58 protein-coding genes and 1 rRNA gene (1 of these 59 only partly in view) are annotated in these 54,981 nt (G+C 71.6%); 34 read left to right on the top strand and 25 right to left on the bottom strand.

The window, feature by feature from the left end:
* The 3 genes from ABVB68_RS00295 to ABVB68_RS00285 form a co-directional block, all read right to left on the bottom strand.
* Positions 1-285, bottom strand: partial view of a winged helix-turn-helix domain-containing protein gene (locus ABVB68_RS00295; RefSeq protein ID WP_353598752.1) — the 5' end (the start) only. Its footprint begins 630 nt before the window's first position; only the first 285 of its 915 coding nucleotides appear in the window; its start codon is at positions 283-285; its stop codon lies beyond the left edge, outside the window.
* A gap of 324 nt (positions 286-609) precedes the next feature.
* Positions 610-1,857: a GNAT family N-acetyltransferase gene (locus tag ABVB68_RS00290; RefSeq protein ID WP_353598750.1), complete on the bottom strand. Its 1,248-nt coding sequence runs from the start codon at positions 1,855-1,857 to the stop codon at positions 610-612.
* Positions 1,858-2,202: 345 nt separating this feature from the next.
* Complete coding sequence (locus ABVB68_RS00285) at positions 2,203-2,805, bottom strand: RsiG family protein (protein ID WP_353598749.1); 603 nt, start codon at positions 2,803-2,805, stop codon at positions 2,203-2,205.
* 159 nt (positions 2,806-2,964) lie between these two features.
* Here ABVB68_RS00285 and dtd point away from each other — a divergent pair, with 159 nt between their 5' ends.
* Positions 2,965-3,390, top strand: a complete 426-nt coding sequence (gene dtd, locus ABVB68_RS00280; RefSeq protein WP_353598748.1) for a D-aminoacyl-tRNA deacylase — start codon at positions 2,965-2,967, stop codon at positions 3,388-3,390.
* Between the two features lie 171 nt (positions 3,391-3,561).
* Here the strand turns inward: dtd and ygfZ are convergent, their stop codons facing one another.
* The 3 genes from ygfZ to ABVB68_RS00265 all read right to left on the bottom strand — a co-directional run bounded on the left by ygfZ (position 3,562) and on the right by ABVB68_RS00265 (position 5,629).
* On the bottom strand, positions 3,562-4,527 hold the full coding sequence (gene ygfZ / locus ABVB68_RS00275; RefSeq protein ID WP_353598747.1) for a CAF17-like 4Fe-4S cluster assembly/insertion protein YgfZ: 966 nt from the start codon (positions 4,525-4,527) through the stop codon (positions 3,562-3,564).
* A 9-nt stretch (positions 4,528-4,536) separates the two neighbouring features.
* Positions 4,537-4,974, bottom strand: coding sequence for a Fur family transcriptional regulator (locus ABVB68_RS00270; protein WP_353598746.1), 438 nt, complete (start codon positions 4,972-4,974; stop codon positions 4,537-4,539).
* A gap of 79 nt (positions 4,975-5,053) precedes the next feature.
* On the bottom strand, positions 5,054-5,629 hold the full coding sequence (locus ABVB68_RS00265) for a heme-binding beta-barrel domain-containing protein (protein ID WP_353598745.1): 576 nt from the start codon (positions 5,627-5,629) through the stop codon (positions 5,054-5,056).
* 431 nt (positions 5,630-6,060) lie between these two features.
* Between ABVB68_RS00265 and ABVB68_RS00260 the strand changes: the two genes are divergently transcribed.
* Positions 6,061-6,423, top strand: coding sequence for a DsrE family protein (locus tag ABVB68_RS00260; protein WP_353598744.1), 363 nt, complete (start codon positions 6,061-6,063; stop codon positions 6,421-6,423).
* A gap of 456 nt (positions 6,424-6,879) precedes the next feature.
* On the opposite strand, the gene ABVB68_RS00255 is transcribed toward ABVB68_RS00260, so the two are convergent.
* Positions 6,880-7,143, bottom strand: a complete 264-nt coding sequence (locus tag ABVB68_RS00255) for a DUF3099 domain-containing protein (protein ID WP_353598743.1) — start codon at positions 7,141-7,143, stop codon at positions 6,880-6,882.
* Positions 7,144-7,275: 132 nt separating this feature from the next.
* Here ABVB68_RS00255 and ABVB68_RS00250 point away from each other — a divergent pair, with 132 nt between their 5' ends.
* The 4 genes from ABVB68_RS00250 to ABVB68_RS00235 all read left to right on the top strand — a co-directional run bounded on the left by ABVB68_RS00250 (position 7,276) and on the right by ABVB68_RS00235 (position 9,609).
* The gene (locus ABVB68_RS00250; protein WP_353598742.1) at positions 7,276-8,022 is read left to right on the top strand and encodes an LmeA family phospholipid-binding protein; all 747 of its coding nucleotides are present in this window, start codon (positions 7,276-7,278) and stop codon (positions 8,020-8,022) included.
* 198 nt (positions 8,023-8,220) lie between these two features.
* Entirely contained in the window at positions 8,221-8,301 is an 81-nt protein-coding gene (locus tag ABVB68_RS00245) for an Ms5788A family Cys-rich leader peptide (protein ID WP_350751515.1), read from the top strand.
* A gap of 128 nt (positions 8,302-8,429) precedes the next feature.
* The gene (locus ABVB68_RS00240; RefSeq protein ID WP_353598741.1) at positions 8,430-9,275 is read left to right on the top strand and encodes a sulfurtransferase; all 846 of its coding nucleotides are present in this window, start codon (positions 8,430-8,432) and stop codon (positions 9,273-9,275) included.
* A 46-nt stretch (positions 9,276-9,321) separates the two neighbouring features.
* The gene (locus ABVB68_RS00235; RefSeq protein WP_073887848.1) at positions 9,322-9,609 is read left to right on the top strand and encodes a DUF1416 domain-containing protein; all 288 of its coding nucleotides are present in this window, start codon (positions 9,322-9,324) and stop codon (positions 9,607-9,609) included.
* Between the two features lie 231 nt (positions 9,610-9,840).
* On the opposite strand, the gene ABVB68_RS00230 is transcribed toward ABVB68_RS00235, so the two are convergent.
* Positions 9,841-10,137 (bottom strand): hypothetical protein, encoded by a 297-nt coding sequence (locus tag ABVB68_RS00230; RefSeq protein ID WP_353598740.1) that lies wholly within the window; start codon positions 10,135-10,137, stop codon positions 9,841-9,843.
* On the bottom strand, positions 10,134-10,301 hold the full coding sequence (locus tag ABVB68_RS00225) for a hypothetical protein (RefSeq protein ID WP_353598739.1): 168 nt from the start codon (positions 10,299-10,301) through the stop codon (positions 10,134-10,136). The genes ABVB68_RS00230 and ABVB68_RS00225 overlap by 4 nt, the downstream gene beginning before the upstream one ends.
* Before the next feature lie 163 nt (positions 10,302-10,464).
* Between ABVB68_RS00225 and ABVB68_RS00220 the strand changes: the two genes are divergently transcribed.
* Positions 10,465-11,307 carry a helix-turn-helix domain-containing protein gene (locus ABVB68_RS00220; RefSeq protein ID WP_353598738.1) on the top strand — a complete coding sequence of 281 codons (843 nt, stop codon included), beginning with the start codon at positions 10,465-10,467 and terminating at the stop codon, positions 11,305-11,307.
* The gene (locus tag ABVB68_RS00215; RefSeq protein WP_353598737.1) at positions 11,289-11,576 is read left to right on the top strand and encodes a DUF397 domain-containing protein; all 288 of its coding nucleotides are present in this window, start codon (positions 11,289-11,291) and stop codon (positions 11,574-11,576) included. The genes ABVB68_RS00220 and ABVB68_RS00215 overlap by 19 nt, the downstream gene beginning before the upstream one ends.
* A gap of 144 nt (positions 11,577-11,720) precedes the next feature.
* On the opposite strand, the gene ABVB68_RS00210 is transcribed toward ABVB68_RS00215, so the two are convergent.
* Genes ABVB68_RS00210 through ABVB68_RS00200 form a run of 3 tightly spaced genes read right to left on the bottom strand, consistent with a single transcriptional unit; the run spans position 11,721 to position 14,237 of the window.
* Complete coding sequence (locus ABVB68_RS00210; protein WP_353598736.1) at positions 11,721-13,070, bottom strand: hypothetical protein; 1,350 nt, start codon at positions 13,068-13,070, stop codon at positions 11,721-11,723.
* Positions 13,071-13,074: 4 nt separating this feature from the next.
* On the bottom strand, positions 13,075-13,329 hold the full coding sequence (locus ABVB68_RS00205; RefSeq protein WP_353598735.1) for a MoaD/ThiS family protein: 255 nt from the start codon (positions 13,327-13,329) through the stop codon (positions 13,075-13,077).
* A 56-nt stretch (positions 13,330-13,385) separates the two neighbouring features.
* Positions 13,386-14,237, bottom strand: coding sequence for an alpha/beta hydrolase (locus tag ABVB68_RS00200; protein WP_353598734.1), 852 nt, complete (start codon positions 14,235-14,237; stop codon positions 13,386-13,388).
* 180 nt (positions 14,238-14,417) lie between these two features.
* Between ABVB68_RS00200 and ABVB68_RS00195 the strand changes: the two genes are divergently transcribed.
* The 6 genes from ABVB68_RS00195 to ABVB68_RS00170 all read left to right on the top strand — a co-directional run bounded on the left by ABVB68_RS00195 (position 14,418) and on the right by ABVB68_RS00170 (position 20,335).
* Positions 14,418-15,197, top strand: coding sequence for a winged helix-turn-helix transcriptional regulator (locus tag ABVB68_RS00195; RefSeq protein ID WP_353598733.1), 780 nt, complete (start codon positions 14,418-14,420; stop codon positions 15,195-15,197).
* 106 nt (positions 15,198-15,303) lie between these two features.
* On the top strand, positions 15,304-16,329 hold the full coding sequence (locus ABVB68_RS00190; RefSeq protein ID WP_353598732.1) for a LacI family DNA-binding transcriptional regulator: 1,026 nt from the start codon (positions 15,304-15,306) through the stop codon (positions 16,327-16,329).
* A 296-nt stretch (positions 16,330-16,625) separates the two neighbouring features.
* Positions 16,626-17,723 carry a S1C family serine protease gene (locus ABVB68_RS00185; protein WP_353598731.1) on the top strand — a complete coding sequence of 366 codons (1,098 nt, stop codon included), beginning with the start codon at positions 16,626-16,628 and terminating at the stop codon, positions 17,721-17,723.
* A gap of 71 nt (positions 17,724-17,794) precedes the next feature.
* Positions 17,795-18,031 (top strand): hypothetical protein, encoded by a 237-nt coding sequence (locus ABVB68_RS00180; protein ID WP_353598730.1) that lies wholly within the window; start codon positions 17,795-17,797, stop codon positions 18,029-18,031.
* 91 nt (positions 18,032-18,122) lie between these two features.
* Entirely contained in the window at positions 18,123-18,857 is a 735-nt protein-coding gene (locus tag ABVB68_RS00175; protein ID WP_353598729.1) for a response regulator transcription factor, read from the top strand.
* The gene (locus ABVB68_RS00170) at positions 18,854-20,335 is read left to right on the top strand and encodes a sensor histidine kinase (protein ID WP_353598728.1); all 1,482 of its coding nucleotides are present in this window, start codon (positions 18,854-18,856) and stop codon (positions 20,333-20,335) included. The genes ABVB68_RS00175 and ABVB68_RS00170 overlap by 4 nt, the downstream gene beginning before the upstream one ends.
* 105 nt (positions 20,336-20,440) lie before the next feature.
* Here the strand turns inward: ABVB68_RS00170 and ABVB68_RS00165 are convergent, their stop codons facing one another.
* Complete coding sequence (locus ABVB68_RS00165; RefSeq protein WP_353598727.1) at positions 20,441-22,240, bottom strand: bifunctional metallophosphatase/5'-nucleotidase; 1,800 nt, start codon at positions 22,238-22,240, stop codon at positions 20,441-20,443.
* Between the two features lie 168 nt (positions 22,241-22,408).
* Here ABVB68_RS00165 and mshD point away from each other — a divergent pair, with 168 nt between their 5' ends.
* From mshD to ABVB68_RS00125, 8 genes are all read left to right on the top strand, one after another.
* Positions 22,409-23,335, top strand: coding sequence for a mycothiol synthase (gene mshD / locus ABVB68_RS00160; protein WP_353598726.1), 927 nt, complete (start codon positions 22,409-22,411; stop codon positions 23,333-23,335).
* A 101-nt stretch (positions 23,336-23,436) separates the two neighbouring features.
* On the top strand, positions 23,437-23,880 hold the full coding sequence (locus ABVB68_RS00155) for a GntR family transcriptional regulator (RefSeq protein WP_353598725.1): 444 nt from the start codon (positions 23,437-23,439) through the stop codon (positions 23,878-23,880).
* Positions 23,877-24,773: an ABC transporter ATP-binding protein gene (locus tag ABVB68_RS00150; protein ID WP_353598724.1), complete on the top strand. Its 897-nt coding sequence runs from the start codon at positions 23,877-23,879 to the stop codon at positions 24,771-24,773. Before ABVB68_RS00155 ends, ABVB68_RS00150 begins: the two co-directional genes overlap by 4 nt.
* The gene (locus ABVB68_RS00145; protein ID WP_353598723.1) at positions 24,770-25,810 is read left to right on the top strand and encodes an ABC-2 membrane transporter-related protein; all 1,041 of its coding nucleotides are present in this window, start codon (positions 24,770-24,772) and stop codon (positions 25,808-25,810) included. The genes ABVB68_RS00150 and ABVB68_RS00145 overlap by 4 nt, the downstream gene beginning before the upstream one ends.
* Complete coding sequence (locus ABVB68_RS00140; RefSeq protein WP_353598722.1) at positions 25,807-26,559, top strand: ABC-2 membrane transporter-related protein; 753 nt, start codon at positions 25,807-25,809, stop codon at positions 26,557-26,559. Before ABVB68_RS00145 ends, ABVB68_RS00140 begins: the two co-directional genes overlap by 4 nt.
* A 478-nt stretch (positions 26,560-27,037) precedes the next feature.
* Positions 27,038-29,392 carry an RNA degradosome polyphosphate kinase gene (locus ABVB68_RS00135; protein WP_353598721.1) on the top strand — a complete coding sequence of 785 codons (2,355 nt, stop codon included), beginning with the start codon at positions 27,038-27,040 and terminating at the stop codon, positions 29,390-29,392.
* Positions 29,373-30,539, top strand: coding sequence for a CHAD domain-containing protein (locus tag ABVB68_RS00130; RefSeq protein WP_353598720.1), 1,167 nt, complete (start codon positions 29,373-29,375; stop codon positions 30,537-30,539). Before ABVB68_RS00135 ends, ABVB68_RS00130 begins: the two co-directional genes overlap by 20 nt.
* A 44-nt stretch (positions 30,540-30,583) precedes the next feature.
* A complete protein-coding gene (locus tag ABVB68_RS00125) occupies positions 30,584-31,006 on the top strand; it encodes an NUDIX hydrolase (protein ID WP_353598719.1) in 423 nt (140 codons plus the stop codon).
* 6 nt (positions 31,007-31,012) lie between these two features.
* On the opposite strand, the gene ABVB68_RS00120 is transcribed toward ABVB68_RS00125, so the two are convergent.
* Positions 31,013-31,195 (bottom strand): hypothetical protein, encoded by a 183-nt coding sequence (locus ABVB68_RS00120; protein WP_353598718.1) that lies wholly within the window; start codon positions 31,193-31,195, stop codon positions 31,013-31,015.
* 161 nt (positions 31,196-31,356) lie between these two features.
* Between ABVB68_RS00120 and ABVB68_RS00115 the strand changes: the two genes are divergently transcribed.
* Entirely contained in the window at positions 31,357-32,211 is an 855-nt protein-coding gene (locus tag ABVB68_RS00115) for an SCO4651 family lipoprotein (RefSeq protein ID WP_353598717.1), read from the top strand.
* Between the two features lie 100 nt (positions 32,212-32,311).
* Positions 32,312-32,479 carry a hypothetical protein gene (locus ABVB68_RS00110; RefSeq protein WP_353599155.1) on the top strand — a complete coding sequence of 56 codons (168 nt, stop codon included), beginning with the start codon at positions 32,312-32,314 and terminating at the stop codon, positions 32,477-32,479.
* 114 nt (positions 32,480-32,593) lie between these two features.
* On the opposite strand, the gene ABVB68_RS00105 is transcribed toward ABVB68_RS00110, so the two are convergent.
* Entirely contained in the window at positions 32,594-32,899 is a 306-nt protein-coding gene (locus ABVB68_RS00105; RefSeq protein ID WP_353598716.1) for a metal-sensitive transcriptional regulator, read from the bottom strand.
* Between the two features lie 207 nt (positions 32,900-33,106).
* On the opposite strand from ABVB68_RS00105, the gene ABVB68_RS00100 reads away from it, so the two are divergent.
* Positions 33,107-33,727: a DUF47 domain-containing protein gene (locus ABVB68_RS00100; protein ID WP_353598715.1), complete on the top strand. Its 621-nt coding sequence runs from the start codon at positions 33,107-33,109 to the stop codon at positions 33,725-33,727.
* A 7-nt stretch (positions 33,728-33,734) separates the two neighbouring features.
* On the top strand, positions 33,735-34,733 hold the full coding sequence (locus tag ABVB68_RS00095; RefSeq protein ID WP_353598714.1) for an inorganic phosphate transporter: 999 nt from the start codon (positions 33,735-33,737) through the stop codon (positions 34,731-34,733).
* A gap of 328 nt (positions 34,734-35,061) precedes the next feature.
* Here ABVB68_RS00095 and pstB read toward each other — a convergent pair whose 3' ends face one another.
* The 4 genes from pstB to pstS form a co-directional block, all read right to left on the bottom strand.
* On the bottom strand, positions 35,062-35,838 hold the full coding sequence (gene pstB, locus ABVB68_RS00090) for a phosphate ABC transporter ATP-binding protein PstB (RefSeq protein ID WP_353598713.1): 777 nt from the start codon (positions 35,836-35,838) through the stop codon (positions 35,062-35,064).
* Between the two features lie 52 nt (positions 35,839-35,890).
* On the bottom strand, positions 35,891-36,952 hold the full coding sequence (gene pstA / locus ABVB68_RS00085) for a phosphate ABC transporter permease PstA (protein WP_353598712.1): 1,062 nt from the start codon (positions 36,950-36,952) through the stop codon (positions 35,891-35,893).
* Positions 36,949-37,941: a phosphate ABC transporter permease subunit PstC gene (gene pstC, locus ABVB68_RS00080; RefSeq protein ID WP_353598711.1), complete on the bottom strand. Its 993-nt coding sequence runs from the start codon at positions 37,939-37,941 to the stop codon at positions 36,949-36,951. Before pstC ends, pstA begins: the two co-directional genes overlap by 4 nt.
* A gap of 113 nt (positions 37,942-38,054) precedes the next feature.
* Positions 38,055-39,188, bottom strand: a complete 1,134-nt coding sequence (pstS, locus tag ABVB68_RS00075) for a phosphate ABC transporter substrate-binding protein PstS (RefSeq protein WP_353598710.1) — start codon at positions 39,186-39,188, stop codon at positions 38,055-38,057.
* Positions 39,189-39,508: 320 nt separating this feature from the next.
* On the opposite strand from pstS, the gene ABVB68_RS00070 reads away from it, so the two are divergent.
* Positions 39,509-41,071 carry an FAD-binding oxidoreductase gene (locus ABVB68_RS00070; protein ID WP_353598709.1) on the top strand — a complete coding sequence of 521 codons (1,563 nt, stop codon included), beginning with the start codon at positions 39,509-39,511 and terminating at the stop codon, positions 41,069-41,071.
* A 6-nt stretch (positions 41,072-41,077) separates the two neighbouring features.
* On the opposite strand, the gene ABVB68_RS00065 is transcribed toward ABVB68_RS00070, so the two are convergent.
* The 4 genes from ABVB68_RS00065 to ABVB68_RS00050 all read right to left on the bottom strand — a co-directional run bounded on the left by ABVB68_RS00065 (position 41,078) and on the right by ABVB68_RS00050 (position 45,399).
* Complete coding sequence (locus ABVB68_RS00065) at positions 41,078-41,782, bottom strand: phosphatase PAP2 family protein (RefSeq protein WP_353598708.1); 705 nt, start codon at positions 41,780-41,782, stop codon at positions 41,078-41,080.
* A 226-nt stretch (positions 41,783-42,008) separates the two neighbouring features.
* Positions 42,009-43,010: a C40 family peptidase gene (locus ABVB68_RS00060; RefSeq protein ID WP_353598707.1), complete on the bottom strand. Its 1,002-nt coding sequence runs from the start codon at positions 43,008-43,010 to the stop codon at positions 42,009-42,011.
* A 91-nt stretch (positions 43,011-43,101) separates the two neighbouring features.
* Positions 43,102-43,887, bottom strand: coding sequence for a trypsin-like serine peptidase (locus ABVB68_RS00055; RefSeq protein ID WP_353598706.1), 786 nt, complete (start codon positions 43,885-43,887; stop codon positions 43,102-43,104).
* 513 nt (positions 43,888-44,400) lie between these two features.
* A complete protein-coding gene (locus ABVB68_RS00050) occupies positions 44,401-45,399 on the bottom strand; it encodes an oxidoreductase (RefSeq protein ID WP_353598705.1) in 999 nt (332 codons plus the stop codon).
* Positions 45,400-45,489: 90 nt separating this feature from the next.
* On the opposite strand from ABVB68_RS00050, the gene ABVB68_RS00045 reads away from it, so the two are divergent.
* The 7 genes from ABVB68_RS00045 (at position 45,490) to ABVB68_RS00015 (ending at position 53,708) form a co-directional block, all read left to right on the top strand.
* The gene (locus ABVB68_RS00045; RefSeq protein ID WP_353598704.1) at positions 45,490-46,095 is read left to right on the top strand and encodes a TetR/AcrR family transcriptional regulator; all 606 of its coding nucleotides are present in this window, start codon (positions 45,490-45,492) and stop codon (positions 46,093-46,095) included.
* Between the two features lie 333 nt (positions 46,096-46,428).
* Positions 46,429-46,737, top strand: a complete 309-nt coding sequence (locus ABVB68_RS00040) for a DUF8827 family protein (RefSeq protein WP_014673544.1) — start codon at positions 46,429-46,431, stop codon at positions 46,735-46,737.
* A 149-nt stretch (positions 46,738-46,886) separates the two neighbouring features.
* Positions 46,887-47,717 carry a DUF8175 domain-containg protein gene (locus ABVB68_RS00035; protein ID WP_353598703.1) on the top strand — a complete coding sequence of 277 codons (831 nt, stop codon included), beginning with the start codon at positions 46,887-46,889 and terminating at the stop codon, positions 47,715-47,717.
* Positions 47,707-49,050 (top strand): hypothetical protein, encoded by a 1,344-nt coding sequence (locus ABVB68_RS00030; protein WP_353598702.1) that lies wholly within the window; start codon positions 47,707-47,709, stop codon positions 49,048-49,050. The genes ABVB68_RS00035 and ABVB68_RS00030 overlap by 11 nt, the downstream gene beginning before the upstream one ends.
* Positions 49,047-50,603, top strand: a complete 1,557-nt coding sequence (locus tag ABVB68_RS00025) for an SCO6880 family protein (RefSeq protein ID WP_353598701.1) — start codon at positions 49,047-49,049, stop codon at positions 50,601-50,603. Before ABVB68_RS00030 ends, ABVB68_RS00025 begins: the two co-directional genes overlap by 4 nt.
* A gap of 14 nt (positions 50,604-50,617) precedes the next feature.
* Positions 50,618-52,030 carry an ATP-binding protein gene (locus tag ABVB68_RS00020; protein ID WP_353598700.1) on the top strand — a complete coding sequence of 471 codons (1,413 nt, stop codon included), beginning with the start codon at positions 50,618-50,620 and terminating at the stop codon, positions 52,028-52,030.
* 109 nt (positions 52,031-52,139) lie between these two features.
* Positions 52,140-53,708, top strand: coding sequence for a type VI secretion protein (locus ABVB68_RS00015; protein ID WP_353599127.1), 1,569 nt, complete (start codon positions 52,140-52,142; stop codon positions 53,706-53,708).
* A gap of 211 nt (positions 53,709-53,919) precedes the next feature.
* On the opposite strand, the gene ABVB68_RS00010 is transcribed toward ABVB68_RS00015, so the two are convergent.
* Both ABVB68_RS00010 and rrf read right to left on the bottom strand, forming a co-directional pair.
* Positions 53,920-54,480 (bottom strand): GNAT family N-acetyltransferase, encoded by a 561-nt coding sequence (locus ABVB68_RS00010; RefSeq protein WP_353598699.1) that lies wholly within the window; start codon positions 54,478-54,480, stop codon positions 53,920-53,922.
* Between the two features lie 226 nt (positions 54,481-54,706).
* Positions 54,707-54,823, bottom strand: a 5S ribosomal RNA gene (gene rrf / locus ABVB68_RS00005).
* Positions 54,824-54,981: the final 158 nt, after the last annotated feature.

Below are 54,981 nucleotides of genomic sequence, written 5' to 3'. Positions count from 1 at the left end.
GGGACTCGCCTGCCCCGGAACCGCGGCCACGGTGGCCGGGCTGCCCTTGGAAACGCCGGTGAGCAGGTGCTCCGACTGAAGAATGCGCAAGGCCTGGCGGACGGCCCCGCGTTCGACTCCGAACTCGTCGGCCAGCCTGGCCTGGGTGGGCATGCGCTGGCCCGGCCGCAGCTCGCCGGACCTGATCCGGCTGCGCAGTTCGTCGGCGATCTCGCGGTGTGACCGGCGTGGCCGCTGTGACCTCGCCCGTCCACTGGCGGAGGCGTGCTCCGGGTCCACGGACAAACACTACAACTTCCCGCCATCTTCCGGCAGTTCACCGACAGCTGGCTATGAGACGGTTCCCAACGGAGATAAGTACAGTGAAGTTGGCTACCAACTCGTACAACCTGGTCAAGCCTTCCGATGGTTGGCCGACCGGGCTCCCTTCCGGAGGGGAGCCGGGAGCCCGGACAGGGGACGGCCACCGGAGCACACAGCCACAGCCCAGGACCGCACAGCCACAACTGAACAGCCGGCACAGCCACAACCGAACATCGGCAGCGCACAGCCACAACTGAACAGCTCGCTACGGATGAACAGTCAGCCCGTCACCGGCCGGAGGGAGCCTCAGAAGATGTCCGGGCACCACGGGCGCCCGGGCGAGCGGAACAGGGCGTCGGCCTTCCGGGCGGCGCCCTCTCGTTCTTCCTGGATCCGGCCGAGGGCGGCCAGCCGCAGCGCCGACTCGTCACCGAGCCACAGCCGGGCCAACTCGGCCGCCTCCAGGGTCAGATCGGCCCCCACCGTGCTCGTCGGCACGCAGGACGCCCCCTCGGGGGAGACCTCCAGCCGGAAACGCCCCCCGGCCGGCCCGGCGCCGTCAGCGCCGTCAGCGCCGTCGAGGATCTGGAGGACCAGCGCGCCCTCCACCTCGTACGTCCGCGCCTCAAGGGCCCGTACGACGTCCAGGATGCGCACCCACAGCCAGTCCGCGTGCTCGGTGACGCGGGCCGCGCGCGGGTTCGGCAGATGGAAGGGCAGCAGGTCGCCGGGGCCGCGCCAGCCGGTCTTGACCTTGGTGATCCAGTCGATCGAGCACAGGTACCGCCACAGGGCGCGGTCGGCCGCGGGGGTCGAGGCGATGAGCCAGTTCACCTCGGCGGTGTTCTGCGGCTGCTTGCCGTGCCAGCGGTCGTCGGACCGGTACGACACCAGGCCCTCGACCTCGCCGGAGGCCGAGCGGTAGGCGGCGTAGAACGGCTCGGTCCACTCGCCGAAGCGCACGGCCCCGGTGCTCGCCTCCCACCACAGGCCGTCCCGGCTGACCGCGCCCGGCTGAGCACGGCGGAACCGTTCGTACAGCTCGGGGCCCAGCTTGCGCACGTCCTCGCCGTCCACCAGGTCGATCCGGCCGCCGTCCGCGGGGCCGGACCAACGCGGGTCGAGGCCGGCCTGGGACACGTCGACGGTCCACTCGGTCGTCCAGGTCGCCGGCCCGAAGCCGTAGCGCCCGTAGATCGGGTACTCGGCGGCCACCAGGGTGGCCACGACGTCACCGCGTTCCCTCGCCGCGGCCAGGTCCTGGCGCATCATCCGGGTCAGCAGGCCCCGGCGGCGGTGCGTCGGGCTGACGGTGACGTTCGAGATCGCGTCCGCGGGCACCGGGGCACCGCCGACCGCGGTCAGTTCCTGGGCGAAGGAGCGGAAGGTGGCCACGCACCGGCCGCCGTCGTAGGCGCCCAGCCGGCGGCCCGGCAAGCGGCGCCGGACGTCCAGCTGCTCCGGCGCGAGGACCGGCGGCCGCAGGAACCCGGTGTTCAGGGCGCGCTGCCAGTCCTCGAAATCGGCATCCGTGACGGTTCGGACCTCAGTCATGGAGACACGGTAGGCGGACGGCCGCAACGTGTCGCCCGCATTTGTGACGCCCCCGCCGCCAGGGCACGCGGCACCCCGCCCGACGACCCACGACACCCCGCCTCGCCTGTCCCGGCACTCTCACCGGACCTGGTGCCGGCACGCACACCGTGCCCGCTTCCGGCACCCTCACCGTGCCTTCCCCGGCAGCCTCGCCGTGCCCGCCTCCGGCACCCTCACCGCACCTTCCCCGGCACCCTCACCGCGCCTTCCCCGGCACCCTCACCGTGCCCGCCTCCGGCACCCTCACCGCGCCTTCCCCGGCACCCTCACCGTGCCCGCTTCCGGCGTGCTCCGCCGGGCCGTTCAGATCAGCAGGTCGTCCACCTGGGCCTCGCCCACCCGGTACCGGCGGGCGATCTCCCCGCTGCAGTCGTCGGTCGTGTGCTGCAGCCGCTGGCGGCGCCGGGAGACCTCCTGCTCGTAGCGGACCAGCCGGCCCATGGCGGTGCTCAGTTCCAGGTCCGTCCTGGCCTGGAGATCGGACAGCTCGACCTCGGCGAGCATCTCGGCGGCCAGCTGCCGGTACTCCTCGTTGTGCGGGGTGCCGAGCGTGACGTGGCGGGCCGAGGAGCGGTGCCGGGCCGGACCGTCCTGGAGGATCTCCGGGAGCCGGTCGACCACGGAGCCGTCCGCGGGTGCCGGTACGGCCGCCCGGCCGCGCCGGGACAACTCCGCCCGCAGGATGTCGATCCGGCCCTGCAGCAGCCGCCGTACGTAGCTGAGGTCCGCCTCGTCACGCTGGGCGTCGCGGCGCAGGGTGCGCAGTTCGGGAAGGCTCAGCCGGGCCAGTTCGGGCTCGGGAGGCTCCACGGGAAGCGTCGGACCGGCCGGGCCGTCGCCGCGCTGCGCGGGCGGCCGACAGGTCCCGTGCGTCCCCGGCCGCCCGCTGGTACTGGGTGTGCTCATGTGGTGGTGACCGTCCCCTCGACCGGCGTGTGGAAGCATCGTGCCACCCCAACCGGCCGCTATGTGACCGAGTGCCCCCGAACGGCCCCAGATGGGCGGTAAGAGATCCATTTTGGACCCCGTGTGGCCGTGTGCGGGACACCGGGCATGATGGTCCGCATGCGTGCGGTGGTGCAGAGGGTGGACGGCGCGAGCGTCGTCGTGGACGGCGAGACGGTGGGCGCGATCGAGGGCGAGGGCCTGTGCGTCCTCGTCGGGGTGGCCCATGAGGACACCAAGGAGAAGGCGGCCCAACTGGCCCGCAAACTGTGGTCGGTCCGGATGCTGCAGGACGAGAAGTCGTGCAGCGACATCGACGCCCCGCTGCTCGTGATCAGCCAGTTCACGCTGTACGGCGACGCCCGCAAGGGCCGTCGGCCCACCTGGAACGCGGCGGCCCCGGGTGACGTGGCCGAGCCACTGGTGAACGAGGTGGTGGCCCAGCTCCGAAGCCTCGGCGCAACCGTGGCAACAGGCCGCTTCGGCGCCAAGATGCGGGTGTCCCTGACGAACGACGGCCCGTTCACGGTCCTACTGGAAATCTGAACGCCCCCAAGGGGCGCGGGGAACGGCGCGACCAGCCACCACAACGCCGCACCCGAAGAACTCCAGAACGCCCCGAAAGGGGCGCGGGGAACGGCGCGACCAGCCACAGCGCGCCCGCGGCCGGACGGGCGCCCCAGCCACCACGGCGCTGCGACGGCCGCCCCGCGGAGCCTACGGCTCGACCACGACCTCCTGCGCCGCAGCCGTCTCACCGGCCAGCAACCTCGCGTCGGCCGGCACGTTCCGCTTCACCAGCGCCAGCGCCACCGGCCCCAGTTCGTGGTGCCGCACGGACGTCGTGACGAAACCGATCTTGCGGCCGTCCGCGCCCTCGTCCGCCAGGCGGATGTCCGTACCCGGCACCGGCAGGTGGACATCGCTGCCGTCCAGGTGCAGGAAGACCAACCGGCGGGGCGGCTTGCCCAGGTTCTGGACGCGGGCGACCGTCTCCTGGCCGCGGTAGCAGCCCTTCTGCAGATGCACCGCCGTACCGATCCAGCCCAGCTCGTGCGGGATCGTACGGTGATCGGTCTCGAAGCCGAGCCGCGGGCGGTGCTGCTCGACACGCAGCGCCTCGTAGGCCAGCAGACCGGCGGCCGGCCCGTGCTGGGCCGCGAAGGTCTCCAGGTCGGCGCGCGGCAGGAAGAGGTCACGGCCGTACGCCGTCTCACGGACGACGACGCCCTCGGGCGCCGCGGTGATCGAGCCGGCCGGCAGGTGGACGACCGCGATGTCGGCGGTGCGGTCGGCGACCTCCACCCGGTAGAAGAACTTCATCGACTCCAGGTAGGCGATCAGCGCCTCCTGGGTGCCGGGCTCCACGTGCGCCCAGACCGTCGTCCCGTCGTCCACGAGGTACAGCGCGTGCTCGATGTGGCCGTGCGCGGAGAGGATCAGCGCCTCCGTCGCCTCGCCCACGGGCAGCTCGCTGACGTGCTGGGTGAGGAGCAGATGCAGCCAGCTCAGCCGGTCCGCGCCGCTGACGGCGATGACACCGCGGTGCGACAGGTCGACGAAACCGGCGCCGTCGGCCAGGGCGCGCTGCTCACGGAACAGGTCGCCGTAGTGGGCGGCGACGCCTTCGTCCACCCCTTCGGCGGAAACGGCGCCGGGCAGGGACAGCAGGGGGCTCTTCATATGGCAAGCCTACGACGTGGTAGTTGCACTCTTCAGGGAGCAGTCCCGGCACCGGCCGAAGATCGCGAAGTGCTTCATGTCGGTGTCGAACCCGAACTGCCGGCGCAGCTTGTCCGTGAACTCGGCCGCCACCTCGACATCCGCCTCGATCACGTTCTCGCAGTCGCGGCACACCAGGTGCAGATGGTGATGGCGGTCGGCGAGGTGGTAGGTCGGCGCACCGTGGCCGAGGTGGGCGTGGCTGACCAGGCCCAGCTCCTCCAGCAGCTCCAGTGTCCGGTAGACGGTGGAGATGTTGACCCCCGACGCCGTCCTCCTCACTTCCACGAGGATGTCGTCGGGGGTCGCGTGCTCAAGGGTGTCCACGGCTTCGAGGACAAGCTGCCGCTGCGGCGTCAGCCGATAGCCGCGCTGCCTGAGGTCGCTCTTCCAGTCGGTGCTCACCACACCCGAAAGTCTAGGGCCACCGGCCCGCAAGCCCCACGTGCGCGCCCGCCACCCGACCGGCCGGCCGACCGCGCGACGGCTACTTGAAGAAGGCGATGCCGTCGTCCGGCATGTCGTCCGGCAGGGCCTTCGCCCAGCGCTCGACGTCCTCCGGGGTGATGACCTTCTTCAGGTGGGCCGACATGTAGGGGCGCAGCTCGACCTCGGGGGTCTGCTTCTCGCCGACCCACATCAGGTCGCTCTTGACGTAGCCGTAGAGCCGCTTGCCGCCGGTGTACGGCTGCGAGGCGGACGTCCGCGCGACGGCGTCCGTGGCCAGGTCGATCTGCGGCTTCTTGTCGGCCATCTCGCCGTACCAGATCTCCACCGTGCCGTCGTCGCGGGTCATCGTGACCTCGACCTTGCGGTCGGCGTCGATCCGCCAGAAGCCGGACTCCGACTCCAGCGGACGGACCTTGTTGCCGTCCTGGTCCAGCACCCAGGTGTGCGAGTGGTACTCCAGGAAGTCCCGGCCGTCGTGCGTGAAGCTGACCTCCTGCCCGAAGTTGCACTTCTGCGAGCCGGGGAAGTCGTGCACGCCCGCGCCGGCCCAGTTGCCGAGCAGGAAGGCGAGCGGGACGAGGTCCTTGTGCAGGTCGGACGGGATCTCGATCATGGCGGAAGCTTTCCTAGGTCTGGATCAGCGCTGGCCCTGGTACAGCTTCTTCACGGTCAGACCGGCGAAGGCGAGGACGCCGACGCAGACCAGGACCAGCAGGGTTTCGAAGAAGGTCTCCACGGGTGCTCCTTGAGCGAAGGTCGGGGGGTCCCCCTGCTCGAAGGCCCGGGGGAATACGACAGAGCCGGGGCCCAGCTTACGCGGCCGGGACCCGGCGCTCTCGGCGAGGTGGGCGGTGGCGGGCCCGGTCGGGCAGCGGCTGTGCGGCACCACCGTCCGCCGGCACGGTTCCCTCGGGCGCCGCCCGTGCGGGACTGTGCGGCCACGGGGGTTGTGGCCGTACCTCCACGGTGCGGGTGCCGCGGATCCGCCGGGCCGGTGACGGCGGCGCGCCGGGGCTCCTCCCCGGGCCGCCTTACGATGCGGGCATGGCGAAGAAGCTCGTGATCAAGGTGACGGCGGGGGCCGACGCCCCCGAACGCTGCTCGCAGGCGTTCACGGTGGCGGCGGTGGCCGTGGCCAGCGGGGTCGACGTCTCGCTGTGGCTGACCGGGGAGTCGTCCTGGTTCGCACTGCCGGGGCGGGCCGCCGAGTTCGAACTGCCGCACGCGGCCCCGCTGCCCGACCTGCTCGACTCGATCCTGGCGGCCGGCCGCATCACGCTGTGCACGCAGTGCGCGGCCCGCCGGGAGATCACGGAGAAGGACGTCATCGAGGGCGTCCGGATCGCGGGCGCGCAGGTGTTCGTGCAGGAGGCGCTGGGGGACGAGACGCAGGCACTCGTCTACTGACGCCGCCTGACCGCCGCTCCCAGGCGCTCACCCACTCACGCCGGGCGGGTGACGCAGGCGCTCACCCACTCACGCCGGGCGGGTGACGCAGGCGCTCACCCACTCACGTCGGGTCGGTCGGCACTCGCCCACTGAGCCAGGCCGGTGACGCAGGCACCCGCCCACTGACGCCGGGCCGGTCGGCACTCGCCCACTGAGCCAGGCCCGGTGACGCAGGCACCCGCCCACTGACGCCGGGCCGGTCGGCACTCACCCACTCACGCCGGGCCGGTGACACAGGTACCCGCCCACTGAGCCAGGCCGGTGACGCGGGCCCTCACCCACCCACGCCAGGCCGGTGACGCAGGCACCCGCCCACCCACGCCGGGCCGGTGGCGCAGGCGTTCACCCACTGAGCCAGGCCGGTGACGGAAGCGCCGCTCCACCAGCTGCCGGCGGGTGGGCGCTTGCCGCCCGCTAGCGGGGAGGGCGCTTCTTGCCGTCCAGTTCGTCCCACCAGTCGTCGGACTGCGCGTCCCCGGACGGGTCGTCCCACCAGCGGTCGTCCGGGCCGCGCCGGTTGGCGATCATCGCGGCGACCGGCGGGATGACCATGGCGAAGACGCACATGCCGACGGCCGCCGGTACGGACCACAGGCGCACGACCCCCCACGCCAGGACGAAGAGGCCGATGCACGTCCCCATCATGGCGAAGTAGACGTGCCGCCTGCGCGCGTACATGACTCCAGGGTAGGACCGGCCGCGCCTGTCACAAGTGATCGACAATTTCCGCCCCGGACGGTTCGGCGGCGTTACCGTGAGGTAGCCGTACCCGATCCCAGCACGCCGCCACCGACCCGGGGAACAGACCACATGCGCGCTCTGCGAATACTTCTCATCCTCGTCGTGGTCCTGGGCGGCCTCTTCGTGATCGCGGACCGGGTCGCCGTGCACCTCGCCGAGGGCAAGGCCGCCGACAAGATCAAGTCGACGGAGGACCTGGCCGCCACCCCGGACGTGAACATCAAGGGCTTCCCGTTCCTCACCCAGGTCGCGGGCGGCTCGCTGGACGACGTCGAGGTCGGCATCAAGGACTACCGGGCCGCCACCGGCAAGCCCGGCCAGACCCTCCGCATCGACGACCTCCAGGCAGACATGAAGGGCGTCAAGTTCTCCGGCGACTACAGCTCCGCCACCGCGGCGACCGCCACCGGCACCGCGAGGATCGCCTACGACGAGCTGCTGAAGACCGCCAAGGCCGAGCCGACCGATGTGGGCTTCGGCGTCAAGGCGAAGGTCGTCGGCCTCTCCGACGGCGGCAACGGCAAGCTCAAGGTGGCGGTCAGGGTGACGGGCACGCTCGCGGGAGCCGTCCCCGTCGACCGGACGCTGTCCGTGCTCAGCTCGGTGACCGTCGAGAACAACCGGCTCCGGGTCCACGCCGACTCCCTGCCCGTGATCAGCGGTCTGGCGCTCGCCGAGAACCGCGTCCGCACGATCACCGACTTCCAGCAGGCCATCGACCAGCTGCCGGGCGGCATCAAGCTGGACAAGGTGCAGGCCGCGCCGGACGGCGTGAAGATCGAGGTGAAGGGTTCGGACGTCAAGCTGGTGGGGTAGGCAGTCTGCCGATGGACAGGAAATGTCCGACAGGCGAGACGGTGGCGCCAGCGTCCTGACCGCCGCACCCGCCACAAGCGCCCGGAGGCCGTGCGACGGCCGCCCGGGCGCTTCCCGTATCCCAGTATGCGGACGATCGCGTCTCGTCATGTGACACGGCGGTGACATGTCCGCCCGTACGTCCCTACGATCGACCGCATGAAGCGACAGGCGGACCTCACGAAGCGGCGGGCAGTGGACCTGTGCCGCGTTGCCGCCATGCTCTGTCGCCCTTTCTGAGCGAAAGTCCCTGACTTCCGCATCTCAGCCCCCGCCCTGCTGGAAGGGCTCCCCCGCGCCGCCCGTTCCCCTGAGCGCGCACCTCTCTACTCGCATGCCTGCCGCGACTGCCCCGGAGGAGAAAGAGAATGAGCCGCAGCGACGTCCTGGTCGACGCCGACTGGGTCCAGGACCACCTGGACGACCCGAACATCGCCATCGTCGAGGTGGACGAGGACACGTCCGCCTACGAGAAGAACCACATCAAGAACGCGATCCGCATCGACTGGACCAAGGATCTGCAGGACCCGGTCCGCCGTGACTTCATCGACCAGGAGGGCTTCGAGAAGCTCCTGTCGAAGAAGGGCATCGCCAACGACACCCTGGTGATCCTCTACGGCGGCAACAACAACTGGTTCGCGTCCTACGCCTACTGGTACTTCAAGCTGTACGGCCACGAGAACGTCAAGCTCCTGGACGGCGGCCGCAAGAAGTGGGAGCTGGACGCCCGCGAGCTGGTGGACGGCGGCGACGTGCCCGAGCGCGCCGCGACCGACTACAAGGCCAAGCCGCAGGACACCTCGATCCGCGCCTTCCGCGACGAGGTCGTCGCCGCGATCGGCGTCCAGAACCTGGTGGACGTCCGCTCGCCCGACGAGTTCTCCGGCAAGCTGCTGGCCCCGGCCCACCTGCCGCAGGAGCAGTCGCAGCGTCCGGGCCACGTGCCGTCCGCCCGGAACATCCCGTGGTCGAAGAACGCCAACGACGACGGCACGTTCAAGTCGGACGAGGAGCTGAAGGAGCTCTACACCGCGGAGAGCGTGGACCTCGACAAGGACACGATCGCCTACTGCCGCATCGGTGAGCGCTCGGCCCTGACCTGGTTCGTGCTGCACGAGCTGCTCGGCATCCAGAACGTCAAGAACTACGACGGCTCCTGGACCGAGTACGGCTCCCTGATCGGCGTGCCGATCGAGCTCGGCGCCAACAAGTAACCCGTCCCGACCGGCCTTCCGGTCCGACCCCTTACGGAGATTCAGCATGTGTGGAGCGAAGGCCGGCGGCCCGGACGCCTCGACGATCAAGCCCGGCGAGACCACGATCCAGGGTCAGGTGACGCGTGACGGCGAGCCGGTGACGGGTTACGTCCGTCTGCTGGACTCGACCGGTGAGTTCACCGCGGAGGTTCCCACCTCCGCCACGGGCCAGTTCCGCTTCTACGCGGCCGAGGGCACGTGGACCGTTCGCGCGCTGGTGCCCGGCGGCACGGCCGACCGTACGGTCGTGGCCCAGCACGGCGGTCTGGCCGAGGTCGCCATCGCGGTCTGAGGCGACTCGGTTCCATCGGAGGGCCGCATCCCCTGGGTTGGACGCCAGTGGGGGTGCGGCCCTTCTGCATGCCGCCGGGCGTGCGGCCGTTCGCCGTCCCGCCGGGGGTGCGGCCCTCCGGTGTCCGCAGCCCGCAGCCCGCAGCCCGCAGCCCGCAGCCCGCAGCCCGCCCACGGGATCCGTCGTGGCCGTCGCGCGGTTCCCCGCGCCCCACTGCCCCGTGAGGTTCGTTCAGCCGCGCACCCGGACCGCCGCGAGGAAGGTCGCCATGAGCAGCGCGGCGACACAGAGGGCGATGAGCACGCCGCTGACGGCCGCACCGTCGACCGCCCAGCGCCCGGAGCGACGCCGGACACGAGGAGCGGGGGCGGGGACAGGTGCGGGGAGGCCACGCCTGCCCGCGCCGCGCGCACCGGGATGGAACGGCGGTAACGCGTACGCCGGCCACGGCCCCGTCCTCTCTCCGGGCGCCGTCCGCCGCCTCTCCCGCCTGCACTCGTCGTACGGCAGTCCCTGAGAGCCCGTCATGCGCGGTGCTCCTTCCGCAGGTGCTGACGCAGCAGCACGTTCGCGTCCGTCTCGGCGCTGCGGTCGCACTCCGCCTGCGCGACCTCCCGCCGCTCCGCCAGCTCCGTGCAGGCGGCACAGCCGGGGACGGGGCACGGTGGCCGAGTGATGTCGTCCGGGGTCATCGTGGCCGGCTCCTTTCCTGAAAGCGCGTGCGCAGCGCGAACCTGGAGCTACGCTGCGTGATCGAGTGCTTCGAGCATGGCGCACGGAAAAGGCGTTTGGGCTGTTGAGAGGCCCAACTTCAACGCTGGGCCCGCCAAATTCAACAAATTCAACAGGAGCGCGATGCCACAACGGCTGGTGATCACGGGACGGAGCCAGGAGCCGAGGGAGCGGTTCACCGAGGAGTTACGGCGCCTGCGGAGCGAACGCGGCCTGAGCCTGCGCGACCTCGCCAAGGAGGTGGGCTGGGACTCGTCCCAGTTCAGCAAGATGGAGAGCGGCCGCACCCTGGGCGGCCCGGAGGTCGTACAGGCCTTGGACCAGCACTACGGAACCCCGGGCCTGCTGGTCACCCTGTGGGAACTGGCGGTGGCGGACCCGGCACAGTTCAAGGAGCAGTACCGGGGATATATGGAATTGGAGGCCGAGGCGATCAGCCTCTGGCACTACGCGGTGAGCGCGCCACCCGGCCTTCTCCAGACGGCGGGGTACGCCCGCGAGGCACTTGGCGTCGGCTGGATCAAGGGCCCCGAACTGGAACAACAGGTCGAGGCACGCCTGGGACGACGGCAATTGCTGTACGGGGACGATCCGCCGCCGTTCCGCGTCATCCTCTCCGAGGCGGTGCTGCGGACGGCGCTGCGCAACGCGAAGGCATGGCGGGAGCAGTTGGAGTACTTGGCAACGGCCGCCGAACGCCCGAACATCACCCTCCAGGTGCTGCCGTTCAGCGCTGGACCTCATGGCCTGATGAACACACCCGTGAAGTTTCTGCGGCTGATTGACGGCCGCACAGTCGCATACACGGAGAACGACCTACGCGGCGAACTGGTGGAGGAAAACGCTTCAGTTGAGCTGCTGCAGCGTGCGTACGATGCGATGCGCGACCTCGCGCTGTCCCCCGTCGAGTCGCGTCTGTTCATCCTGCGAATGTTGGAGGAAATGCCGTGCGAGCCATCGACCTGAACGGCGTGACCTGGCGCAAGAGCAGCTACAGCAACACGAGCGGCGGTGACTGCGTCGAAGTGTCCGACGACCTCCTCCGCACTGCCGACTGGCGCAAGAGCAGCTACAGCAATACGGACGGCGGTAACTGCCTCGAAGTCGCCGCCGGCATCCCCTCCGTCGTCCCCGTCCGCGACAGCAAGGCCCCCGCCCGCGGAGCGCTCCTCTTCGAGGCCGGCGCCTGGGCGGCGTTCGTGGAGGGGGTCAAGCAGGGGGCGCAGGTCGGCTGAGGGCCGTGCACCGTTTCCCGGGAGCCGGCCGGACACCCCGGATGGCGGCTCGCCCACGATCCGGCCGGACCCGGTGGCCCGGTGCCACCCCGTGCGGCGGCCCGCCCGTGCGTCACACGGGCGGGGGTCCTCCCGAGCCTGCCGCTAGCCCAGCGCGTGCCCCAGTACCCACACCACCGGGGCCGCCGCCGACAAGGGCAGTGCCACGCCCGCCGTGAAGTGGACGAAGCGGGAGGGGTAGTCGTAGCTCGCGACGCGGTGGCCGATCAGGGCGCAGACGGCTGCCCCGGCACCCAGGGCGGCGCCCTTCGTGCCGAAGCCGGTCATGCCGCCCACGGCGACACCCGCGCCCGCGGCGGCCAGCAGCGCGACCACCACCGAGGCCGGTGCCGGCAGCGGCAGCGCCCTCGCCAGGACGGCCACCGCCACCGCCGCCGCGCCCACCGAGACCGCGTGCGGGTCGGCGCCGAGGTAGCCGGTCGCGAGGATCGCCAGGGACGCGGAGACGACCGTCGCCATCAGGCCGTACATCCGCTCGTCCGGCGAGGCGTGCGACCGCAGCTGCAGGACGAGGGTGAGCAGGACCCAGACGCCGAGCGGACCGAGGATCGCCGCGGGGGCCTGCTCGCGGCCGGCGACCAGTACCGCCGCGTCGGCGGCCAGACCGCCCGCGAAGGCGAGCGCGATGCCCTGCCGGGCCGGCCACATGCCGTTCAGCCGGAACCAGCCCGCCGCCGTCACCGCCTGGAGCAGCACCAGCGGCACGACGAGGGCGTAGGAGCCGAGGGGGGCCGCGGCGGCCAGCAGCAGGCCCAGCAGCGCGGTGAGCGCCGCCGGCTGCATGCCGGGCTCTATGACCGGGGAGCGGCCCTCCAGGCGGGCCCGCTGGGCGTCGGTGATCCGGGCGTTCCCGGCGAGCGTCGCGGGACCGTAGGCCGGCCCGGACTCCGGCGCGGAGACGGACTCCGCAGCGGGGGCGGACGCCGGTGCGGTCGCTGCCGGGGCGGACTCCGCAGCTTGGGCGGCCGCCGCCGGTGCGGATTGCGGCTGCGGTGCGTACGTCTGCGCGAACCGGTCGGCCTGCTGGTGCTGCTCAGGCTGCTGGAATCCCTGGTACGGCTGCTGATACGGCTGCTGCTGGTGGGGCTGCTCGTACGGCTGCCGATGCTGCGGGTACGCCTGCCCCTCCGGCTGTCCGTACGCCTGCTGCCGATACGGCTGCGGGTAGGCCTGCTGCCCCTCCTGCTGCGGGTAGGCCTGCTGCGGCTCCTGCCCGGGCGGCGGGTAGGACGCCTCCGGCCCCCGTACCGGCGCGTGGGTCTGCGTCTCCCAGGTCTGCCCCTGCCACTGCTGGGTGAGCTGCGGGTCGTGGCCGGGCTGCCGGCCGTACTGCTCGTGACCGGGCCACGCCTGCTGGTGCTGCTGGTCCTGCCCCTGCTGCTGGTACGGGTCGTAGCCCTCGTAGGGGCCGCCCTGATACGGCTGGTCGCTCATCGCCTCACCCTCCTGCGAACGGCGGGAGCACCTCGACCGTGCCGCCGTCGGTCAGCCGTACGGTCTCATGCGCGCGGGTCCCGACGGGGTCGCCGTCCACGAGGAAGGAGCATCGCTGCAGCACACGTGTGAGTTCACCGGGGTGTGCCGCGCGCACGGCGGCCAGCGCCCCGGCGAGCGTGTCCGCGTCGTACGGCTCCTCGGCGACCCCGGCCGCGGCCTTGGCGGCGGCCCAGAAGCGCACCGTGACCTTGGGCATCTGATTCCTCAATCGGCGGCAAGAAAGGACAGGGACGAAAGACAGATGGTGTCAGGCTAGCCCGCCGCGGCCGCCGCCCAGTCCCCGATCCGGGCCAGCAGGGCGTCGTCCGCCGCGTTCTCGGCGTGGCCCATGCCCGGCTCCAGCCAGAGTTCGCCGTGGTCACCGGCGGCCTCGGCGAGCATGCGGGGATGATCGAGGGGGAAATAGCCGTCGCGGTCGCCGTGCACGATCAGCAGCGGGGTCGGCGCGATCCCGGGGACCGCCTCGGCCGGGGAGAGCGGGACCGGGTCCCACTCGCGGTGGTGGATGCGCGTGCGCAGGCCGTAGCGGCCCACCAGGCGGCCCGTGGGACGGGTGACCAGCCAGTGCAGGCGGCGCATGGGGGCGGTGCCCCGGTAGTACCAGCGGGCGGGCGCGCTGACGGAGACCACCGCGTCCACCGAGCCGGGTTCGAGGGCCGCGTGCCGCAGCACCACGGAGCCGCCCATCGAGAAACCGACGGTCACCACGCGCGCGTGCCCGAGGCCGCGGGCCCACTCCACGGCTGCGGCGAGGTCCAGCACCTCCTTGTCGCCGACGGTGGAGCGGCCGCCGGAGCGTCCGTGGCCGCGGAAGGAGAAGGTGACGACCGCGCCGTAAGCCCGCAGGACGCCCGCCACCCGTCGTACGTGCGGGCGGTCCACGTCCCCGGTGAAACCGGTGGCGACGACGAACACGAGGTCACGGCGGGCGGGCCGGGAGGTGTCCGGGAGCGGTTCGTCCGTCCCGGCGCCGGGAACGTATACGGAATCGATCGGAATTCCGTCCGCGGTGTACAGAAACGTCCGGACAGGGCCGCATCTCGTCGTCTCGGAATTCGGACGATCGGTGAAACGTACCCCGTGACCCGCCGGACGGTTGCTCATGTGGGCTATTCTGCTGGGCAGAGGACTCGGGCAGCGTAGCCCCCGGGTCCTTTTGTGCTTTCGGAAGCGTTGTATACGAAGCGGCGAACCCCAGGTGACCGCGGTGTACGGGGCCTTCGGGAACGCAGAGCAGTGCCGCACCGCACACGTCCTCGCAGGGACCGAGGAGGAACCAGACGTATGAGTTCTCTGCTGCTCCTGACCAACGCCCTCCAGCCGTCGACGGAGGTGCTCCCCGCCCTCGGCCTGCTCCTGCACAACGTGCGGGTCGCCCCCGCCGAGGGACCCGCCCTCGTCGACACCCCCGGCGCCGACGTCATCCTCGTCGACGGCCGCCGCGACCTGCCGCAGGTGCGCAGCCTGTGCCAGCTGCTGCGCTCCACCGGCCCCGGCTGCCCGCTCGTCCTCGTCGTCACCGAGGGCGGCCTCGCCGCCGTCACCGCCGACTGGGGCATCGACGACGTGCTCCTCGACACGGCCGGCCCCGCGGAGGTGGAGGCACGGCTGCGGCTCGCCATGGGCCGGCAGCAGATCGTCAACGACGACTCCCCCATGGAGATCCGCAACGGCGACCTCTCGGTGGACGAGGCGACCTACTCCGCCAAGCTCAAGGGGCGGGTCCTCGATCTCACCTTCAAGGAGTTCGAGCTGCTGAAATACCTCGCCCAGCATCCGGGACGGGTGTTCACCCGGGCCCAGCTCCTGCAGGAGGTGTGGGGGTACGACTACTTCGGCGGCACCCGCACGGTCGACGTGCACGTACGGCGGCTGCGCGCCAAGCTCGGCCCCGAGCACGAGTCCCTGATCGGCACCGTCCGGAACGTCGGTTATCGATTCGTTACGCCCGAGAAGGGCGAGCGCAAGTCCGACGAGACCAAGGCCAAGGCGGACCGGGCAAAGGCGGAGGAGACGGACGCCTCCGCCGTCCTCGGCGCCGCCGAACTCCGCGCGGACGCGTAGCCTCCCCCGGCCCGGCACGCAACGCCCCGGGCCGGGGCATCGCCCACGCGCATCCAAGCACTGATACGCCCTGCCCGGAGCGGGTCAATCCGCGTAGACTCCGCGCGTGGCCAAGGTGACTCGGGATGACGTGGCACGACTGGCGGGTACCTCCACCGCCGTCGTCAGCTATGTCATCAACAACGGACCCCGGCCGGTCGCCCCGGCAACGCGCGAGCGTGTGCTCGCCGCGATCAAGGAACTGGGGTACCGGCCCGACCGGGTCGCCCAGGCGATGGCGTCGCGGCGCACGGACCTGATAGGCCTGATCATCCCGGACGCCCGGCAGCCCTTCTTCGGCGAGATGGCGCACGCGGTCGAGCAGGCCGCGTCCGAGCGCGGAAAAATGGTCCTCGTCGGTAACACCGACTACATCGGCGAGCGCGAGGTCCACTATCTGCGTGCCTTCCTCGGCATGCGCGTCTCGGGCCTGATCCTGGTGTCCCACGCGCTGAACGACCTCGCCGCCGCCGAGATCGACGCCTGGGACGCCCGGGTGGTGCTGCTCCACGAGCGCCCGGAGGCCATCGACGACGTCGCCGTGGTGACGGACGACCTCGGCGGCGCCCAGCTTGCCGTACGCCACCTGCTGGAACACGGCTACGAGTACGTGGCCTGCATGGGCGGCACGGCCGACACACCGGCCGTCGGCGACCCGGTCTCCGACCACGTCGAGGGCTGGCGGCGGGCCATGGACGAGGCGGGCCTGTCCACCGAGGGCCGTCTGTTCGAGGCGCCGTACAACCGCTACGACGCCTACCGCGTGGCCCTGGACGTCCTGTCCGGCCCCAACCGGCCGCCGGCCGTCTTCTGCTCCACCGACGACCAGGCGATCGGCGTGCTCCGGGCGGCGCGCGAGCTGCGCATCGACGTGCCCGGGAAGCTGGCGGTGGCGGGCTTCGACGACATCAAGGAGGCCGCGCTCGCCGATCCGCCGCTGACCACGGTCGCCTCGGACCGCTCGGCCATGGCCCGGGCGGCGGTCGACCTCGTCCTGGACGACGGACTGCGGATCGCCGGATCCCGGCGCGAGCGGCTGAAGACGTTCCCGTCCCGGCTGGTGCTGCGCACGTCCTGCGGCTGCACGGGCTGACCCACCCGACCGGGGCCTTTCCGGGGCCGGGACCCGTGCACCGGGACCCGTGCACCGGGACCCGTGCGCCGGGCCTTTCCGCCGGGGCCCGCGCGCCCGGGCCTGCGCCTGAGAGCCTGGGCCGGAGGGTCTGCGCTTGAGGGCCTGCGCCTGAGGGCCTGCGCCTGAGGGTCTGCGCCTGAGGGCCTGCGCGTCCCGGTCTCGTGCCGGGGTCTTCATTTCGGGCAAATGAGGTTCTGCCGGGCTTCTCAGCGCGCACTCATCGAGCTCTCATCGTGGCGGGGGACTCTTCAGTCATGACCGAGAGCTTCCGCCACAGCGGCGAGTACGAGTACGGGACCCCGCAGGGTGCCGCCCACCCGGGCACGTACGGGCAGGAGAGCGGGCACGCCCCGCAGTACGGCCACCCCGCTCCCTCCGCCCCTTCGGCTCCCTCCGCTCCCGTGCACCCCGAGTGGCCGCCTCCGCCGGCCTACGAGCCCCTGGTGGCGGCCGCCCCGGCCGCCGGGCCGAGCAAGCGGACCCGGGGTCCGGTGGGTCTCCTCGCGGCGGTCGCGATCGTCGCCGCGGCGGTCGGCGGCGGCACGGCGTACGGCTTCCAGGAGCTGGCCGGCAAGGACGCGACCGCCTCCGCCGGATCCGTCACCAACGTCGTGCCCACCGGCAAGAAGGGCGACGTCGCCGCGATCGCGTCCGCGGTCAGCCCGAGCGTGGTCGAGGTGAACGCGACCCTGGGCAACGGCTCCTCCACCGGCTCCGGCGTGATCGTCACCTCCGGCGGGGAGATCGTCACCAACAACCACGTCGTCTCCGGCGCCACCGCGATCAAGGTGCGCACCAGCGACGGCAGGCGGTACGCCGCCGAGCTCGTCGGCACCGACAGCTCCAAGGACCTGGCGCTGATCAAGGTCAAGGGCGCCTCGGGGCTGAAGGCGGCGCACCTCGGCGACTCCGGCAGCGTCCAGGTGGGTGACTCGGTCGTCGCGATCGGCTCCCCCGAGGGCCTGACCGGCACCGTCACCAGCGGCATCGTCTCCGCCCTCGACCGGGACGTCACGGTCTCCACCGACGAGAACCAGGGTCAGGGCCAGGGCCAGGGCGGCGACGGACAGTGGCCGTTCCAGTTCGGCGGCCGTCAGTTCAACGGCGACACCGGTTCGTCGACCACGACCTACAAGGCGATCCAGACGGACGCCTCCCTCAACCCCGGCAACTCCGGTGGCGCGCTGATCGACGTGAACGGCAACGTCGTCGGCATCAACTCCGCGATGTTCTCGTCGGGTTCGCAGGCCTCCTCGTCCTCGGACGCGGGCAGCATCGGCCTCGGCTTCGCGATCCCCGTCAACACCGTCAAGTCCGACCTGGCCAAGCTGCGCGCGGGCTCGGGGAGTTAGCGCCCACCGCAGCCGCCCCTCCTCAGCACCCACTCCAGCGGTATCCGTCCAACGGCAGCAGGGAGTACGTCATGATCAAGAAGATTCCGCACCAGAGCACCGGCCGCGGTCCCGCCGACTTCGGCATGGCCATCTCGATCGCCTCCGACCTGCACGGGCACGTCCCGGCCCCCCGGGCCCCCGAGGTGGTCAGGAGCCCGGTTCCCGAACTGATGGGCCTGCGCACCTCCGCCGCCCGCCCGCACCGCCGCAAGGTGCCGCTCAGGCGCCTGAACACGATGCGCGGCCTGGCCACGCTCGGGGCTTGAGCCCGGTCCGCCCGCATCCCGGCCCGAGGACGTGCGAGGCTGAGGAAGAGCCCCACCACACCACCCACCGCACCCCGAGGAAACGCGAGCGATGAGCCCCGCCGAAGGCGACCGTGACACCCAGCGCATCCTGATCGTCGACGACGAACCGGCCGTACGCGAGGCCCTGCAGCGCAGCCTCGCCTTCGAGGGGTACGGCACGGAGGTGGCCGTCGACGGCGCGGACGCCCTGGAGAAGGCCGCGGCCTACGAGCCGGACCTGGTCGTCCTCGACATCCAGATGCCGCGCATGGACGGCCTGACCGCCGCCCGCCGCATCCGCGGAACGGGGGACACCACCCCGATCCTCATGCTCACCGCCCGCGACACGGTCGGCGACCGGGTGACCGGACTGGACGCCGGAGCCGACGACTACCTGGTCAAGCCCTTCGAGCTGGACGAGCTCTTCGCCCGTATCCGCGCCCTGCTGCGCCGCAGCTCCTACGCGGTCACCGTGTCGGCCGAGGCCCAGGAGGACGAGGCCCTCACCTTCGCCGACCTGCGCATGGACCTCGCCACCCGCGAGGTCACGCGGGGCGGACGGCAGGTGGAGCTGACCCGCACCGAGTTCACGCTCCTGGAGATGTTCATGGCACATCCGCGCCAGGTCCTCACCCGCGAGCAGATCCTGAAGGCCGTCTGGGGCTTCGACTTCGAACCCTCCTCCAACTCCCTCGACGTCTACGTCATGTACCTGCGCCGCAAGACCGAGGCCGGCGGCGAGCCGCGTCTCGTGCACACGGTGCGGGGCGTGGGGTACGTCCTGCGCCAGGGCGGCGCGGAGTGAGAAGGCTGGTGCGCCGGTACCGGGCGCTGCCCATCCGGGCCCGTCTCGCCGTGCTGGTGGCGGCGGCGGTGGCCTTCGCGGTGGCGGCGGTGTCGCTCACCTGCTGGTTCATCGTGCAGCGCAAGCTCTTCGAGCAGGTCGACAAGGACCTGCGCAAGACCGCGCAGCCCCAGCGGCTGGGGAACGTGGAGTCCGTGCTCGCGGCGTGCCCGCAGCAGCCCACCGGGGCCTCCCCCAACGGACTGCGCACCCACGGCACCTACTACTACCTCCAGCTGGTGCGCCGGGACGGCACCGCGTGCGTGTCCGCCGACTCGGCGGGCCGGGTGAAGACCGTCTCCGGCGACCTCGACATCATCGCCCGGGCGAACGACAGCGACGGGACGATCACCAGCGTCGAGCGCGAGGGCGTGGACTCCGAGGGTGCCCCGGTGCGGGTGCTGACCCAGCCCCTGACGATCAGCAGCCCGAACAGCCGTCCCGAGCTCTATCCGGACGCGGCCCTGCAGGTGGCCATACCGCTGAAGGCCACTCACGACACCCTCAAGGACCTCGCCCTGATCCTGCTGCTCGTCTCCGGCATCGGCGTGGTCGGCGCCGGGGCGGCGGGGCTCGCGGTGGCCCGCGCGGGACTGCGCCCGGTCGACAAGCTCACGGACGCCGTGGAGCACGTGGCACGCACCGAGGACCTGAGCATCCGCATCCCCGTGGAGGACGAGAGCGAGGACGAGGTGGCCCGGCTGTCCCGGTCCTTCAACTCGATGACCGCCTCCCTCGCCAGCTCCCGCGAACTCCAGCAGCAGCTGATCGCGGACGCCGGGCACGAGCTGCGCACCCCGCTCACCTCGCTGCGCACCAACATCGAACTGCTCACCCGCAGCGAGGAGACGGGCCGGCCGCTCCCCGCGGCGGACCGCAAGGCGCTGCTGACCTCGGTGAAGGCGCAGATGAGCGAGCTGTCCTCGCTGATCGGCGACCTGCAGGAGCTGTCCCGCTCGGAGGGGCAGCGGGGCGAGCGGCTGCAGGTGGTGGCGTTTCAGGACACCGTCGAGGAGGCCATGCGCCGGGCGCGGCTGCGCGGGCCGGAGCTGACCCTCACGGCGGACCTGGAGCCGTGGTTCGTCCGGGCGGAGCCGTCCGCGCTGGAACGGGCGATCGTCAACATCCTCGACAACGCGGTCAAGTTCAGCCCCGAGGGCGGCACGGTCGACGTACGGCTGAGCGGCGGCGTGCTGACGGTACGCGACCACGGCCCCGGCATCCCCGAGGAGGAACTCCCGTACGTCTTCGACCGGTTCTGGCGCTCCCCCGGCGCCCGCTCGCTGCCCGGCTCGGGCCTCGGTCTGTCCATCGTGGCCCGCACGGTCCAGCAGGCGGGCGGCGAGGTCACCCTGGCCCGCGCGGAGAGCGGCGGCACGGTGGCGACGGTACGGCTGCCGGGCGCGCCGACACCTCCGCCGGAGATGCCGGGCGGCTGACCGGCGCCCGGGTCCCCTTCCCGGCCCCGCGCGGGTGGTTCCACGTGAAACGCCCCCGGGGGTTCCCCAGGGGCGTTCCGTCGTCGCGGAGGTGGCGCACGGCACCTACCGCATGATCGTGATCCGGTCGGTCTTCGGCGGGGCGATCGGGTTCGCGGCCGACGAGTTCGCCGTCAGGTACGCGCTCAGGGCCGCCAGGTCGTCCGAGCCGACCAGGTCGTTCGTGCCCTGGCCCAGCGTCGGGAAGCCGTCACCGCCGCCCGCGAGGAAGCTGTTGGTGGCGACGCGGTAGGTGGCCGCCGGGTCGATCGGGGCGCCGTTCAGGCGGATGGAGTCGGTGACCACGCGGTCCGCGCCGGACCTGGTCAGGTCCAGGGTGTAGGTCAGTCCCGCGGACGGCTGGAGGATCTTCGGGGCCGCCGCGTTGGCCCCGCTCACCTGCTCCTTGAGCACCTGGACCAGCTGGGCGCCGGTGAAGTCCTGCAGGTTCACGGTGTTGGCGAAGGGCTGGACCGTGAAGCCCTCGGCGTAGGTGACCACGCCGTCGCCCTCGGCGCCCTTGGCCGCGTAGGTCAGGCCGGCCCGCACGCCGCCCGGGTTCATCAGCGCGAGAGCCGTCTTCGGGTCCAGCCGCCTGCCGTGGGCGAGCTGCGCGTCGGCGATCAGGTCGCCCATCGGGGACTCGGTGCCGGTGTTGTCGATGTCGGCGGAGATGTAGCCGACGGGGCGGTTCCCGATCGGCGCGGCCAGCGCGTTCCACCTGGTGATGAGGTCGGTCATGTCCGGCGCCCTGGGCACGTCCCGGGTCACCACGCGGTTCGCGGACTTCACCGCCGTACGCGCGATGTCGCCGGTGCGCCGGTCGTAGGTCAGCGTGGTGTCGGTGTAGAGGCGGCCGAAGGAGGCCGCCGAGGTGACCATGCGGGGCCGGCCGGAGGGGTCCGGGACCGTGCAGACGTAGGCGGCGTGGGTGTGGCCGGTGACCAGGGCGTCCACCGCCGGCGTCACGTTCCTCGCGATGTCCGTGATCGGTCCGGAGATGCCGTCGCCGGCGCCCGGTGAGTCGCAGTCGTAGTTGTAGGAGCCGGAGGCCGGGAAGCCGCCCTCGTGGATCAGGGCCACGATCGACTGCACGCCTTGGCGCTGGAGCACCTTGGCGTACTTGTTGATCGTCTCCACCTCGTCCTTGAAGGTCAGGCCCTTGACGCCGTCGGCGGAGACGATGCCGGGAGTGCCCTTGAGGGTGACGCCGATGAAGCCGATCCGCACGTCCTTCTTCTGCCAGACCCAGTAGGGCGCGAGGATCGGCCTGCGCGTCCTGTCGTCCAGGACGTTCGCCGCCAGGTAGGGGAAGTCCGCGCCCTTGAATCCCTTGTCCGTGTAGCAGCCGTCGGTCGGGTGGCAGCCGCCGTTCTGCAGGCGGCCCAGCTCCCGCGCGCCCTCGTCGAACTCGTGGTTGCCGACCGAGGTGACGTCCAGTTTCAGCTTGTTGAGCGCCTCGATCGTGGGCTCGTCGTGGAAGATGCCCGACAGCAGCGGCGAGGCGCCGACCATGTCACCGCCGGCCGCGGTGACCGAGTACGGGTGGCCCTGGCGCGCCTGGCGCAGATGGGTGGCGAGGTACTCGACGCCGCCCGCGTCGACCGTCTTCGTCGTGCCGTCCGGCTGGAGTTCGGTGACCCGGCCGGACGAGCCGGCCGGAGGTTCGAGGTTGCCGTGCAGGTCGTTGAAGGAGAGGAGCTGGACGTCCTGGTAACGGCTGGGCCGGCCGTGCCCGTCGCCGCCCTCGCCGGCGTGCGCCTGGGCGGGCAGCGCCGCGGTCAGTGCGGCGGCCGTGGCGAGAGCGGCGGCCGTCGCGAGGAAGGCGTATCCCCGTCGTCCGGTGCGCCTGGTTGCGGCTGGCATGGGACCCCCCTGTGGGTCGGCTGCGATGAGTGGACCGGCAGCGCAGCCTAAGGTCAACGCGCGTAGCGCGACAGGGGTTTCATGGTTACATCCTGGTTTCCCTTTGCCGGTTCCTTTACCGCCCGGGGTGCCGGGACTTCACCCCGGCCGCCCCGTACCCTCGTACGCATGAGCAGCGACGACGCCGTACGGGCCTTTCCCTCCCGCTCCATCGAGACCTCCTCCGCGCTCACCCCCGAGCAGGCCGAGGCCGTGCTCACCCTGCTCGCCGAGGCCGCCCGGGTCGACGGGCAGCAACCGGTGTCCGAGCAGGGCCGGCTGCGGCTGCGCGGGGGCCCCCGCCAGGGGGTCTCGCATCTACTGCTGACCCTCGACGGCGAACTCGCCGGTTACGCGCAGCTGGAGGACACCGACCCGGTGGAGGCTCCGGCCGCCGAGCTGGTCGTCCACCCCTCCCAGCGCGGGCACGGGCACGGGCGGGCGCTCGGCACGGCGCTGCTCGCCGCCTCCGGCAAGCGGCTGCGGGTGTGGGCGCACGGCGGGCACTCCGCGGCCCGGCACCTGGCCCAGGTGCTCGGCCTGACCCTGTTCCGTGAACTGCGGCAGATGCGCCGGTCGTTGACCGACCTGGAACTGACGGACCCGCAGCTGCCCGAGGGCGTGACGGTGCGGGCCTTCGTGCCCGGCAAGGACGACGCCGCCTGGCTCGCGGTCAACGCGGCCGCGTTCGCCCACCACCCCGAGCAGGGCTCGCTGACCCAGCGGGACCTCGACGACCGCAAGGCCCAGGCCTGGTTCGACCCGGCCGGCTTCTTCCTCGCCGAGCGCCGTGGCGAGCTGATCGGCTTCCACTGGACCAAGGAGCACGCCGAGGAGGGCCTGGGCGAGGTGTACGTCCTCGGGGTGCGGCCCGGCGAGCAGGGCGGCGGGCTCGGCAAGGCCCTCACCACCGTCGGCCTGCGCCACCTGGCCCGGCAGGGCCTGGCGACCGCGATGCTCTACGTCGACGCCGACAACAAGGCGGCGGTGTCGGTGTACGAGCGGCTGGGATTCACGGTCCACGAGACCGACCTGATGTACCGCACCGAAACCTGACATACAGCGCTTGGCGGAGGACAAGGGGTGGCCGTCTTGACGGCCACCCCTCTCTTGCACCACCCTTTCACTACTCAATTAGTGAAAGGGTGGTGCCAGGCGTGGTCGAGTACCGCATCGACCGGCACAGCGGGGTCGCCACTTACGTCCAGATCGTCCAGCAGACCAAACAGGCGCTCCGCCTCGGCGTCCTGCGGCCCGGCGACAAGCTCCCGACGGCCCGCGAGGTCGTCGAGGCCACCGCCATCAACCCCAACACGGTCCTCAAGGCCTACCGCGAACTGGAGCGGGACGGCCTGGTCGAGGCGCGGCGCGGGCTCGGCACCTTCGTACGCGGGTCACTGAGCACCGCTCCCGCCGACACCCCCCTGCGCGCCGAGCTGGAGGCGTGGGCGGCGCGGGCCGCCGAAGCCGGCCTGGACCGCGACGACGTGGCCGCACTCTTCACCGCCGTACTCGACCAGCACTTCACCGGACCCGCACCGCACCCACCGGCGCCGCCGGCCCGCGCCACCGAACAGCACCCCCAGGGAGAACCTTCATGAGCGACACGGCGATCGAGGCCACCGGCCTCGGCAGGAGCTTCGGACGGCGGGGAGGCTGGGCGCTGCGCGGCTGCGCCTTCCGGCTGCCCGCGGGGCGGGTCTGCGCCGTCGTCGGGCCCAACGGCGCCGGCAAGTCGACGCTGCTCGCCCTGGCCGCCGGGCTGCTCCCGCCCACCGAGGGCCGGCTGCGGGTGCTCGGCACCAGCCCGGCCGGCGCCCGCCCCCGGGTCGGCTACGTCGCCCAGGACAAGCCGCTCCACCCGCAGCTCACCATCGCCGAGACCCTGCGCATGGGCGCCGACCTCAACCCGGTGCACTGGGACGCCGCCGTCGCCGAACGGATCGTCGCGGACGGCGACCTGGACCCGAAGTCCCGCATCCGCTCCCTCTCCGGCGGCCAGCGCACGCGCGTCGCGCTCGCCCTGGCCCTCGGCAAGCGGCCCGCACTGCTGCTCCTGGACGAGCCGATGGCCGACCTCGACCCGCTGGCCCGGCACCAGCTGATGGGCACCCTGATGGCGGAAGCCGCCCAGTGGGGCACCACGATCGTCATGTCCTCGCACGTCGTCGCCGAACTGGAGGACTCCTGCGACCACCTCCTGCTGGTCGGCGGCGGCCTGATACGGCTGTCCGGGGAGATCGACGACCTGCTCGCCGCCCACCTGCGGGTGACCGGCGCCACCGACGCCCCCGGCCTCGACGCCCACACCGTGGTCGAGTCCCGGGTCACCGGACGCCAGACCAGCGCGCTGATCCGCCCGGCCGGGCCGCTCCCGGCCGGCTGGCGCACCTCGGCGCCCTCCCTGGAGGAGCTGGTCCTCGCCCACCTGCGCAACCCCGCCGCCCCCGCCCTCACCGCCCTGCCGGCCCCGACCGAGGAGCACGCCGTATGACCGCCGCCCCGACCGGCCCGGCCGCGCCGCGTCCAGACGCCGGGAAGCCGGCCCCGGCCCGCTGGGTGCTGCGCCTGCACCGGCCCGCGCTGTACGGCTGGGCCGGCCTGGTGCTCGCCCTGACCGTGTCACTGCTCGCCCTGCGCGGCCCCCTCGCGGACGCGGCGGCCGAGGGCTGGCGGCGGTACGACGCCTGCGCCGGCGCGCTGAACTGCTCCTACGACCAGGACGCGATCCTGCGCTACAAGGACCTGTACAACTACGCCACCCTCACCCTGAACGCCCTGCCCTTCCTGGTGGCCGCCTGGGCGGGCGGCGCGCTCGTCGGCCGCGAGCTGGAGTCCGGCACCGCCCGGCTGGCCTGGACGCAGAGCACCTCCCCGGCCCGCTGGCTGGCGGTCCGGCTGGCGGTCCCGGCCCTCCTGGTCGCCGCCGGGACCGGCCTGCTGTGCTGGCTGCACCACCTCGCCTGGACCGCCGGCCGGGGCCGTGTCGACAGCGCCAAGGACTGGTACGACCGCTTCACCTTCCACGCGGACGGCCCCACCGTCCTCGCCCTGGCCCTCGCCGGGCTCGCCGCCGGCACGCTCTCGGGCCTGCTGCTGCGCCGCACGCTGCCCGCGCTCGTCGTCGCCACGGTGGTCACCGGGGCCCTGCGCGGTGCGACCGAGCTGGCCCTGCCGCACCTGTGGCCCGCGGTCACCGCCGTCTCCCCGATGAACCAGGGCGCCGGCGGCCCGGGGCTCCACGTCGACGAGGGCATGGTGACCCGGTCCGGCGCCCATGTGCCGATCCCCGACTGCCGCACCGACTGCCGGGCCGCCTACGCCGGCTTCGTCGGCCACTGGGACACCTACCACCCCTACTCCCACTTCTGGCCGCTCCAGCTCACCACCGGCGCGCTGGTCCTCGCCGTCGCCGGGCTGCTGGTGCTCGGCTCCTTCCTGGCGCTGCGCCGGCTGACCGGGCCGCTGCGCACGGCCCCGGCGGCCACCGGCACCCCGTCGGCCCCGGCACCCGCGGGAGCCGCCGCATGACCGCCCTCGCCCCCGCCCGGCCGGCCACCGGGCGCACCGTACGGCGGCTGCACCGGCCGGCGCTGCTGATCTGGGCCGCCTTCGTCGTCATCGTCACCGGGGAACTGCTCTGGGTGCACTTCTCCGGGGCGCCCAGGGACCGGTCCTGCCTGCGGTCCAGGGGCTGGTGCGGCTACAACGCGCTCACCGACGTCACCGACGTCATGAACTTCCTCGGCGAGGCCCTCACCTACGTCCCCTGCGCGGTGGCCGCCTGGGCGGGCGGCGCGCTGATCGGCCGCGAGCTGGAGTCCGGTACCGCGGGCCTCGCCTGGACCCAGGCCGTCTCCCCGGTCCGCTGGCTCACCGCGAGCCTCACCACGGCCGCCGTGCCGCTGCTGGCCGGCGGCACCGTCCTCGCCGTGGCCTTCGACCGGGTCTGGTCCGCCGACCGGGACGTCCTGGTCACCCACTGGACCTGGGACCGCGTCTTCGTCCCGCGCGGCCCGCTGCTGCCCGCCCTGGTGCTGTTCGCCCTGGCCGCCGGCGTCCTGGCCGGCCTGGTGCTGCGCCGCACCCTGCCCGCGCTGGGCGCCGCCCTCGCCACCACCCTGGTGCTGCGGATGTGGGTGGGCGAACTGTGGAAGCCGCTGCGCGGCACGCTGTCCGGATTCCGGTCCCTGCACCTGGCGGCCACCGGCATCGTCCTCGCCCTGACCGCACTCGCCACCGTCGCCGCCTACGCGGTGCTGCGCCGCCGGACGGCCTGAGCCCACACCCCCGCACGGTCCCGCACGCCGCTCCACAGGGGGAGCGACGTGCGGGACCCTCCGCCTTGGTACGCGTGCGTCCCGGGGCGCGCGCGGTCCCGGGCGCATGCGTCCCAAGGGCTCGCCCCAGGCGCGCATTCGCCTGGAGGCGGATTCCTGCCGGTACGCATTCGCCTCGGGGCGCACTCGCGCCGGTACGCGTGCGTCCCGGGGCGCGCGCGGTCCCGGGCGCATTCGTCCCAAGGGGCTCGCCCCAGGGCGCATTCGCCTCGGGGCGGATTCCTGCCGGTACGCATCCGCCTCAGGGCGCACTCGCGCCAGGACGCGTGCGTCCCGGGGCGCGTCCGGGCCGGCCCGCGTCCGGGGCCGTGCCGTATCCGCCGTCTCAGCGGCGGGGACTTCCGGGAGCCGCCCCGCGCTATCCCGCACGTCATGTCGCCGTAACCATTGATTCAGCCGGGCTTGCGAGGCTCGGCCAATGAAGCCCGCCGTGCCAGAGCCTTCGCCGCCCCCCGAGGGGCCCGCGCAGAACGGGGCCGTGACGCTCCCGCCCGCACGCTCCGACGCGCCCGTCACGCCCGTGGCGCGGAAGAATGGGGTCATGAGTCAGCCAGACGCCCAGGCACCGGTCCAGCACACCCAGCCCTCCGTGGGCTCCATCGCCGCGCACCGGCCGCACACCGTGGCCGCCGTGGTCTCCGATCTGGAACCCGACCTCGACGCGGATCTGGACGTGTACGAGGAGGCCCCGAACGAGGGGGCACCACTGCCGCAGGGCCGGTTCCTCGACCGGGAGCGCAGCTGGCTCGCCTTCAACGAACGCGTCCTGGAGCTGGCCGAGGACCCGAACACGCCCCTGCTGGAGCGCGCGAACTTCCTGGCGATCTTCGCCAGCAACCTGGACGAGTTCTTCATGGTCCGGGTGGCCGGCCTCAAGCGCCGCATCGCCACCGGTGTCGCCACCCGCTCCGCCTCCGGCCTGCAGCCGCGCGAGGTGCTGGAGATGATCTGGGCCCGCTCCCGCGAGCTGATGGCCCGGCACGCCGCCTGCTACCACGAGGACGTCGCCCCCGCCCTGGCCGACGAGGGCATCCACCTGGTCCGCTGGAGCGAGCTGGCCGAGAAGGAGCAGGCGCGGCTCTTCACGCTCTTCCGGCACCAGATCTTCCCCGTCCTCACCCCGCTGGCCGTGGACCCCGCGCACCCCTTCCCGTACATCTCCGGCCTCTCCCTGAACCTGGCCGTCGTCGTACGCAACCCGGTCAGCGGCCACAAGCACTTCGCGCGCGTGAAGGTGCCGCCGCTGCTGTCCCGCTTCCTGGAGGCCGCGCCCGGCCGGTACGTCCCCCTGGAGGACGTCATCGCCGCGCACCTGGAGGAGCTGTTCCCGGGCATGGAGGTGCTCGAGCACCACGCCTTCCGGCTCACCCGCAACGAGGACCTCGAGGTCGAGGAGGACGACGCCGAGAACCTCCTGCAGGCCCTGGAGAAGGAACTGATGCGGCGCCGGTTCGGCCCGCCGGTGCGCCTGGAGGTCGAGGAGTCCATCGACCGCGAGGTGCTCGACCTGCTGGTGCGCGAGCTCAAGATCTCCGAGGCCGAGGTCTACCCGCTGCCCGGCCCGCTGGACCTCACCGGCCTCTTCCGCATCCACAGCCTGGACCGGCCGGAGCTGAAGTACCCGAAGTTCGTCGCCGGCACCCACCGCGACCTCGCCGAGGTCGAGTCGGCGTCCGCGCCCGACATCTTCGCGGCCCTGCGCGCCCGGGACGTGCTGCTGCACCACCCGTACGACTCCTTCTCCACCTCCGTCCAGGCCTTCCTGGAGCAGGCGGCCGGCGACCCGGACGTCCTCGCCATCAAGCAGACCCTCTACCGCACCTCCGGCGACTCCCCCATAGTCGACGCGCTCATCGACGCGGCCGAGTCCGGCAAGCAGGTCCTCGTCCTGGTCGAGATCAAGGCCCGCTTCGACGAGCACGCCAACATCAAGTGGGCACGCAAACTGGAGGAGGCCGGCTGCCACGTCGTCTACGGCCTGGTCGGCCTGAAGACCCACTGCAAGCTGTCCCTGGTGGTCCGCCAGGAGGGCGAGACCCTGCGCCGCTACAGCCACGTCGGCACGGGCAACTACCACCCGAAGACCGCCCGCCTGTACGAGGACCTCGGCCTGCTCACCGCCGACCCGCAGGTCGGCGCGGACCTCTCCGACCTCTTCAACCGGCTGTCCGGCTACTCCCGCCGCGAGACCTACCGCCGGCTCCTCGTCGCCCCCAAGTCCCTGCGGGACGGCCTGATCGCACGGATCGACAAAGAGGTCCAGCACCACCGGGCGGGCCGTCCGGCCTTCGTCCGCATCAAGGTCAACTCGATGGTCGACGAGGCCGTCATCGACGCGCTGTACCGGGCCTCCCAGGCGGGCGTGCCGGTCGACATCTGGGTGCGCGGCATCTGCGCCCTCCGCCCCGGCGTCACGGGCCTGTCGGAGAGCATCCGGGTCCGCTCCATACTCGGCCGCTTCCTGGAACACTCCCGGGTGTTCGCCTTCGGCAACGGCGGCGAACCCGAGGTGTGGATCGGCAGCGCCGACATGATGCACCGCAACCTCGACCGCCGGATAGAGGCCCTGGTCCGGGTGGTCGACCCCGGCCACCGCGCAGCCCTCAACCGGCTGCTGGACACCGGCATGTCCGACAGCACCGCCTCCTGGCACCTCGGCCCGGACGGCGAGTGGACCCGGCACGCGACCGACGCGGACGGCCAACCCCTGCGCAACATCCAGGAGATGCTCATAGACGCCCGGAGGCGCCGGCGTGGCACAGCAACACCTTGACCCGACGGACCCCACGGCCGAGGTGACCGGGGACGCCCTCGCGGCCTACCTGCGCGCCCAGGCCACGGAGTTCCTGCGCGCCCTGCGCCTGCACCGGGAGACCGGCGGTGCTCCCGCGGGCGGCGCGGAGGGGTCCGTCGACGCGGCACGCGCCCTGCGCCGCTCGGCCCGCCGCATCAGCGGCAGCCTGCACACCTTCCGCCCCCTGCTCGACTCCGACTGGTCGGAGGAGATGCGCCCGGAACTGGCCTGGCTGTCCGGCACCCTTGGCCTGGAGCACGCCTACGAGGCCCGGCTGGAACGGCTGTTGCTCGCGCTGCACCGGCTGTCCGGCTCGGCCGCGCTGCCCGCGCAGCCGGTCGGCGCGGTGGCCGTCGGCCCCGCCGACGCGGCCGTGGGCTCGCGTACCGGGACGGTCCGGCCGCGCGCCCTGGCAGCGGACAGCGCCGGTGGCCCGGCCAGGCCCGCGCCGGTCCCGGAACGCGGCAGCCTCACCGTGGGCGCGGCCAAGGCGGGCGCCCTGCTGGAACGCCAGCTCACCCTGGCCCGGACCCGGGCGCACTCCACGGCGCTCCAGGCGCTCGGCTCCTCCCGCTTCCACGCCGTCGCGGACCGGGTCGCCGTACTCGCCAGCGAGGTGCCCCTCACCCCCGCCGCCCCCACCACCGGGCTGCGACCCCTCGCCGCCGCGGCGCAGGAACGCCTCACGGACGCCGTCGCCGCCCTGCCCCTGGTCACCGCGGGCCACCCCTACAACGCGGAGGCCCTGGTCCACGGCCTGTCCCCGGACCCGTCCCCGCACCCCCAGGACGGCCCCTGGCACCAGGTCCGCCTGCTGCTGCGCCTGCACCGCTACGCCAGGGAGGTGCTGTGCGCCGCGGCCGGCGCCTCCCCGCTCGAACGCAGCCGGGAGTTCCCGGGAGCACCCGTGGACGTACGGCTGCTGGCGGCGGCGCAGGCCCTGAACCGGCACCGGGACGCCTCGGAGGCCGCCGCGGCGGCCGCGCAGGCGGCGCGCACCCCCCGCATCGCACCCGCGACGGCGTACGCGCTCGGCGTGCTCCACGCCGACCAGCGGCACGAGGTGGAGGCGGCCCGGTTCGCTTTCCAGCAGGCCTGGCGGCAGCAGGCCGTGGGCGCGCCCTGACCCGACGAGGCCGTGGGTGCGCCCTGAGCCCACGAGGAGGCGGCGTGAACGACACTGCGGTCCTGGCGGCGGGCTGTGTGCTCTGGCGCCGCTCGCCGGTCACCGGTGACCTGGAGGTCTGCCTGGTCCACCGGCCCAAGTACGACGACTGGTCCCACCCCAAGGGCAAACTCAAGCGGGACGAGGAGGCGCTCGCGGGCGCGCTGCGCGAGGTCGCGGAGGAGACCGGGTACGCCTCGGATCCGGGCGGCGAGCTGCCGACCCTGCGCTATCCGGCCAATGGCCGGCCCAAGCAGGTGCGGTACTGGGCGGCAGAGGCGGTTTCCGGCCACTTCACGCCGAACGACGAGGTGGACCGGATCCTGTGGCTCTCCCCCGCCGCGGCCCGCGACCGGCTCACCCAGCCGCGCGACCGGGACCTGCTGGACGCCTTCCTCCGGCCGTCCGGACAGCCGCGGCGGGCCTGAGCCCCGTCATTCCGTCGTGTGCCCCGCCGCGTCCGCGCGGGCCTGGCTGCGCGCCCGGCGGGCGGGACCGCGCCAGCCACAGCTGCATCGGGCCACGCTGAAGCGGCCCTGTTCGGTCGTCGTCGTGAGGTGTTCCCGCCCGGATCGGGCAGGTTCCGGCCCGTCCTGCTGTGCCCCGGTGACTGCCACACCGAGAACGTTACCCACCGCGCCGGCACCGCCCCCCTGGGGCCCCCGCCCGGCCGGCCGGCCCGCCGGCACCTCCCGGAGGCGCGTGACGGCGCCCCCTACCCGTCGTTAACCGAACGACAGGGATCCCATGGCGGACGACCGGCTGGGGGTAGCGGGCGATGGATCTGCGGCAGCACAGGCGCGCGGGCAGGACGGTCCTCGCGGTGGGCATCATGCTCGGCCTCGGCGGAGGTGCCGCCGGCTGTACCGGCAGCAGCGCCGCCGCCGACGACGTCAAGGGCGTGGACGACCCCGTCGCCGCCCTGCACCGGGCCGCCGACGCGTTGCGCGACGCGGGCACCTCCAAGGCCGGCACGTCGATGGAGATGGCCACGGGCGGCACCCGGGTCACCATCCGCGGCAAGGGCGTCTACGACTACCGGCACCGGCTCGGCCGGCTGACCGTCGTCCTGCCCGAGGACCCCACGGGGGCCTCCGAGTACCGGCCGATCACCGAGCTGCTCGCCCCGGGCGCCCTGTTCATGAAGAACCGGGGCGCGGGCGTGCCCGCCGACAAGTGGGTCCGGGTGGAGACCGCGACGCTGTCCGACGGCAACCTGGTCACGGGCGGCGCGACCGACCCGTACGTGGCGGCGGAGGTGCTGCGCGGGACGCGTACGGCGACCTACCTCGGCAGGACCGAGGTGGGCGGCACCGCGGTCCGGCACTTCCGGGGGACGGCGGATCTGAACCAGGCCGCGCGGTACGCCTCCGCCGAGGACCGGGCGCCCCTCGCGGCGGCGGCGAAGGGGTTCGCCATGGCCGAGGTGGTTTTCGACGCCTACCTGGACGACCAGGGCCGCGTCCGCAAGCTCAGGCAGCGCTTCAGCTTCGTCAACGGCCGCAGGAAGACCGCCGTGGCGGTCGCCTCCACCACCCTCCTGTACGGCTTCGGCGTCCCCGTGGACGTCAGGCTGCCGCGCCCGGGCGACATCTACGCGGGCCGGATCGCCGAGAACGAGCCACCCCACTAGTCCGGTGCGTCACCCCTGAAGTAGCCCGTCCGTGCCATGCGCGGTGTGTAGAGCCCTGCCTACCCTAGGAAGTCATGGCGGCGTAGAAGAGGTGAGGCGGGTGGCCCCGGTCGGCGGTACGGCGGTGCAGGACCACGTGGCCCTCGCCGAGATCGAGCTGTGCGGGGAGCTGATCATCGCGGCCTCCGCGGCCGAGGAGCGGCTCAGCCTGGAGAGCATCGACGAGGTGCTGCGGGTGGCCGAGGAACGCGCGTCGGCCCAGGTCTGAAGCGCCGGACGCCCAGCGGCACGGCTCAAGGACGCAGGCCGTGAGCGCGTGACCAGGGCGCAGGAGACGCACGCGTGCCCAGGGCGCAGAAGGCTGGCGGCTCGGGCGCGCGGCTCAGGTGCGCAGGAGGCGGCCGATCGCCTTCGTCGCCTCGTCCACCTTCGCGTCGATCTCGTCACCGCCCTTGACGGCCGCGTCCGCGACGCAGTGCCGCAGGTGCTCCTCCAGCAGCTGCAGCGCGAAGGACTGCAGGGCCTTGGTGGAAGCGGAGACCTGCGTCAGTATGTCGATGCAGTACGTGTCCTCCTCGACCATCCGCTGCAGACCGCGGATCTGGCCCTCGATCCGGCGCAGCCGCTTGAGGTGCTCGTCCTTCTGCTTGTGGTAGCCGTGCGTGGCGCCGGCCTCGGTCGTCGTCATCGCGGGCCTCCGTCTTCGGACAAGCTGCGGATACATACCCCTACAGGGTATATGGTAACGAATTTTGCCGGGTAGGGGCCCCCTGGGACGCCCCCGTGATGATCACTCTGCCTGATGGGCGACACTGGAGGACGGCCCGATAGCCGTGGCCGGATGATGCGCCTAGCATCAGCCTGACCGAAAACCGAAGCACCCCGAGGACCCCACGTGCGCTTTCGTCTGACCCCCAGGGAGACGAGCTTCTACGACATGTTCGCCGCCTCTGCGGACAACATCGTCACCGGCTCGAAGCTCCTGATGGAACTGCTCGGGGCGGACGCCTCCGGCCGGGCCGAGATCGCAGAGCGTATGCGGGCCGCGGAACACGCCGGTGACGACGCCACCCACGCGATCTTCCACCAGTTGAACTCCTCGTTCATCACGCCGTTCGACCGCGAGGACATCTACACCCTCGCCGGCTCCCTCGACGACATCATGGACTTCATGGAGGAGGCCGTCGACCTGGTCGTCCTCTACAACGTCGAGGAACTGCCGAAGGGCGTCGAGCAGCAGATCGAGGTGCTGGCCCGCGCCGCCGAGCTGACGGCCGAGGCCATGCCGAACCTCCGGACGCTGAACAACCTCACCGAGTACTGGATCGAGATCAACCGGCTGGAGAACCAGGCGGACCAGATCCACCGCAAGCTGCTCGCCCACCTCTTCAACGGCAAGTACGACGCGATCGAGGTGCTCAAGCTCAAGCAGATCGTGGACGTCCTGGAAGAGGCGGCGGACGCGTTCGAACACGTGGCGAACACGGTGGAGACCATCGCCGTCAAGGAGTCCTGAGGCGTCGATGGACACCTTCGCTCTGATCGTGACCATCGCGGTCGCGCTCTTCTTCACCTACACCAACGGTTTCCACGACTCCGCGAACGCGATCGCGACCTCGGTGTCGACGCGGGCGCTGACCCCGCGGGCCGCCCTCGCCATGGCGGCCGTGATGAACCTCGCCGGTGCCTTCTTCGGCTCCGGCGTCGCCAAGACGGTCAGCGAGGGCCTGATCGCGACGCCCCAGGGGGCGAAGGGGCTGGGCGTCCTCTTCGCCGCCCTGGTGGGCGCGATCGTCTGGAACCTCGTCACCTGGTACTTCGGCCTGCCCTCCTCGTCCTCCCACGCCCTGTTCGGCGGCATGGTGGGGGCGGCGCTGGCGGGCGGCACGGACGTGATCTGGAACGGCGTCCTCGACAAGATCGTCATCCCGATGTTCCTGTCGCCGGTCGTGGGCCTGATCGTCGGCTACCTGGTCATGACGGCGATCATGTGGCTGTTCCGCCGGTCCAACCCGCACAAGGCCAAGCGGGGATTCCGCATCGCGCAGACCGTCTCGGCGGCCGCGATGGCGCTCGGTCACGGTCTGCAGGACGCCCAGAAGACCATGGGTGTCGTGGTGCTGGCGCTGGTCATCTCCGGCCATGAGTCGTTCGGCGACCCGATCCCGATCTGGGTCAAGATCGTCTGTGCGGTGATGCTGTCCCTGGGCACGTACGCCGGTGGCTGGCGGATCATGCGCACCCTGGGCCGCAAGATCATCGAGCTGGACCCGCCGCAGGGGTTCGCGGCCGAGGCGACGGGCGCGTCGATCATGTTCACGACCGCGTTCCTCTTCAAGGCGCCGATCTCCACGACCCATGTCATCACCTCGGCGATCATGGGCGTGGGCGCGACCAAGCGCGTGAACGCCGTGCGCTGGGGCGTGGCGAAGAACATCGTCCTCGGCTGGTTCATCACGATGCCGGCGGCGGGACTGGTCGCGGCGGCGGCCTTCGGCCTGGTCAACCTGACGGTCCTGTAACCGCGCCCCGCCCCCTGCCCGGCCCGTAAGCCGGGTGAGACCGAGGCCCGTTCCCTCTCCCCGGCCCGCCCGCCGGGCGAGACAGAGCCCGCCCCCCTGCCCGGCCCGTCCGCCGCGCGAAACAGAGCCCGCCCCCTGCCCGGCCCGTCGCGCGGGCGCGGGGGTGGTGCGGGAAGCGGTGCAGGCGGGGGCGGGGCCGCCGGGCACACGCGTGGGCCCGCCCCCGGAGACCGGGGGCGGGCCCTTTGCGTCCTCGCGGTGGCACCGCCATGCAGCACCGCGAGGGGTTCGGCGAGGCCGCCCGGCCGGGCCGGAGCGGCGGTGCCCGTCAGCCGAAGCGGCCGGAGATGTAGTCCTCCGTGGCCTGGACGGACGGGTTGGAGAAGATCCGCTCGGTGTCGTCGATCTCGATCAGGCGCCCGGGCTGGCCGACGGCCGACAGGTTGAAGAACGCCGTACGGTCCGAGACGCGCGCCGCCTGCTGCATGTTGTGCGTCACGATGACGATCGTGAAACGCTCCTTCAGCTCGCCGATCAGGTCCTCGATGGCGAGGGTCGAGATCGGGTCCAGGGCGGAGCAGGGCTCGTCCATCAGCAGCACCTTCGGCTCGACCGCGATGGCGCGGGCGATGCACAGACGCTGCTGCTGACCACCGGAGAGGCCGGAGCCCGGCTTGTTCAGGCGGTCCTTGACCTCGTTCCAGAGGTTGGCGCCCCGGAGCGACTTCTCGACGACCTCGTTCAGCTCGCTCTTGCGGTAGCCGCCGTTCAGGCGCAGGCCGGCCGCCACGTTGTCGAAGATCGACATCGTCGGGAACGGGTTCGGCCGCTGGAACACCATGCCGATCTCGCGCCGCACCGACACCGGGTCGATGCCGGCGCCGTACAGGTCCTCGTCGTCGAGCAGCACCTTGCCCTCGACGCGGCCACCGGGGGTGACCTCGTGCATACGGTTCAGCGTCCGCAGGAACGTCGACTTGCCGCAGCCGGACGGCCCGATGAAAGCCGTCACCGAGCGCGGCTCGACCGTCATCGAGATGTCCTCGATCGCCTTGTGGGAGCCGTAGTAGGCGGTGAGACCGCTTACGTCGATTCGCTTGGCCATGTCTACTTCACTTCCAGAAAAGTCTTGATCAGTCGCCGGGGTTGGCCGCGACTCAGCGACCGGTCTTCGGGGCCTTCCAGCGGGCGATGCCGCGGGCCACGAGGTTCAGGATCATCACGAAGGCGATCAGCGTCAGCGAGGCCGCCCAGGCCCGGTCGTACGCCGCTCCGGAACCCGCGCTGTTCGCGAACTGCTGGTAGATGTACAGCGGCAGCGACGCCTGCGCCCCCTCGAAGGGGTTGTTGTTGATGAACGGGTTGCCGAACACCAGCAGCAGCACCGGCGCGGTCTCGCCCGCGATACGCGCCACGGCCAGCATGACACCGGTGGTGATGCCGCCGATGGAGGTCGGCAGGACCACCTTCAGGATGGTGCGCCACTTGGGCACGCCCAGCGCCAGGGAGGCCTCACGCAGCTCGTTCGGGACGAGCTTGAGCATCTCCTCGGTGGAGCGGACGACGACGGGCATCATCAGGATGGCCAGGGCCAGCGCGCCGGCGAAGCCGGAGTATCCCGTCTTCAGGATCAGCATCAGGCTGAGGATGAACAGACCCGCGACGATCGAGGGGATACCGGTCATCACGTCGACGAAGAACGTCACGGACCTGGCGAGCCGGCCGCGCCCGTACTCCACGAGGTAGATCGCGGTGAGCACGCCGATCGGGGCGCCGACGGCAGTGGCGAGGCCGACCTGCTCCAGGCTGCCGATGATGGCGTGGTAGATGCCGCCGCCGGGCTCGGTGTCGGCGACGACGCCCATCGAGTGGCTCAGGAAGTAGAGGTCCAGGACCTTCACACCGCGCGCGACGGTCACCCAGATCAGGGAGACCAGCGGAACCACGGCGATCAGGAAGGCGACCCAGACGAAGCTGGTCGCGACCCGGTCCTTGGCCTGGCGGGTGCCCTCGACGCGCGCGGCGACGGCGTACGTGCCGAGGACGAACAGCACGGCGGCGATCAGACCCCACTGGATCCTGCTGTCCAGACCGGCGGCCAGCGAGATCCCGATGCCGAGGGCGACGGAACCGGCGGCGATCGCCCACGGCGACCACCTCGGCAGGCTGGCGCCGCGCAGGGTGCTCGGGGCCTGGTCGGTCAGGCTTGCGGTGCTCATGCGTTGGCCCCCGAGTACTCCGCGCGGCGGGCGATGATCAGCCGGGCGGCGCCGTTGACCACCAGAGTGATGACGAACAGGACGAGGCCGGAGGCGATGAGCGCGTCACGGCCGAACTCGTCCGCCTCGCTGAACTTGCTGGCGATGTTCTGGGCGAAGGTGCCGCCGCCCGGGTTGAGCAGGCTCGCCTGGATGTCGAAGGACGGGGAGAGCACGGTGGCCACGGCCATCGTCTCGCCGAGCGCACGGCCGAGGCCGAGCATGGAGGCGGAGATCACGCCGGAGCGCCCGAAGGGCAGCACCGACATGCGGATGACCTCCCAGCGCGTGGCGCCGAGGGCGAGGGCCGCCTCCTCGTGCATCTGCGGGACCTGGCGGAAGACCTCGCGGCTCACGTTGGTGATGATCGGCAGGATCATGATCGCGAGCAGGATGCCGACGGTGAGCATCGAGCGGGGCGCACCCTGGTCCCAGGAGAAGACGCCGGTCCAGCCGAAGAAGTCGTTGAGCCAGCCGTAGAGGCCGTTCATGTGGGGCACGAGGACGAGGGCGCCCCACAGGCCGTACACGATGGACGGCACGGCGGCGAGCAGGTCGATCACGTACGCGACGGGGGCGGCCATGCGGCGCGGTGCGTAGTGCGTGATGAACAGCGCGATGGAGACCGCGATCGGGACCGCGATGACCATGGCGATCACCGAGGAGACGACCGTGCCGAAGGCCAGGACCGCGATGCCGAAGGTCGGCGGGATGAGGTTGGTGTTCCACTCGAAAGCGGTGAGGAAGTTGCCGTGGTCCTTGCTGATCGCGAGGGACGCGCGATAGGCGAGGAAGACCGCGATCGCGGCCATGATCAGCAGTAGCAGGATGCCCGAGCCACGGGACAGGCCCAGGAAGATGCGGTCGCCGGGGCGGCCTGCGCCGCGCTTGGCCGCGGTGGGCTGGTGTGGCGTGGGCGGAGGAGCGTCAGTCGTCGTCGATATGTCCATCGGGTTCTCCGGTCTGCGGAGCCGTGCCCGGTAGGGCGCAGGGCTCGTGGCGGCGGTGCACCGGACGGTGCGGCCCGGCCCCTGTCGGGACGGGCCGCACTCACGGATTCAGGTCAGCTCAGGCCGTCGATGGTGGAACGGACCTTGGTGACGATCTCGTCGGGCACGGGCGCATAGCCGATGCTCGGCAGGACCTTCTGGCCGTCCTCGCTGGCGATGTAGCGCAGGAAGGACTTGGTGGCCGCCAGGGTGTCGGACTTGTTGCCCTTGTCACAGACGATCTCGTAGGTGACCAGGGTGATCGGGTAGGCGCCCTCGGCCTTGGTCTTGTAGTCCAGCTTCAGGGCGAGGTCCTTGCCGGTGCCGACGACCTTCGCGGCGGCGATGTCGGCGGTGGCGCTCTGCGAGCTGGGCGCGACCGGCTTGCTGGCACCGGTGTCGACGGAGACGGCCTTGATGCCGTCCTTGACGTAGGACAGCTCGAAGTAGCCGATGGCGCCGGCGGTCTGCTTCACCTGCTGGGCCACACCCGCGGACTGCGGAGCGGACTGGCCGCCCTTGGCCTGCCAGGCCTTGCCGCCGGAGTACTTCCAGTCGCCCGGGGCGGTGGCGATCAGGTACTTGGTGAAGTTGTCCGTGGTGCCGGACTCGTCCGAGCGGTGGAACGCCTGGATCTTGAGGTCGGGGAGCTTCACGCCCTTGTTCAGCGCGGCGATCGCCGGGTCGTTCCACTTGGTGATCTTGCTGTCGAAGATCTTGGCGAGCGTCCGGGCGTCCAGGACCAGGTTGTCGACACCCGGGACGTTGTAACCGAGGGCGATCGGGCCGCCGACCATCGGGAGGTCGATGCCCTGGCCGCCCTTGCAGACCTTCTTGGAGGCGGTGACCTCTTCGGGCTTGAGCGCCGAGTCCGAGCCGGCGAAGGCGACCTGGCCCTGGGTGAACGCGGTCACACCGGCGCCGGAGCCGCCGCCCTTGTAGTTGATCTGCACGCCACAGGCCTGGGAGAAGTTCTTCACCCAGGCGTCGATCGCGTTCTTCTGCGCGGAGGAGCCGTCTGCGAGGAGCTGGCCCTTGGCGTCGTCACACTTGATCGCGCCCGCGCCGGCGACGGTGGACGGGTTGCCCGACGCCTTGCTTCCGCCACCGTTGTCGTCGGAGCCGCACGCCGTCAGGGCCAGGGCGCCGGAGACGGCGATCGCACCGAGGGTGACGGCGCGCAGCCGGTTCTTGCGCTGAAGCTTCACTTTCGGGGGTTCCTTCCAGGAGCCGCCGCGTCGGCGGCGTGCGAGCTAGTGAGTGCGTGAGCGCATCCATCGCCGCGCTCCGCACCTGGTACGGCCGAAATTAGGCAGAACAGGTGAAGCCGCCGATGGTCGGAAGTGAACGCAGGGTGAACCCCTGCCGTCGGCCTGATGAGGTCACGGAATGCTTACGGGGAGAGCACGCAGAGGTTCCGACGAACGGGCCACCCGGACGCGCTTTCGACGCTCGTCACCCGTTCGGCGGAACCCCGAAGGACACGGCGTCGTCTCGTTCCACGGAGAGCCGAGGAAAGGCGACGGACATGGAACGGCGTACGTTCATCTCGGGCGGCGCGGCCGCCCTGGCGACGACCGCACTGACCGCGTGCGGTACGGGCGGCGGTCCCGCGGCGGCGCACACCGGTGCGGCGCCGCGCTCATCGTCCCTCACCTCGCTGAAGACCACCAGCGCGGCCGCCGCGGCGAACTGGGCGGCCCTCGCCCGCGACCTGGACGGCTCCCTGCTGCGCCCCGGAGACACCTCCTGGACGACGGCCCACCAGCTGTACAACACCCGCTTCGACGGCCTCAGGCCCGCCGCGGTGGCCTACGCCGCGCACACCGCCGACATCCGTACCACCCTGGCGTACGCCCGCGCGCACGGTATCCGGGTGTCGATACGCAACGGCGGCCACTCCTACGCCGGCTACTCCTCCGGCGACAACCGCCTGATCATCGACGTGTCCAGGCTGAACCGGATCCGGGTGAGCGGCGGGCAGGCGGTCGTGGGCGCCGGCTCCAAGCTGATCGACGTCTACCGGGCGCTGGCCGCCAAGGGCGTGACCATACCCGCGGGCTCCTGCCCCACCGTCGGCGTCTCCGGCCTGGTGCTCGGCGGCGGCCACGGCGTCGTCTCCCGCGCCTACGGCCTGACCTGCGACAACCTCACCCAGGCCACCCTGATCACGGCCGACGGCACCCAGGTGACCGCCGACGCGAGTCACCACTCCGACCTGTTCTGGGCGCTGCGCGGCGCCGGCAACGGCAACTTCGGCGTCGTCACCGAACTGCACTTCAGGACCCATCCGGCGCCCCAGGCCGTGACCGCCTACCTGACCTGGCCCTGGTCCAGGGCCGCCCAGGTGCTCAAGGCCTGGCAGGAGTGGGGCCCGAGCCAGCCCGACGAGATCTGGTCCTCGCTCCACCTGGCCTGCTCACCGGGCCGCACCCCGACCATCTCGGTCTCCTGCTTCTCCCTCGGCACCTACGGCGAACTGCAGAACGCCGTTGACCGCCTGGCCCACAAGGCCGGCGCGAACGCCTCCTCGGTCTCCCTGCACCGCCGCGGCTACGAGGACGCGATGGAGATCTACGCCGGCTGCTCCTCCTTCTCCACCGACGCCCAGTGCCATCTGCCCGGGTCCACCCCGGGCCGCTCGGCGCAGGGCAGGCTGGGCCGCGAGACCTACGCGGCGCGCTCGGACTTCTTCGACCGCTCACTGTCCGCCGCGGGCATCCAGACGGTGCTGAAGCAGATCGGCGCGGTGCGCGGCGGCGCCGGCAGCATCGCGTTCACGGCGCTCGGCGGCGCCGTCAACCGGGTCTCCCCGACCGCGACCGCGTTCGTCCACCGCCGCTCCCGGATGCTGACCCAGTACATCGCCTCGTGGGGCGCGGGCGCCTCCGGCGGCACCGCCCAGTCCTGGCTCACCTCGGCCCACAACGCCATGAAGCCGTACGCCTCCGGTGCCGCCTACCAGAACTACACGGACCCGACGCTGACGAACTGGCGCACGGCGTACTACGGGGACGCGGCGGCCCGGCTGGCCGAGGTGAAGAAGCAGTACGACCCGCAGCGCTTCTTCTCCTACGCACAGGGGCTGTAGCGCTCCCTACGCCGCGAGGTCGCGTTCCTCGGTCTCGAGGGACGTGCGGGCGCCGGGCAGCAGGGAGTCCGGCCGGTCGGCCGCCACCGGCCGGCGCCGCACGAGCCGGCCGGCCCGCGGCGAACGCTCCACGGCCCGCAGCAGCGGGGTGAGCAGCGCCATGGCCGGCGGGGACAGCAGCAGCACGACCGCGGTGCCCAGCGCGAAGCCGCCGACGACGTCCGTGGGGTAGTGCACGCCCATGTAGACCCGGCAGAAGCCCTCCAGCAGGGCCAGGCCGATGCCGGCGAGGCCGAACTTCCGGTGGGCGACGAAGAGTCCGACGCCCAGCGCCATGGTGATGGTGGCGTGGTCGCTGACGAAGGAGAAGTCGCTCTTGCCGGAGACCAGGACGTCCAGGCCCTGGTGGTCGACGAAGGGGCGGGGCCGTTCGACGAAGCCCCTTATCGGGACGTTCACCAGGACCGCGAGACCGGCCGCGAGCGGCGCCCACACCAGCGCGGCCACCGAGGGCGCCGCGTCCTCGCCGCCCCGGCGCCGCACGGACCACCAGCACCACAGGATCAGCAGCACCATCGCGAGCAGCAGGCCGTACTCGCCCACGAACTCCATGCCCCGGTCGAACCAGTGCGGGGCGTCCTTGGCCAGGCCGTTGATGTCGTAGAGCAGGTCGACGTCGGGGTTCGATCCGGATTCGGCGAGTACAGCCATGGTGCTGTGGCCCCTTCGTCGTCTTCCCGGACGCACTGCGCGTGCGTCGCTGCCGCCCCCCGTGGTGCGTAGATCCGCTTCCGCTGCACTGTCCGACGTCCGCTCGGCTACGTCAACAGGAACGCACAGCCACCGTCAATACGTTCCACTCTCCACTGAATGATCACGCAGACGTTATCGAAGAGAAATCCATCAGCGCAGCTCAGGGGGCAGGTTCACGCTTGGTTCAGATGGTTGTGGGGAGTGCTTTCGCGCCATCTTCCGTCACCCGGGTGGCCCCGAAGTAGTCGGGGGTGTCGATCGGGTCGAACCGGATCACGGCACCCGTCCGCGGGGCGTCGATCATGTACCCGCCGCCGACGTACATGCCCACGTGCCGGATGGCCCGCGAGTCGGTGAGGTCGTCGGAGAAGAACACCAGGTCCCCGGGGAGCAGTTGGTCCCGCGAGGGGTGCGGCCCCGCGTTGTACTGGTCGTTGGCCACCCGGGGCAGGGTGATGCCCACCGTCTCGTACGCGGCCTTGGTCAGCCCCGAGCAGTCGAAGCGTCCGCCCTGGTCAGCGGTGCCGTTGCCGCCCCACAGGTAGGGGGTGCCGAGCTTGCTCTGGGCGAACCCGATGGCGGCCGCCGCCTGCCGGGTGGGGTCGATCCGGCTGACCGGAGCGGCGAAGCTCTTCTCCAGGCTGCGGATCCGCTGGACGTAGTTCCGCGTCTCGCTGATGGACGGGACCCCGCCCGCCCTTATGACCCGGTAGGCGCCCGCGTTGTAGGCGGCCAGCATGTTGTCGGAGGTGTTCCCGGGCACGTCCTTCACGTACTTGGCGAGCTCGCAGTCGTACGAGGCGGCCGATGGAATCGCGTCATTCGGGTCCCAGATGTCGCGCCTGCCGTCGCCGTTGCCGTCGATGCCGTGCGTCGCCCAGGTGCTCGGGATGAACTGCGCGATGCCGCGTGCGTCGGCCGGGCTGACGACGGTCGGGTTCCAGCCGCTCTCCTGGTACAGCTGCGCGGCGAGCAACGCGGGGCTGAGCGCCGGGCACAGGTTCCCCCACCGCTGCACGAGCTGGTGGTAGGCGGCCGGCACCGCTCCCTGGGCGAGCCCGCGGCCGCCCGCGGTCACCCCGTTGACCAGGTTGCCGGCGACGACGTACACCCCGACGACGAGCAGCATGACGAAGCCCATGCCGAGCCCGACCGCCGCCCCACCGAACACCCATACCTTGCGCACGGTTCAACTTTGCCCCATGCGGGCGCGGTTCAAGGCCATTGCGGAGCGAAGTGGCGTCATTTAGCCGACCGGGACCGGACATGACGCCGTCTCAGGGGCCGTCCGCCGCCTCCCGGTACAGCCGGGCCGCCTCGCTCCCCAGCACCACGCTGTAGGAGACGTCGGCGGTGGCGCCGCCCTGCTCGTGGCCGCCGAGGACGCCGACGACCTGGCCGTCGCCGTTCACCCAGGGGCTGCCGCTGGTGCCGCTGGTGAACTCGGGGCAGTCGATGCGCTGCTGGGTGCGGCTGTGCGATGTCGGCCTGTTGGTGCAGCGGACGGGGACCTCGCGGTCGTCCGGGTAGCCGGTGACGGTCACCGCGGTGGCACCGGTGGCCACCCCGGTCGCGAACCGCTCGGCCCCGACGACCTCCTCGACGGGCCGCCCGTCCGGGCCGGCGACCGTGGCGAAGGCGAGGTCGCTGTCCTCGTCCCGGTCCTGGCCCTCGGCCCACCCGGCGGGCAGGAAGCGCCTCGTGACCCTCCACACCCCGTACGGCGCCCGTCCGTCGCGGTAGCCCGGCACGAACAGCAGGTCGCCGCCGGCACCGGCCACGCAGTGCGCGGCGGTGACGATGAGATCGCCCCGGCGGCTGTGCACCACCGAGGCGGTGCAGAAGTGACCGCCGGCCAGGCTGTCCTCGCGGTCGGCCCCGAAGAGCGCGCCGACCCGCACGGCATGCCGGTTCGCCACGGCGTCGGCGGTCACCCCGAGGGGACCCGGTCCGTCGGAGGCGGCGGCCACGGACGCCGAGGTCAGGGCGAGCATCACCACGGCCCCGAGCAGCGCGGGTCGCGAGGTGGCCGGTCCGCTTGAGATGCGTGAGGTGCGCTTCATCAGGCCCCACTCTTTCCCGCAAAGGTGAGAAACCCGCTCCGACTTCACTGAGATTTTCCTGTGGACCACCACTGGTCCGCCACCGCAGCGGCCGAACGCGTGTCCCGGCACCCGGAATCGCCACACGGTGTCACCGCCCCACCGTCACGGCGCGGGCGTTGCCACACCTGGCGTCACGGCAGCCGGTGTCACGGCAGCCGGTGTCGCCACACCTAGCGTCACGGCAGCCGACGTCGCCACACCTGCGTCACGGCAGCCGGTGTCACGGCGCGCGGGTCGCCACGCCCGGCGTCGTCACGCCCGGCGTCGTCACGCCCGGTCTCGCCACCCCTGGCGTCACGGCGCGGGCGTCGCCACACCCGGCGTCACCCCGCCCGGCAACACCGCCCCCACCATCACGGCGCGGGCGTCGTCACGCCCGGCGTCGCCACACCCGGTCTCGCCACCCCTGGCGTCACGGCGCGGGCGTCGTCACGCCCGGCGTCGCCACACCCGGTCTCGCCACCCCTGGCGTCACGGCGCGGGCGTCGCCACACCCGGCGCGGCACCCGGCGTCACGGCAGCCGGTGTCACCGCTCCCGGCGTCGCCGCCTGGGGCGCCGGCAGGCTCCACTCGATGCCCGTCAGCTCCTCCGACAGCGTCCACAGGCGCCGGGCCGCCTCCGGGTCGCTCGCCGCCGCGCTGCGGCCGACCAGGGCCGGGGAGCCGCGCATCTCGCCTAGGCCGTCGGGGCCGACGTAGGCCGCCCCGGGCAGGTCCTGGGTCGCCGCGTAGAGCGTGGGCAGGGCGCCGGCCCCCTCGTCCTGGGCGAAGAGCTTGTTGCCGGCCACCATGAAGGCCCTGACCAGCGGGTTCGCCGTACCTCTCTGCAGATTGGTGGCCGCGTAGCCGGGGTGGGCCGCCAGAGCCCGCACGGACGAGCCCACCCCGGCGAGCCGGCGCTGGAGTTCCAGGGTGAACAGCAGGTTGGCCAGCTTGGACTGGGCGTAGGCGCGGGTCGGGGAGTAGCGCCCGGTCAGGTTGACGTCGGCGAAGTGGATCACCCCGTCGCCGGCGCGGTGGAGACCGGAGGAGACCGTCACCACGCGATCGGTCACCCGGGGCAGCAGCAGGTTGGTCAGCGCGAAGTGCCCCAGGTGGTTGGTGCCGAACTGCATCTCGAAGCCCTGCTTCGTGCGCTGCTCGGGCAGCATCATCACGCCCGCGTTGTTGATCAGCACATCCAGCGGTCCCTCCCAGCCGGCGGCGAACTCGCGCACCGAGTCCAGGTCCGCCAGGTCCAGCCGGCGCACCTCGGTGCTGCCGGCGACCCGGGCCGCCGCGGCGGCGCCCCGCTTCGGATCCCGCACCGCGAACACCACGTGCGCCCCGGCCCCGGCCAGCGCCCGGGCGGCGGCGAACCCGATGCCGCTGTTGGCGCCGGTGATCACGGCCGTACGGCCGGTCAGGTCGGTCAGGTGGGTCGCGTTCCACTTGTCGCGCTCGCCGCGCGCTGCGGTCGTGTCAGCCATGCGCGCCAATGTAGGCATCGGCAACAATGCTGTCAACGACAACAATGATGTCGCCGCCAACAAAGCTGACGTCGACAACATGGAGATACGATGGCCCGCATGCCCACGAGCCGCCCCTACCACCACGGAGACCTGCGCGCCGCCCTCCTCAAGAGTGCCGAGCGCACGCTGCGCGACAAGGGCATCGGCGCACTCTCACTGCGCGAACTGGCGCGCGACCTCGGCGTGAGCCACGCCGCACCGGGCCGGCACTTCAAGGACAAGCAGGCCCTGATCGACGCCCTGGCGCTCGACGGGTACGAGCGCATGAACCACGCCCTGACCATCGCCGCCGAACCCCGGCACCAGTCCTTCGAGGAACGCATGACGGCGCTCGCCCGCGCCTACCTCGGCTTCGCCGTCGACAACCCCGAACTCCTCGAGCTGATGTTCGCGCGCAAGCACGACCCGGACAGCTCCGCCCAGCTCGCGACGGCGGTCGACCAGTCCCTCGGCTCCATCACCCGCCTGATCTCGGACGCCCAGGAGCGCGGCGAGATCGTCCGGGGCGACCCCGAGCGCATCACCACCGTCGCCGCCGCGAGCCTGCACGGCCTGGCCGCCCTCATCGCCAGTTGCGCCCTCGACGCGGAGGAGGCCCTGGCCGGCCTGGACGAACACGTCCACCTGCTGCTGCACGGCCTCAAGCCCCGCTGACGGCGGCTCACCGCACCCGCACGCCTGGCCCGTTCCCCACTCCACCGCCCGTGAGAACATCGTCTCGACGCCTCACCCGACCGGCCGTCAGAACCAGCGCCCGGCCATAAGAGGGGTCAACGACAGAACCACACGACAGGTTCCGGTCGGACCTCGTTGCCCGGGGTTACCTGCCGTGATACACAGAGTGACCGAACGCGCCATTCGTACGAAACCCGCCAGTCAATGACGTCAAGTCGACATACGTTGGCGACGTTGTCGGCGACAATGAGGCCTGACCTCTGCACTCCGCAGGGGCGCTCGCGGAACTACCCACCAGGGGCGGTGACTTACATGCTCTTTGCGGCCGACAAGGGAGACATCAACACCATCATCGGCGGGATCGCTCCGGACTGGGGCCCCTTCGGCAGCCTGGGCAACGAGGCCAAGGTGATGATCGAGGTGGTCATGGCCGTGGCCATCCTCCTCTGCCTCGGCATCGCGGTATGGGGTGCGGCCAAACAGCGGATCGGCGCGACGGCCCTGCGTGACACGTTCAGCGCGGAACAGGGCAAGGGGCTCATCATCGCCGGCCTCACCGGCGTCTTCATCATCGGCTCCCTCGGCACCCTGTTCACCATCGTGTACGGCATGGCGGTCTGACGCACCTTCCGCTCCCCTCCTCCCCACCCACCCGTCGTGCCCACCGGCTGAGGTTGCGTTTCCCTGATGTCGAGTCACCACACCGCGCCCGCGCGGCAACCAGCACGGCTACCGTCGTACGTCTACGAGGTGGAGGGGGCGGACGCGGCATGAGTCCCGGAGACGAGCAGGGCTACACCGACTACGGCGACACGGGCCACACCAGAACCCGCCTGCCCGAGGGCGACCCCTACGGCGGCGCCCCCCGCCGCCCCGCCCGCCGCTCCTCCCCCCGAAGCCTGGTCACGGTGGTCGGCGTCGTCGTCCTCCTCATCGCCGCCATCGCGTTGGCAAACAGAAACACCGACAAACCGGCCGACCGCGCCACGACCAAGGGCTCCCAGCCCCAGACCTCACCAACAGCACCGTCCGGCACCCGCCCGGTGGGGACGAAGTCCACCGGGGTGCCGATCGGTTTCGCCCAGACCGCGCAGGGAGCGCAGTCGGCAGCCTCCAACTACGCTGTGGCACTGGGTTCGACGAGCATGTTCCAGAAAGACAGCCGCCACGCACTGCTGAGCCTTCTTTACACCTCAGAAGCCGCGGCTCGTCTCCAGGGAGCAATGGACCAGGCCTACTCGGCCGAGTTCCTCGCCACGATGGGCCTCGACACCTCGGGCAACCCACCGAGCGGCAGTACGTTCGTCTCCCGGGTGACCCCGGTCGGCACGACCGTGCTGCAGTACACGGACAGCAGGGCCAAGATCGCAGTCTGGTACGTAGGTCTCATCGGCATGGCCGGCAACACATCGACCGACCCCGTCACCTCCTCGTGGAAGACATGGACGTTCGACCTGACGTGGTCGGACGGCGATTGGAAGATCGTCTCCGATACGCAGAAGGACGGCCCCGCCCCGGTGCCCGGTGACGACAAGGCCGCCACCTCCGACGAGATCAACAAGGCCATCGAAGGGTACGGAGGGTTCACGTATGCCCGGTAGCTCCCAACGTGCGCTCAGGCTCGCCGGAGTGGTGGCCTCCGTACAGGCCACGGCCGTGCTGCTCGCCACCCGCGCCTTCGCCGCCCCTTCGCCCACACCCACGCCTTCCGGCAGCCCGTCAGCCTCACCGTCGACAGGCAAGTACAACTGCGGCGTCATCTCCGGCGAGGCCAAGAAGTACTGCGAGCGCGGCAACACCAGCCGGTCCGGCGGTGCCGTGGTCCCGGACACCTCCACCCTCGACCCACTGTCCTCTCTGGCCAAGGGCTGTGCCGAGGCCGCCGCGTGGACGGTGGACAAGCTGAGCAAGGCCGTGAAGGAGACCGCCAACGTCGACTTCACCAATGCCAAGTTCCTCCAGCAGTACGCCGTCGTGTTCGCCGCCTCCACGATCCTGACCCTGCTGCTGTGGCTGCTGGCCGTCGCCAAGCGAGCCGTTCGCGGTGTGCCCCTCACCACCGCCATCTCCGAAGCCGTCGGCTTCCTCTGGCTCACCGTGCTGGCCTCCGCCTTCACCCCCCTGATCCTCTACACGGTCGTCTCGGCCACCGACGGCGTCACGGACGTCCTCGCGAAAGCCACCGGCGACCAGACCGACACCTTCTTCGGCACCTTCTCCGGCGCCCTCGGCAAGGGCACCGACATCGGCGGCGGACCGATCATGCTGATCGTCGTCTCCCTGGTCAGCATCCTCGCCGCCGGCATCCTCTGGCTGGAGCTCGTCATCCGCGCCGCCCTGCTCTACGTCGGCGCCCTCCTCGGCACCGTCGTCTACGCCGGACTCGTCGACAAGAACCTGTGGGGCCACGTACGCCGCTGGGCGGGGATCATGATCGCCGTCATCCTCGTCAAACCGGTCATCGTGATCGTGCTCGGCCTCGCCGGCGCCCTGTCCGGCGACAGCGGCCCCGACGCCTTCTCCGCCGTCGTCTCCGGCCTCGCCATCATCCTGCTCGCCATCTTCGCCAGCGCCATGATCTACCGCTTCGTCCCCGGCTTCGGCGACGAACTCGCCGGTTCCCGCAGCAACCGCATCATGCAGGGCGCCGAGGGCAAGGCCGCCGCCGTCATCAGCTCCCCCGCCACCCTCGTCGCCCAGGGCATCAAGACCCACAGCACCCGCGCCGACAACAACACCGGCGGCGGCCAGAGCAGCACGCCCCGCCCGGCCAACCCCGTCACCGGCGGCGTCGCCGCCCACAGCGGCCGCACCCCCGCCGGGGGCGGCGGAGCCGTCCCCTCCGCCGCACCCGCACCCCGCACGGCCAGCCCGATCAACACCCCGCACGCCGGCAACACCCGCAACAACCGCCCTGGAGGTGAAGGGCGTTGACGACCGAGTCCCACCTGTCCCATCCGGTCACGCCCCGCCGTACGTATCTGATCGGCCGCGCCCGGCCGAACGCGATCGTCGGCCGCAACCGCGAATCCGGCGAGATCGCCCTGATCATCGCCGGCGCGTTCCTCGGCATGATGTGCGGCCTCCTCGTCCCGGTCCTGTCCCTGCGCATCGTGCTGCTGACGGGCTTCCCGCTGCTCGCGCTCGCCGCGGTCTACGTGCCGTACAAGCGCCGCACCTTCTACCGGTGGTTCGAGATCAACCGCAGCTACAAGCGCACCCTCAAGCGCGGCGCCGGCTACCGGTCGAACGTCATGGAGGCCGGCACCCGGATCGACGGCCGGGAGGTCGAGATCGGACCGCCCCCGGGCATCGGCCGCATCAACTGGCTCGCCGCCCCCTTCGGCCCCGACGAGATCGCCGTACTGCTGCACGCCGACCGCAAGACCGTCACCGCCGCCATCGAGATCGAGGGCCCCGGCGTCGGCCTGCGCGACTCCGAGGACCAGGAAGCCCTCGTCGACCGCTTCGGCACCCTCCTCAAGCACGTGGCCAACGGCGACGGCTTCGTCACCCGGCTGCAGATGCTCGCCCGCACCCTGCCCGCCGACCCCGACGCACACGCCAAGGACGTCGGCCTGCGCGGCGACGACCGCGCCCCCGACTGGCTGCAGCAGTCCTACGACCAGCTGCAGTCCATGGTCTCCACCAGCAGCGAGCAGCACCGCGCCTACCTCGTCGCCTGCATGCACTACAACCGCGAACTGGCCGCCGAGGCGCAGGCCATGGCCCGCGCCGTGCGCGCGCACGGCGGCAAGGTCGACCGGGACGCCGGACTCGCCGTCGTGATGGCCCGCGAGCTGACCGACATCTGCTCACGGCTCCAGGAGGCCGACATCCGCGTACGCCAGCCGCTCGGCCAGGGGCGGCTGGCCTCACTGGTCCACTCCATGTACGACCCGGACCACCCCATCGACCACATCCAGGCGATGACCAAGCGCAACGCCTGGCCGGCCGAGCTGGACGCCACGGAGCCCACCTACCTCCAGGCCAAGACCCGCGAGTCCAGCACCCGCGCCCCCTGGTGCCACGCCACGGCCTGGGTGAAGGAATGGCCCATGACCCCGGTGGGGGTGAACTTCCTCGCCCCGCTCCTCGTCCACACGCCCGACGTCATCCGAACGGTCGCCGTGACGATGGATCTCGAGCCCACCGAGGTAGCCATCGAACGCATGCTGACCGAGAAGACCAACGACGAGGCCGAGGCCTCCCGCGCCGCCAAGATGAACCGGACCGTGGACCCGCGCGACATCGCCGCCCACAACCGGCTCGACCAGCGGGGCGAAGACCTCGCCAGCGGCGCGGCGGGCGTCAACCTCGTCGGCTACATCACCGTCTCGTCCCGCTCCCCCGAGGCCCTCGCCCGCGACAAGCGCACGATAAGGGCCTCCGCCGGCAAGTCGTACCTCAAGCTGGAGTGGTGCGATCGCGAGCACCACCGCGCCTTCGTGAACACACTTCCCTTCGCCACCGGCATCCGACGGTAGGGGCTGATTCACCGATGCGGGATCCGCTGTCCGTCCTCACAGAGGCCTTCACCTCCTTCCTCTTCGGGAAGGTGGAGACGACCCGGCTGCCGGTGCGCACCTCCACGGGCCAGGCCCAGGCCGTCTACCTGCCCACCGCCGCGCCGGGCCTCGGCGACTCCGGCGTCATCATCGGCCGCGAGGTCTACTCCGGAAAGGGCTACATCTACGACCCCTTCCAGCTCTACGGCCAGCAGCTCCCGGCCCCCCACTGGCTCGTCCTCGGCGAGTCCGGCAACGGCAAGTCGGCGCTGGAGAAGACGTACGTGCTGCGCCAGCTGCGGTTCAAGGACCGCCAGGTCGTCGTCCTGGACGCGCAGGGCGAGGACGGCGTCGGCGAGTGGAACCTGATCGCCGAGGAGCTGGGGATAACCCCCATCCGGCTCGACCCCACGGCCGCCCTGAACCACGGGATCCGGCTCAATCCGCTGGACCCCGCGATCACCACCACCGGCCAGCTCGCCCTGCTCCGGACCATCATCGAGGTGGCCATGGGCCACGGCCTCGACGAGCGCTCCGGCTTCGCCCTGAAGGTCGCCCACTCCTTCGTCAACGAGACGATCGTCGACCGCCAGCCCGTCCTCACCGACATCGTCGAGCAGCTACGGCACCCCGAGCCGGAGTCGGCCGAGGCGATGAACGTCGCCATAGACGACGTACGGGCCTGGGGACTCGACGTCGCCCTGGTGCTGGACCGGCTGGTCGACGGTGACCTGCGCGGCATGTTCGACGGCCCCACCACGGTCGGCATCGACCTGGACGCCCCGCTCATCGTCTTCGACCTGTCCCACATCGACCGCAACTCGATCGCCATGCCCATCCTCATGGCGATCGTCGGCGTGTGGCTGGAGCACACCTGGATCCGCCCCGACCGCAAGAAGCGCATCTTCCTGGTCGAAGAGGCCTGGCACATCATCAACAGCCCGTTCGTCGCCCAGCTCTTCCAGCGGCTGCTGAAGTTCGGGCGCCGGCTGGGCCTGTCCTTCGTCGCCGTCGTCCACCACCTGTCCGACGTGGTGGACGGTGCGGCGGCGAAGGAGGCCGCGGCGATCCTGAAAATGGCGTCGACCCGGACCATCTACGCCCAGAAGGCGGACGAGGCGCGGGCCACGGGCCGGGTGCTCGGCCTGCCCAGATGGGCGGTCGAGATCATCCCGACCCTCACCCCCGGCATCGCCGTCTGGGACGTCAACGGCAACGTCCAGGTGGTCAAACACCTGATCACCGAGACGGAACGCCCGCTGGTCTTCACCGACCGCGCGATGACCGAGTCCTCCGCCGAACTCGCGGCCGACGACGCCCTGCGCGCCGCCGAGCTGGAGGCCGAGCAACGGGCGGCGGCCTTCGTGGAGCAGCACCTGGGCGACTCCGAGTCGACGGTGGCGTAGGGGGACAGCGGTGGGACCGTACGCTCACGATCGCCGTGCCGACCGGCGGGAGGGCCAGGGCGGTGTTCCCGACGGCCTCCTGGTCGGGATACTGGCCTTCCTCCTCGGCATGACCCTGATGGTGTGGACGGCAACGGGCCTGGCCGCCCTTTTCGCGCACGGCAGCCTGCCCGACTCCGTCACGTTCACCCGCACGCCCTCGGCCATGCGCCACCTCATCGGCCGGCCGCACGACATCGCCGGCGCCTGGCCGGACACCCCGGCGTCCCAGCTGTCCGGCTGGGGGCTGTTCTGGGGCCTGTTCATCGGCCAGCTGATGATCCTGCTCGTCCTGACCCTGTTCGCGATGGGGGCACTGGCCCGGTGGCGCGCGGGCAAGGCCAGGCGCCGGACGGAGCGGGAGCGGACACCGGCACCGCCGCCCACGGCACCGGTCCGGCACCACGAGGTCCCTGTACCGCGCACGGAACCGGCTCTGGAGCCCAGGGCGCCGGCCGTGGAGCCGACAGCGGGGATCCCTGTGGAATCCCCGACACCGGCCTACGAACCGGCGCCACCGGCCCCCCTGGAAACCACCGCACCGGCCCTCGAGCCGACGGCACCGGCCCCTCTGGAGCCCACGGCACCGACCCTGCAACCGACGACGGCATCCCTGCCGCTGGAATCCGCCGCGCCGGCCCTCGAACCGACGACAGCGCTTCCCCTGGAACCCGCGGCACCGGTCCGGGAACGCATGGCACCGGCCCTGAACCCCGAGCCCGCGCTGCGCTACGGACCACCCGCGGCCCGCCGTTCCGCCGCGGCCCAGGCGATCCAGGACGCACAGGGCCCGGCCCTGGTGGTCACCTCGAACCCGGCCGTCTGGCAGGACACCAAGGACGCGAGGGCCAAGCTCGGCCCCACCCTCCTCTACGACCCGACCCATCTCTGCGACACCCCGGCCCGCCTCCACTGGTCCCCCACCAGCGGCTGCGAGGACAAGCAGACGGCCCTGCGCAGAGCGGCGGCCCTGCTCGCCCCCGTACAGCCCACCGCCAGGATCGACCAGGCGGTGGCCGACACGGCGACCACCCTGCTGCGCAGCTACCTCCACGCCGCGGCGCTGGACAACCGCACCGTCCGCCACGTCCACCGCTGGTCCCAGGGCACCCAGGTCCAGGACGCCGTACGCACCCTCCGCACGCACCATAAGGCCGCTCCCGGCGCCGCGGGAGAACTCGAGGCCGCGCTCACCGCGCACCCGGAACGACGTGACATGGCCCACGAGCTGACCAGCAGAGCGCTGTCCGCCCTGTCCACGGTCAACATCCGCGAGGCCTGCAACGCGAACCGAACCGATGCGCTCACCTTGGATTCCTTCGTCCACGAAGGGGGCACGCTTTATGTGGTCGGTGAATCCATCGAGGACCCCCGGAGCAACCCCGGCGCGATGCCGCTCCTGACGGCCCTCGTCTCCAGCGTGGTCGAGCACGGCCGGCGCATGGCCGAACGGTCATCCTCCGGTCGGCTCGACCCACCACTCACCCTGGTGCTGGACGACATCGCGGCCGTCGCCCCCTTCCCCGAGCTGCCGCAGCTCCTCACCACCGGCACCGCCCAGGGCCTGCCCGCCCTCGCCCTGCTCCGCTCCTGCGAACAGGCCCGCTCCCGCTGGCCACACCAGCACCTACCGGCCTGACGCCGCCGGGCCGGCCGCCACCGAACGAGCGACTACCGGTCCAGCGGCTCCAGAACCGCCAGCCACCGGTTGGGCGACCACCGGTCCAGCGGCTCAAGAGCCGGCAACCATCGGTCGAGCGACTGGAGACCCGTCGGCTCCAGGACCGGCGACCACCGAACGAGCGGCGGCCACCGGTCCAGCCGACGTCGTCTGGCGGCGGCGCCCGGAGCTACCGCTCCAGGACGAACTCCCGCTCCCGCTCCGCCACGTTCTTCGTGAACGACACCACCAGCCCGCTCGGCTCGAACCCGAGCTTGCGATACGCCCCCTGCGCCCGCGCGTTGTCCGCGTGCACGAAGAGCCGTACCCGCTCGGCGCCCTGCTTCCACGCCCAGCTCACACCGGCGTCGAACAGGGCCTTGATGAGTCCGTTCCCCCGGTGCTCGGGCCGCACGAACACGCCGACCACATGGCCCTGCCGGCGCTCGACCGGATGACCCGCCCAGTCCTTCGTCCCGGCCTCCTCGATGAGCACGGTGACGGTACCGGCCCACGTCCCGTCCGGCGCCTCGGCGATGATCTGACGCGCCGACTCCGAGCTCTCCCCGGATCCGATGGCCCGTTGCTGCCAGAACGTGTCCGGCTTCGCCACCGCGTCGTCGTACGTCTCCAGGAACGCGAGATGGGCGACCGGATCCCGCAAGGCGTCGAGGCGCAGGCGTCTCACTGCGGTCCAGTCGTCGGGACGGATCGCACGGACGACGTAGTCATCGCTGGCCGAGGTACTCATGCGGCCACGGTAGCCCGCACCCCCCGGTTGGATCACCCGTATATACGGGCCACTTGATACGGGTCACCTGTCAGTGGCGGGTCGTACCGTGCGGCCCGTGACCACACTTCCCGATCGCCCGGACGCCGCCCGGCCGCCGGGGCAGGACGCCTGAATACGGCGGACATTTCCTTCTGAACGCAGAAAACCCCCGCATCTTTCGATGCGGGGGTCTCCCTCAAATTTTGTTCGGCGGTGTCCTACTCTCCCACAGGGTCCCCCCTGCAGTACCATCGGCGCTGTAAGGCTTAGCTTCCGGGTTCGGAATGTAACCGGGCGTTTCCCTCACGCTATGACCACCGAAACACTATGAAACTGAACGCCGCACCACGCGTGGCAACGTGGGGCTATTCGTGGTTTCAGAACCAACACAGTGGACGCGAGCAACTGAGGACAAGCCCTCGGCCTATTAGTACCAGTCAACTCCACCGGTTACCCGGCTTCCATATCTGGCCTATCAAC

It is taken from the genome of Streptomyces sp. NPDC096012, from assembly GCF_040426375.1.
Taxonomy (GTDB): domain Bacteria; phylum Actinomycetota; class Actinomycetes; order Streptomycetales; family Streptomycetaceae; genus Streptomyces.
This window is presented reverse-complemented; position numbering and strand designations above follow the sequence as displayed.

Coding starts and splice junctions, on each gene's coding strand:
- ygfZ (WP_353598747.1), bottom strand. CDS start 4,527: ATGAAGAGCCCCCTGCTGTCCCTGCCCGGCGCCGTTTCCGCCGAAGGG.
- ABVB68_RS00045 (WP_353598704.1), top strand. CDS start 45,490: ATGGCCCGCATGCCCACGAGCCGCCCCTACCACCACGGAGACCTGCGC.
- mshD (WP_353598726.1), top strand. CDS start 22,409: ATGAGCAGCGACGACGCCGTACGGGCCTTTCCCTCCCGCTCCATCGAG.
- pstA (WP_353598712.1), bottom strand. CDS start 36,952: ATGAGCACCGCAAGCCTGACCGACCAGGCCCCGAGCACCCTGCGCGGC.
- ABVB68_RS00225 (WP_353598739.1), bottom strand. CDS start 10,301: ATGACCCCGGACGACATCACTCGGCCACCGTGCCCCGTCCCCGGCTGT.
- ABVB68_RS00175 (WP_353598729.1), top strand. CDS start 18,123: ATGAGCCCCGCCGAAGGCGACCGTGACACCCAGCGCATCCTGATCGTC.
- ABVB68_RS00145 (WP_353598723.1), top strand. CDS start 24,770: ATGACCGCCGCCCCGACCGGCCCGGCCGCGCCGCGTCCAGACGCCGGG.
- ABVB68_RS00250 (WP_353598742.1), top strand. CDS start 7,276: ATGCGCGCTCTGCGAATACTTCTCATCCTCGTCGTGGTCCTGGGCGGC.
- ABVB68_RS00035 (WP_353598703.1), top strand. CDS start 46,887: ATGAGTCCCGGAGACGAGCAGGGCTACACCGACTACGGCGACACGGGC.
- ABVB68_RS00220 (WP_353598738.1), top strand. CDS start 10,465: ATGCCACAACGGCTGGTGATCACGGGACGGAGCCAGGAGCCGAGGGAG.
- ABVB68_RS00065 (WP_353598708.1), bottom strand. CDS start 41,782: ATGGCTGTACTCGCCGAATCCGGATCGAACCCCGACGTCGACCTGCTC.
- ABVB68_RS00265 (WP_353598745.1), bottom strand. CDS start 5,629: ATGATCGAGATCCCGTCCGACCTGCACAAGGACCTCGTCCCGCTCGCC.
- ABVB68_RS00095 (WP_353598714.1), top strand. CDS start 33,735: ATGGACACCTTCGCTCTGATCGTGACCATCGCGGTCGCGCTCTTCTTC.
- ABVB68_RS00040 (WP_014673544.1), top strand. CDS start 46,429: ATGCTCTTTGCGGCCGACAAGGGAGACATCAACACCATCATCGGCGGG.
- ABVB68_RS00105 (WP_353598716.1), bottom strand. CDS start 32,899: ATGACGACGACCGAGGCCGGCGCCACGCACGGCTACCACAAGCAGAAG.
- ABVB68_RS00205 (WP_353598735.1), bottom strand. CDS start 13,329: ATGCCCAAGGTCACGGTGCGCTTCTGGGCCGCCGCCAAGGCCGCGGCC.
- ABVB68_RS00245 (WP_350751515.1), top strand. CDS start 8,221: ATGAAGCGACAGGCGGACCTCACGAAGCGGCGGGCAGTGGACCTGTGC.
- dtd (WP_353598748.1), top strand. CDS start 2,965: ATGCGTGCGGTGGTGCAGAGGGTGGACGGCGCGAGCGTCGTCGTGGAC.
- ABVB68_RS00015 (WP_353599127.1), top strand. CDS start 52,140: ATGACCCTGATGGTGTGGACGGCAACGGGCCTGGCCGCCCTTTTCGCG.
- ABVB68_RS00115 (WP_353598717.1), top strand. CDS start 31,357: ATGGATCTGCGGCAGCACAGGCGCGCGGGCAGGACGGTCCTCGCGGTG.
- ABVB68_RS00135 (WP_353598721.1), top strand. CDS start 27,038: ATGAAGCCCGCCGTGCCAGAGCCTTCGCCGCCCCCCGAGGGGCCCGCG.
- ABVB68_RS00285 (WP_353598749.1), bottom strand. CDS start 2,805: ATGAGCACACCCAGTACCAGCGGGCGGCCGGGGACGCACGGGACCTGT.
- ABVB68_RS00055 (WP_353598706.1), bottom strand. CDS start 43,887: ATGAAGCGCACCTCACGCATCTCAAGCGGACCGGCCACCTCGCGACCC.
- ABVB68_RS00185 (WP_353598731.1), top strand. CDS start 16,626: ATGACCGAGAGCTTCCGCCACAGCGGCGAGTACGAGTACGGGACCCCG.
- ABVB68_RS00070 (WP_353598709.1), top strand. CDS start 39,509: ATGGAACGGCGTACGTTCATCTCGGGCGGCGCGGCCGCCCTGGCGACG.
- ABVB68_RS00165 (WP_353598727.1), bottom strand. CDS start 22,240: ATGCCAGCCGCAACCAGGCGCACCGGACGACGGGGATACGCCTTCCTC.
- ABVB68_RS00230 (WP_353598740.1), bottom strand. CDS start 10,137: ATGACGGGCTCTCAGGGACTGCCGTACGACGAGTGCAGGCGGGAGAGG.
- ABVB68_RS00200 (WP_353598734.1), bottom strand. CDS start 14,237: ATGAGCAACCGTCCGGCGGGTCACGGGGTACGTTTCACCGATCGTCCG.
- pstB (WP_353598713.1), bottom strand. CDS start 35,838: ATGGCCAAGCGAATCGACGTAAGCGGTCTCACCGCCTACTACGGCTCC.
- ABVB68_RS00195 (WP_353598733.1), top strand. CDS start 14,418: ATGAGTTCTCTGCTGCTCCTGACCAACGCCCTCCAGCCGTCGACGGAG.
- pstC (WP_353598711.1), bottom strand. CDS start 37,941: ATGGACATATCGACGACGACTGACGCTCCTCCGCCCACGCCACACCAG.
- ABVB68_RS00240 (WP_353598741.1), top strand. CDS start 8,430: ATGAGCCGCAGCGACGTCCTGGTCGACGCCGACTGGGTCCAGGACCAC.
- ABVB68_RS00050 (WP_353598705.1), bottom strand. CDS start 45,399: ATGGCTGACACGACCGCAGCGCGCGGCGAGCGCGACAAGTGGAACGCG.
- ABVB68_RS00255 (WP_353598743.1), bottom strand. CDS start 7,143: ATGTACGCGCGCAGGCGGCACGTCTACTTCGCCATGATGGGGACGTGC.
- ABVB68_RS00260 (WP_353598744.1), top strand. CDS start 6,061: ATGGCGAAGAAGCTCGTGATCAAGGTGACGGCGGGGGCCGACGCCCCC.
- ABVB68_RS00150 (WP_353598724.1), top strand. CDS start 23,877: ATGAGCGACACGGCGATCGAGGCCACCGGCCTCGGCAGGAGCTTCGGA.
- ABVB68_RS00140 (WP_353598722.1), top strand. CDS start 25,807: ATGACCGCCCTCGCCCCCGCCCGGCCGGCCACCGGGCGCACCGTACGG.
- ABVB68_RS00210 (WP_353598736.1), bottom strand. CDS start 13,070: ATGAGCGACCAGCCGTATCAGGGCGGCCCCTACGAGGGCTACGACCCG.
- ABVB68_RS00180 (WP_353598730.1), top strand. CDS start 17,795: ATGATCAAGAAGATTCCGCACCAGAGCACCGGCCGCGGTCCCGCCGAC.
- ABVB68_RS00030 (WP_353598702.1), top strand. CDS start 47,707: ATGCCCGGTAGCTCCCAACGTGCGCTCAGGCTCGCCGGAGTGGTGGCC.
- ABVB68_RS00020 (WP_353598700.1), top strand. CDS start 50,618: ATGCGGGATCCGCTGTCCGTCCTCACAGAGGCCTTCACCTCCTTCCTC.
- ABVB68_RS00010 (WP_353598699.1), bottom strand. CDS start 54,480: ATGAGTACCTCGGCCAGCGATGACTACGTCGTCCGTGCGATCCGTCCC.
- ABVB68_RS00235 (WP_073887848.1), top strand. CDS start 9,322: ATGTGTGGAGCGAAGGCCGGCGGCCCGGACGCCTCGACGATCAAGCCC.
- ABVB68_RS00290 (WP_353598750.1), bottom strand. CDS start 1,857: ATGACTGAGGTCCGAACCGTCACGGATGCCGATTTCGAGGACTGGCAG.